Raw genomic sequence first — 54,299 nt, 5'->3', positions numbered from 1 at the left:
GTACTCATTGATCGCTGTCGGCAGACCTGCTCGGCGGCGCGCAGCAGCTGTGACCCGAGTCCCCGGCCTCGATGCGACGGCACCGTGAAGACCTTGGTGAGTTCGGCCACGCTGCCGAGGAAGCGAACGCCGGCGCAGCCAACGGGTCGCTCGCTTTCGACGGCGACCAGCAGCACGCCCGTGGCCCCCTGTAGATCGCCGTAGGGCTCATCTTGAAGCGCCTGACTCAGCTCGTCGTCTGTTACTGGCCGCTGGTACCACCGTCCCGCGACGTCGGCCATGTACTCCCGAACGATGTCAGCTGCCATCGCGGTGGTCGGAGCAACGGTCTCGATCGTGATCACGACATGACGCTATCCGCCCCGAACAGCAACCGGCGGCTGATTCGCTCCCAGGGCTGCCCGCAGGGAAGGGACTGCGACGATGGTCCGGTGACTGCAACTCTCGAACCCTCGCTCGTTCCCGAATTGCTCGTGGCCGACCTGGACCAGAGCATGGAGTTCTGGTGCAACTTGTGCCGCTTCGACGTCGCCTACTCGCGCGCTGAGGAACGCTTCGCGTACATCACTCTCGGTGCCGCACACCTGATGCTCGAACAAACAGGTGTGGGCCGCAACTGGATCACGGGGCCTCTTGAGCAGCCACTCGGTGAATTTCCAGATCACGGTGCCGGACTCTGAGTCGTTGGCGAAGGTCCTCGGTCAGGCTGGCGTTGAGCTCTTCATGCAACCCGAGACGAAGTGGTACGGCGTCGGCGAGGAAGAGGCCGGCGTGCATCAATTCCTCGTCCAGGACCCTGACGGGTACCTCGTACGGTTCCAGTCGTCACTGGGGCGACGACCGACCGCCCGGTAGACGATCGGCTAACGAGACGCTGCTGCGTCTGGTTCAGGACCTGAAGAAGGCGAGGAGCGCGGCGCTGATCTGCGCGGGTCCGCCACCGTTCCAGGGTCCGTCGTGGCCGAGGCCTTCGAACTCCACGTGTCGCGCGTCGGGGATGATCCGGGCGAGGCCACGGATCGCGGTGCGGAGGAACGCGGGGCTCGCGGTTCCGCTGAGCAGCAGCACCGGACGGTCGATGCTTGCGTAATCCCGGACGTGACCGTCACGTTCGGCGACGGCGCAGAAGTCGTAGCGCACGCCCGGGAGGAGGTCGCGGAGCGATGACGCCGGGCCCCGCTGCTGGGACTGAACCGCGAGGGCGACACGGCCCAGGGCTCGGGCGACGACCCGCGGAGCGCGCGCGATGAGCGCAGGTGCGGTCCCTGCAACGACGAGCGCGTCGATGAGTGCAGCCCCGGATTGTCCGCGCTCGATCTCCGCGTTGAGCCGACGGACCCCGTTTCGGTCGATGCCGTCTCGGTAGAACGGGGGTTCGTAGACCGCGAGCTGTTCCACGTTCGGCAAGGTGCGGGTGGCTTCCAGTGCGATGACGGCGCCGGAGCTGAGTCCGAACAGTTTCGTCGCGCCGGTCGCGGTCATCACCGCGTCGAGGTCCTCGACGTCGCGGGCGATGGTGTGGTCGGGGGTGTACGGGCGTGGGCTGATGCCACGGCCGCGTCGTTCGGCGGTGATGACCGTGAACGAGGAGGACAGGGCGAGCGCGAGTTCCCGGTATGCGTGGACGTCGGCCATTGCGCCCTGCACGAGGACGATGCCTGGTCCGGTGCCCTGGCGGAGGTAGCCGATCGAAGTGCCGTCCCGAGACTCGGCGTGCTCGGTGACGATGCTGTGATCCATGGCGTCAGCATGGCATCGAGCACGCGGCAGGCGGCCGCGCCAGTGATGCCCGCGCGTCCGCCTGCAGATCGACGAGTCAGACGAAGAGGTCACCTGGCACCTTCCTGTCTTGATGGGGGACCTCGAGCGCTCGTCTGTTCGTCAGGGGATCAGCACCGCGATCGACAGTCCTCGGATCTGTTCCGCCTGGGTGAGCGCTGCTGCCGGGTCGTCGATGCCGACGGTGGTCACCTGCAGGGCGCTGAGGTCGATGACGCCGGACTGGACCTGACGCCAGACGCGGAACGCGGTCTCCTCGGAGCACATCCACGAGCCGCGCAGGGTGATCCGGCGTCGCATGAGCTGGTCGTACGGGATCGGGAGGGACTGCCGGACGCCGCCGAGGAGGACCATCGTGCCGTCGGTCCGAACGCTGTCGAACCCGGCCATGGTGAGGTCCGGGGTCGGTGTCGGTCCGAGCGCGTCGATGACGACGTCGGCGTCGCCGCCGACCGCCACGGCGATCGCTGCCGCGTCGGCGTCGCGGGCGCCCACGGAGCGGACGGCCCGGACGCGTCCGTCGAGGGCCTGGAGGCGCTCGAGGCTCCCGGCGTCCCGTCCCACCGCGACGACCTGCGCTGCGCCCCGGGCGAGCGCCAGGAGGACCGCTGCTCCGCCCATCTGACCGCTGGCACCGAGGACGACGACACGGTCGCCGGCCGTCATCTCGCTGCGCTCGACGGCGCCGGCCGCGACGCTCAACCAGGGCAGGAACGTGAGCTTCGTCGGGTCGGCGTACGACTCGGCACCGGGGAGGGCGAGCACGGCCGATCCGGGCATCACGGTCCGCTCCGCGAACGTGCCGGTCCGCCAGACACGGCGCATCCGGTCCGTGGTCGCTGTCGTCGCCCCGCGGCCGCCGATCCCAGTCCACCCGAGGAGGACCTCCTCGGGCTCTGCGACCCGTCCGCTCCGCAGGAACCCGGTGCACAGCGCCGTCTCGCCGGGCCGGACGGTCGTGACGTCGTCCGCGACCTCCTCGACGATCCCGATGCCGCCGATGCCGAGCACGGTCGGGGTCGCGATACCGCCGCGGCCCCCCTCGACGAGCACCCGCGTGTAGGCGGGGACCTGCACCGCGAGCATCCGCAGCACCACGCCGCCGCTGCGGACGCGCGGGTCCGGCACCTCCTCGACGCTGAGTGGTGAGCCGATTCCGTCGAGTGTCCATGCCTTCATGACGCCAGTCTCAGTGGGCATCGGGGACGCATCCAGAGCCGCCGCATACTGGTACCCGGACCACCAGGGAGGGACGGCGTGAGCGATGTCACCGAGCAGCAGCGTCGGGAACTCGGCGCGTTCCTGCGGGCTCGACGGGAACGGGTGAGCCCGGTCGACGTCGGGCTGCCGGGATCGTCCCGCCGTCGCACCCCGGGCCTCCGCCGCGAGGAGCTCGCGATGCTCGCCGGGATCAGCGCCACCTGGTACACCTTCCTCGAGCAGGGCCGGGACGTCCGCCCCTCCCGTCAGGTCCTCGACGCGATCGCGCGCGCGCTCGGACTCGCCGGAGCGGAGCGGACACACCTCTTCGCCATTGCCGTCGACGAGCCCGCACCGACGAGCCCCGACCAGGTCCTCGACCCGGAGGTCGCCCGGGTCGTCGACCTCCTCGACCCCGCCCCGACCTACGTGACCGGGGCGACCTTCGACCTGCTGGCGTGGAACACGGCGGCGGCCGAGCTGTTCCGCGGCGCACTCGACCACGGCGAGCACCCCAACCTGGTCCGGTGGGTCTTCCTGGACCAGGACGCCCGGTACGTCCTGCCGGACTGGACCGACGTGGCCCAGGGGCTCCTCGCACGGCTCCGAGCCCGGGCCGGACGGCACCCGGGCGTCGCGGTCTACGCGGAACTCGAGGCCGACCTCCGCGGGGCCAGCCCGGAGGCCGACCGGTGGTGGCCACGGTACGACGTCGGCACGCCAGGGGCCGGCATCAAGCGCGTCAGGCAGGCCGACGGGCAGGTGCAACGCCTCGCCTACACCTCGTTCGACGTCGCTGACCGGCCGGACCAGACCATGACGACATACCGCCGCCAGAAATATGGTGAGATCGACCCATCGGGCGTCCGGTAGCCGACCGGCTACCGGACACTCCTAGGCTTGGGCCATGGGGATGAACAGGGATCAGCGGCTGGCAGTGATCGTCGGGAGCACGGTGGCGATCGTCATGGGCCTCGGGATCGCGATCTCAGGAGCACTCGGCCTGTTCGGTGCGTGATCGAACTACCTCGTGAAGCGATCCTCTACCGAGAACGGCCGAGCTCGCCGCTATCCGGGCCTACTTCTTGTCGTGCCGGTGCCAGTAGCGCGCGAGTGCATCGCGGCTCGGACGAGACGTGGAGAACGCAACGAGAGCCACTCCGCAAAAGAGAACGAGGACCGCCACCAGTCGGTCGAGCCTGCCGTCTGACGTCGCCATGAGCACGAACCCCGCAACGATCAGCGCGCCGCCCAGCGCAGCGAGAAGGACGCGTTGAGTGGTCACGTCGGCAAGCTACGCCGCGCGAACCGACCCGGACGTCGTCTGAATCGACGATCGGCTATCGGTACGGGCTGTTCGTAGTCTTGCTCGATGATCGCGCGACTTCTCGGCTCTTGTCGTGCTCTAGCTATCGCGTGACACCCCACCCTGTCCAAGAGGCGGCAGCCACGGTCGGAGTGGTGCGCTCAGGAGAGTGCACCAGAGATGCACCAGGAACGCTCCTCGAAAGAAGAAAACCCCCGCGTCAGCGGGGGTTTTCTGTGGCGGTACCGGTGGGATTTGAACCCACGGTGGAGTTGCCCCCACACATGTTTTCGAGACATGATCCTTCGGCCGCTCGGACACGGTACCGGGAGAGAGTTTACACCATCCGGGAGGCGCGTCGAACCGCTGCCGGTCGTCTCCCCTGCACAGGCGGTGCTGTCCACACTCCCCTCCCCCGTCCAGGCACAGCAGGGTCCGCGACGCGTGAGTCCGCGTACCGTCTTCGGCATGAAGAACCGCACCCTGGTCGCTCTGCTCACGTCCGTCATCGGTGGCCTGGCCGTCGTCGGGGGCGGGGCCTTCGGCGCACGGGCGGGCATCCGTGGCCAACGAGCGGCATCGCAGCGGGTGGTCGACATGCTCCCCGTGCACGCGGACTGGTGGCGCGAGCGGCTGCAGCACGAGGGCCAGCTGACCTACCTGGCGATCGGCGACTCCGCTGCGCAGGGCGTCGGCGCCACGGCACCGGGGCGCGGCTACGTCGGGCTGCTCGCTCGCCGGATCCGCCACCGCTCCCGGATGTCCGTGCGGGTCGTCAACCTCAGCGTCTCCGGCGCGACGACGTGGGGCGCGAAGAAGGACCAGCTGCCGAAGCTGCGGAACTACACGCCCGACGTCTGCACGGTGTCGATCGGCGCGAACGACATCGCCGACTTCCACCCGGACAAGTTCGAGCGGAACATCCGCGAGATCTACAGCGCGGTCCCATCGCACGCCATCGTGGCGGAGCTGCCGTGCATGTTCGTGCCCGACCGGGAGCGCAAGGTCGCGGTGGCGAACGAGATCGTGCACCGGGTGGCGGACGAACTCGGTCTGACGGTGGCACCACTGCACGTCATCACGAAGCGCGTCGGACTCCGCCGGACCTTCTTCAACAGCTACGGCGACCTTTTCCACCCGAACGACCGCGGGTACGAGATCTGGGCGAGCGCCTTCGAGCCGGCGGTCGACGCGCGCGTCGACACGGTGGCGGCGATCCGGCACTACCTGTCGGCTCGTGAGGCAGAGGACCTCGGGCGTGACGCCGGAGCCGTCGCGAGTGCCCGCGCGGAGCAGGACACGGAGCACGCGACGGAGCTCGACCACGGGGACCGCCCGGGACGGGTGGAGCGCCTCCGGCAGCGGATGACCGGCTCGATCCCGCTCCACGACACCGGCGACCACGCGGGGTCTGGTGGTCGAGGGCGGAGCGGTGATGTCGGCGGAGCGGCCTAGCCTCGAGCCATGGCGCGCACCCAGTCCCTCTACCGCTGCACGGAGTGCGGGTGGACCAGCATCAAGTGGGTCGGCCGCTGCGGCGAGTGCCAGGCGTGGGGCACCGTCGAGGACACGACTGCCACGGCCGCGAGCGCACGCGGGACCGCCGCGGTGTCGGTCGCGGGCGCTCGCGTGGCGCGGCCGATCACCGAGGCCCGGGGCACCGCGGTGCAGCGGTGGAACACCGGCATCGGTGAGTTCGACCGCGTGCTCGGCGGTGGCATCGTGCCCGGGGCCGCCGTGCTGCTCTCGGGTGAGCCCGGCGTGGGCAAGTCGACGCTGCTGCTCGAGGTCGCTTCGCGTGCGGCGGCAACCGGCAAGCGCGTCCTCTACGTCAGCGCGGAGGAGTCCGTCGACCAGGTGCGACTCCGCGCCGAACGCACGAACGCCATGCACGATGAGCTCTACCTGGCGAGCGAGGTCGACCTCGGGGTCATCCTCGGCCAGATCGACCAGGTGCAGCCCGACCTGGTGATCGCCGACTCCGTGCAGACCATCTCGTCGAGCACGGTCGACGGCATCGCCGGCGGCACCTCACAGGTGCGCGAGGTCGCGTCGACGCTCATCCGGGTGGCGAAGGAGCGGGGGCTCCCGGTCCTGATCGTCGGGCACGTCACGAAGGACGGCACCATTGCCGGCCCACGACTGCTCGAGCACCTGGTCGACGTCGTCTGCCACTTCGAGGGCGACCGCCAGACCGCGCTGCGCTTCGTGCGGGCGCTCAAGAACCGCTTCGGCCCGACGGACGAGGTCGGCTGCTTCGACATGGCCGGCGACGGCATCCACGAGGTTCCGGACCCGAGCGGCCTCTTCATGTCGCGCAACGGCACGCCCGTGTCCGGCACCTGCGTCACCGTCGCGCTCGAGGGTCGTCGCGCACTGCCGGTCGAGGTGCAGGCGCTCGTCGTGCCGAGCTCGGCCCCGCAGCCCCGCCGCGTGGTGAACGGGGTCGACTCCTCCCGCGTGGCGATGCTGCTCGCGGTGCTCGAACGACGGGCGGGTCTGAAGCTCTCCGACGCCGACGTCTACGTGTCGACCGTCGGCGGCATGAAGCTCACCGAACCGGGCGCCGACCTCGCGATCGCGCTGGCCCTGGCGAGCGCCGCACGCGACCGGCCGTACCCGCACACCCTCGCGGCCGTCGGTGAGATCAGCCTGGCGGGCGAGATCCGACCGGCGACCGGGGCGAAGCAGCGCGCGAGCGAGGCTGCACGTCTCGGCTTCACGACCGTCCTCGGCGCGGATGCCGAGCACCTGCGCGAGGCACTTCGCGTGGCGTTTTCGCTCACGCAGTCCGTCCGAGAGCGCGAGCTCGACCGCGCGTTCTGACGGGCGGCGGCCGTCGGGCCGAGGCGACCAGTGCAGCCAAGCCGGGGACCGGACCGGACCGAACCGGACCGGATCGATGGCGGCGACCAGCGCCTCCAGGCCGAGCAACGGCCAGCCGGACCCGAGCGGCGGCGGCGACCAGCGCCTCCAGGCAGAGCGGCCGAGCGGCCGAGCGACGAGCGACGAGCGCTGCCGAGCCGAGCGCCGAGCGATCGGCGGCCGTCAGCGGCAGCCGGCAGCCGGCAGCCGGCAGCAGCCGCCCTACGCCCGCAGCGCCGCCAGCAGGTCCGCCGGGGCGGCCTGCATCGTGTGCGGCCCGGCGATGTCGAAGAACACGCCCTCGAGCGAGTCCAGGTGCGCCGTCAGGAACTCCTCGAGCCGCGGCCCGTCGTAGACCATGACCTGCCGGATCTTCTCGTCCGGCACCATCGCGGTGTAGGCATCGGCGGACGAGAACAGCAGCAGGATGCGCTTGTCCGAGCCCTCACGACCGAACACCCGGACCTGCATGTCCTTCTTGCCCGTCACGAGCCGGGGGACGATCACGATGTCGTTGCGGAGCGCGAACGCCACCGCGGCCACGTCCTGCTTCGCGAGGGCCTCCTCGAGCTGCTCGCTCCGGAAGCGCTGTTCCTTGTCTGCCATCGCCCCTAGTCCACCAGATCTTCCTGCGCCGCACGACCAGGCACGACGGCGGTCGTGCGGTCGTCCTCGACGCCGAGCCCGGCGACCGCGTTCGCGAAGCCCCGGCGGTCGCGCGTCGCGACGAGTCCGACGAGCGCCGCGACGGCGAGGACGAACGCCACGAGCCCGGAGAACGGGAACGTGACCGCACTGGCGAAGGACCACCCGCCGGAGCCGAGCGCCCACCGGACGAGCCGTCGGCCGAACCCGGCGCGGGGCACGGGGCGGAGCCGCACGACGTGCTCGCCGAGCGTGCGGCCGGTGGCCACGACGATGACGAGCTGTCCCACGGGGGCGACGAGCGCGCAGACGGACAGCAGGACGACGGCGAGGCCGGAGCGTTCGTCGACCTCGAGCAGTGCGAGGGCGATCGCCGTGCCGGACGTCAGCAGACCGCCCGTGAACACGATGGCCAGCAGGTCGGCGAGCATGCCGAAGCCGCGGCGGAGGAGCGTGACCGGCCGGGGTGCGGACACGTCGCTGCGGCGGTCGGAGCCCGCCAGGAGTGCGATCAGCGGCGCGGCAAGGGTGCCCAGCAGCGCGCCGGTCGTGTTCGCCAGCAGGTCGTCGACGTCGAACAGCCGGTAGGCGCACGGGTACAGGAACCAGTCGCCGGTGAGCTGCGTGCACTCGATGAGCAGGGAGACGCCGAACCCGACCGCGGTGCCGAGGACCATTCCGGCGAACCACCGGTGCCGCAGGACCGCGTGGCGGACGAGGGCCCCGAGGGGCATGAACAGGATCACGTTGAACAGGACCTGCGCGGCAGCGGGGTTCGACAGCAGGGACCGGGGACCGGAGACACCGCCCTCCTTCGCGATGTCCTGCAGGAACGTGAACGGCACGAGCTGCGGGGACGGACCGGGGCAGAGGGCGGAGACGTCGTCGGGGAGCGGCAGCAGCGTGTAGGTGACGAGGGCGAGCGAGTAGACGAGCGTCGCGAACGCGAGCACGCTCCGCCGGAACCCGAGGCTGCCGTGCCGGCGGTACTGCAGGGCGGCCCAGGGGACGAGGGCTGCGACGGCGAGGGCCGTCCCGGCGACGAACGCGATCACTCCCGGCAGCACGGTCCCCATGGTGGGATGCTACGCAGTCGTTCCGCTGTGGGGGTGTTTTCCGGCTCGGCCTCTTCCATTGCGGCCGCAGCACGGTAGGTTGGTGTCAACCGCCTCGGCGGGAGTCCATCGTTCTTCCGGTGCTCTGCACCATCGAGCGCCATCGGTCACTGACCTTCCCAGGTCGCCTGGCCCCGAACCCGTCCCGCCGGCCCATGCCCGCGGAGCGCAACGATCCGACGACACTCGTCGGCGGATCGGCGGCAGCAAGTGCCGTCCCGCAAGACAGGCAGCGAACGTTCGCCTGGCAAGAAAGTTAAGGAAACGCCATCATGGCAACTGGCACCGTCAAGTGGTTCAACAACGAAAAGGGCTTCGGCTTCATCGCTCCGGACGACGGCAGCGCTGACGTCTTCGCGCACTTCTCCGCGATCGGTGGCAACGGCTACAAGTCGCTCGAGGAGAACCAGAAGGTGGAGTTCGACATCACCGAGGGCCGCAAGGGCCCGCAGGCCGAGAACATCACGGTCATCGGCTGACCTCAGCCTCACGGAACGGGCTCGTCGTCTTCGGACGGCGGGCCCGTTCTGCACGTCCGGCCGAGCGCTCAGCGAACCGCGGACTGGTCAGTCTCCGCACTTCGCTAGGCGCTCTAGCGATCTGCCGTACGGTAGTCGGATGACTTCTCCGCGACCAGGTCCGGACGGCGACGAGCACCCGTTCGACGTCGACACGTTCCTGAGCGACTTCCTGTCGGGCCTCGAGGCCGAGGATCCCACGGGCCCGGACCGCTAGGAGCGCCCGCCGGCGGCGCTACTGACCGCGGACCACGCAGTCCGCCCACACGGCGTTGTCCTCCTCGTCGAACAGACCACGCTTGGCGCGCTTGCGCAGCCCCCGCAGGGTGGTGATCTTCACCGGCTCGACGCCGGCCTCACGCTCGTACGACGACTCCTGAACGATCCCCTGGCCCGACACTCCTCCAGGATGGCGGAGAACCGGCGCGCGGTGTCACCCGGTGCGCGTGCCGGACGAGCGGGCGCCGATCGGCGTCAGTTCAGCACGAACTGCGCCGACTCCTTCGACTCCAGGTCCCCCACCGCCACCTGCAGGTGGTAGCTCGCCCCGCCACCGGTCACCGAGGGGCGTGACGAGTCGCACGTGGTCGTCGACGACCGCGTCCGGTCCCACTCGATCGCCGGCGTCGTGAGCTCCTGCCCCGCCTTGATCGTCACGTCCTGGTTCGTGCCGCCCGTCTGGCAGTCCTTCGAGGACCAGTACTGCTCCTGGCCGGAGCTGATCGTCAGGACCTGCTGCGCCGACCCGAGGTCCATGTGGCAGGCGTCGGACCCGGTGTTCGTGATCGACATCGCGATCTTCGGGTCCTCGGTCGGTCCGTAGGTGCGCTTGTCGAGCACCGGTGTGAGCTCGATCTGGTCCGCCGAGCACGCCGCGGCGTCACCGGGGGCGGCGGACGCGGACGGCGCAGCACCGGGCGAGGACGGCGCAGCGGACCCCGACGAGCCAGCAGACCCGGACGACGGAGACGTGGACCTCGGTGCGGCCGATTCCGTCGCACCCGGTGCGGACCCGTCCGGCCCGGACGCCGATGACGCCCCGCTCCCTCGCCCGACGACGATCAGCACGACCACCAGGACGACGAGCAGCAGCACGCCGACGACGAGCGCCCGACGGCGCCAGTAGACACGGGACGACTCGGGTCCGACGGGGTGACGGAACGACGACATGGGCACAGGGTAGGGCGAACCCGCCGACCGGCCGTGGCGCGACGCCGAGCCGTCCCGGAAAGCGTCAGAGGATCTTCAGCATGCGGGTGTTGCCGAGCGTGTTCGGCTTCACCCGGGCGAGGTCGAGGAACTCCGCGACCCCCTCGTCCGACGACCGCACGAGTTCGGCGTAGACGTCGGGCGAGACGACCTGCTCACCGATCTCCAGGTACCCGTGCTTGGCGAAGAACTCGACCTCGAAGGTCAGGCAGAAGATGCGGGCGACGCCGAGCTCGCGGGCGTCGTGCTCGAGCGCCTCGAGCATGCGGTGACCGACCCGCTTGTGGATCCACTCGCCGTCGAGGGCGAGCGTGCGGACCTCGGCGATGTCGTCCCAGAACACGGCGAGGGCACCGCACCCGATCGGGACGCCGTCCGGGCCCTCGGCGATCCGGAACTGCTGGATCGAGCCGTAGAGCGCGACGTTCTCCTTGCCGAGCAGGATGCGCCGGTCGACGTACGGCGCGATGAGCCGCTGGATGTGCGGGACGTCCGAGGCCAGTGCCGGTCGCACGCGGATCCCGTGCTCGTCCCGCTCGTCGAACGCGGCTGCTGCGTGACCACTCATCCTGTCGAGCATAGAGCGCGGCAGGGGGACACGGTCCTGGAGCCCGCCCAGGCACACCGGCCTACCGTTCACGTCGAAACCGAGAGCACGACGAAACGAAGGAGCGACCATGCCCCAGATCATCGAGACCGTCGACGTCAACGTCCCCGTCCGCCAGGCCTACGACCAGTGGACCCGGTTCGAGGAGTTCCCCCACTTCCTCGACGAGGTCGAGAAGATCGTCCAGGTCGACGACAAGACCACCGACTGGACCGTGAAGGTCGCCGGTCAGGAGCGCGAGTTCCGCGCCGTCATCACCGAGCAGCACCCGGACGAGCGCGTCGCGTGGACCGTCAAGGACGGTGAGGTCGAGCACGCCGGCGTCGTCACCTTCCACAAGCTGTCCGACAACGAGACCCGCGTCACCGCGCAGATCGACTGGGAGCCGACCGGCCTCCTCGAGAAGCTCGGCTCCGCCGTCGGTGTCGGCGGTCACGCCGTCAAGAAGGACCTGCAGAACTACAAGGAGCGCGTGGAGAACGCGCCGACCGAGCCGGGCTGGCGCGGCGACGTGCAGGCCTGAGACTCAGGTCTCTCCGGACGGGAGGCGCGGTGCCAGCTGGCACCGCGCCTCCCGTCTTGCTGTGCAGCGGTGATCACTCTCCGGTCGCGCTGGCAGAGTGGGCAGCATGCAGCTCTTCCGCACCGCCGTGACCGGGACCGCGATCGCCACCGCCGGGAGCGTGGCACTCGGCGCCGCTGCCGCCCGCCGCCTCCTCCGTCCCGCGTCGTTCGTGCCGCCGGAGTCCGAGCTGGTCTACGCCAGCCAGCAGAGCGTCCCCGGCACCGAACCGAACGGCATCGCGCGGACGCACGTCGTCCACGTGCACGGCCAGTCGATCGGCCCGCAGCAGGTCCTGCGCGGCCTGCGGGTGTGGCGCTCCCTCGGCGCCTCGAACCAGGTCGTCGACACGACCGACCTGCCGCTGCGCTCCCTCGACCCGGCCGCCGTCGACCGTGTCGCCGCGGCCGTCCACGCAGCCCGAGCGCGCGGAGCCGAGCGCGTCGTCCTGCAGGGCTGGTCGGCTGGTGCCCTCGCCGCTTCGACAGCGGCGGCCCGGACACCCGTCGACGGCATCGTCGGCGTCGCCCCGCTCCTCGACGTCCGCTCCGCCCTCCGCGGAGCCGTCACCTCGGCGCGCTTCCCGGCCGCGGTCGGCGTCGTCGCCGGACGCATCGCGACGACACCCGGGTTGAGCCGCCTCGCCGGTGTCCCGTACCCGCTCACGGTCACCCGCTGGCAGGACGAGGGCACGCCCACCCTGCTCCTGCACTCTGCGGCGGACCCGCTCGTCGCCACGGCCGACCTCGACGTGCAGCGGGACCGTGGCGTGCGGGTCGTGACCTTCGAGCGGGCACGGCACACGCTCGAGTGGAACGAGGACCCGGAGCGGTGGGAGGGCGCCGTGCGGGACTTCGCCGAGTCGCTCGGCTGACGCACGGCACCGAACCGGATTCCGGCCGGACACAGAAGTGGCCCCGGTCGGGGGGAGACCGGGGCCACTGACGTCCGACCCGTTGGGGGGAACCAGCCGGACATCAGGTGCGAGGCGTTGGGGGGAACCCCTCGCAAGGAGAACGCTACCCCCACCCGGGGGCCACGTCCGCCATCGGCGCGAAGGTGCGTCCTGTGGATCACGCGCCCGGACGACGGACGGGAGGCGCGGTGCCAGCCGGCACCGCGCCTCCCGTCTACTGGGAACCGGTCCTAGGACTCGATCTCGCCCTGCGGGGTCTCAGCGGACTCGACCGCGGCCGCTCCGGCGAGGACCTCCTCGCGACCCGGCTGACGCCCGGTCTCGAAGTCGAACTTGCCGTCCACGAAGTCGACCTTCACGTGGTCGCCCGCGTTGAGCTCACCCTGCAGGATGTGCTCGGACAGCTGGTCCTCGACCTCGTGCTGCATCGCGCGACGCAGCGGGCGGGCACCGAGTGCCGGGTCGAAGCCGACCTTGATGAGCTGCTCCTTGGCGGCGAGCGTGAGCTCCACCGTCATGTCGCGGTCCAGCAGGCGGTCCGACAGGCGCTTCACGAACAGGTCCACGATCTGCAGCAGCTCGGACTGCGAGAGCTGCGGGAACACGATCGTGTCGTCCACGCGGTTGAGGAACTCGGGCTTGAAGTGCTTCTTGAGCTCCTCGTTCACCTTCGAGCGCATGCGGTCGTAGCCGACGGCCGAGTCACCCTCGACCTGGAAGCCCACCGGGCCACCAGCGATGCCCTGCGAACCGAGGTTCGTGGTCATGATGATGACGGTGTTCTTGAAGTCGACCACGCGGCCCTGACCGTCGGTCAGGCGACCCTCTTCGAGGACCTGCAGCAGCGAGTTGAAGATGTCCGGGTGGGCCTTCTCGATCTCGTCGAACAGGACCACGGAGAACGGCTTGCGGCGCACCTTCTCGGTGAGCTGGCCGCCCTCCTCGAACCCGACGAACCCGGGAGGGGCACCGAAGAGTCGCGAGACGGTGTGCTTCTCGCCGAACTCCGACATGTCGAGGGAGATCAGCGCGCCCTCGTCGTCGAACAGGAACTCGGCGAGCGCCTTGGCGAGCTCGGTCTTCCCGACGCCCGTGGGGCCGGCGAAGATGAACGAGCCCGAGGGGCGGTTCGGGTCCTTGAGGCCGGCGCGGGTGCGGCGGATGGTCTTCGAGAGGGCCGAGATCGCCTCTTCCTGTCCGATGACGCGCTCGTGCAGGGCCTTCTCCATGAAGACGAGACGCGAGGTCTCCTCTTCCGTGAGCTTGAACACCGGGATGCCCGTGGCCTGCGCCAGGACCTCGGCGATGATGCCCTCGTCGACGGTGCCGGACGCGGCGACGTCACCCGCACGCCACTGCTTCTCGAGGCGGAGACGCTCGCCGAGGAGCTTCTTCTCCTCGTCGCGCAGGCTCGCAGCCTTCTCGAAGTCCTGCTCCTCGATCGCGGCTTCCTTCTGCCCGCGGACCGTCGAGATCTTCTCGTCGAACTCGCGGAGCTCCGGCGGCGCCGACAGGATCGACAGACGCAGGCGGGCGCCGGCCTCGTCGATCAGGTCGATGGCCTTGTCCGGCAGGAAGCGGTCCTGCACGTAGCGGTCCGCCAGGTTCGCCGCGGCGACGATCGCGCCGTCGGTGATGGACACCTTGTGGAACGCCTCGTACTTGTCGCGGAGGCCCTTGAGGATGTTGATCGCGTGGGGCAGCGACGGCTCGTTGACCTGCACCGGCTGGAAGCGACGCTCGAGTGCGGCGTCCTTCTCGAAGTGCTTGCGGTACTCGTCGAGCGTGGTGGCGCCGACCGTCTGCAGCTCACCGCGGGCCAGGAGCGGCTTGAGGATCGACGCGGCGTCGATCGCGCCCTCGGCGGCACCCGCACCCACGAGGGTGTGGATCTCGTCGATGAAGACGATGATGTCGCCGCGGGTGCGGATCTCCTTCGTGACCTTCTTGAGGCGCTCCTCGAAGTCACCGCGGTAGCGGGACCCGGCGATGAGCGACCCGAGGTCGAGCGAGTAGAGCTGCTTGTCCTTCAGCGTCTCCGGGACGTCGCCCTTGACGATCGCCTGGGCGAGGCCCTCGACGACCGCGGTCTTGCCGACGCCCGGCTCACCGATCAGGACGGGGTTGTTCTTGGAGCGGCGGGAGAGGATCTGCATGACCCGCTCCATCTCCTTCTCGCGACCGATGACCGGGTCGAGCTTGCCGTCGCGCGCAGCCTGGGTGAGGTTCCGACCGAACTGGTCGAGGACCTGCGAACCCTGCTGGGCGTTCTGCTGCTGCTCGCCGCCGACGGCGACCGCTTCCTTGCCCTGGTAGCCGGACAGGAGCTGGATGACCTGCTGACGGACGCGGTTCAGGTCCGCGCCGAGCTTGACGAGGACCTGGGCGGCGACGCCCTCGCCCTCGCGGATGAGGCCGAGCAGGATGTGCTCGGTCCCGATGTAGTTGTGGCCGAGCTGCAGCGCCTCGCGCAGGGACAGCTCGAGCACCTTCTTGGCGCGCGGCGTGAACGGGATGTGCCCGGTCGGCTGCTGCTGGCCCTGCCCGATGATGTCCTGGACCTGCTCGCGGACGGCATCGAGCGAGATGCCGAGCGACTCCAGCGCCTTGGCGGCGACGCCCTCGCCCTCGTGGATGAGGCCGAGGAGGATGTGCTCGGTGCCGATGTAGTTGTGGTTGAGCATCTTCGCTTCTTCTTGAGCGAGGACGACAACACGACGGGCTCGGTCGGTGAATCTCTCGAACATGTGCTCTCCCTTGCCGGGCTCGTGGGAGCTCGGTGACGTACATCGAGACTAACCAGCGGACCCCCGCAGGGCTGCCCCTGTTCGCCGTGGGCGTGACCTCTCTTCGCCCCGTGGCCCGTGACCTCCGCACCTGCCGTCGACCAGGCCCGGGCGGCTACGATCTGGGCATGGAGCAGCCCGTCGTCGGCCTCGTCGTCCACCCCACCAAGAACGTGCGGGAGTCGATCACGACCCTGCAGCGGTGGAACGCGTCGGGCGCCGGGCGGCTCGTGGCCCGACGGGCGGACGCCCAGCGCATCGGCGGCGACGTCGAGGTGATCGGCGACGACGACTTCACCGACCAGGTCGACCTCGTCGTCGCGCTCGGCGGGGACGGCACCATGCTCGGCGCCATGCGGCTCGTGGCGAAGCGCCCCGTGCCCGTGCTCGGCGTCAACTACGGCAACGTCGGGTTCCTCGTCGAGATCGAGCCGCCCGAGCTCGAGGCCGCGCTCGACCGCCTGTCCGCCGGCGACTACCAGCTCGAACCGCACCACGCGCTCGAGGCCCGACTGTCCTGGGGCGGTGCGCGCACGGACTACCTGGCGTTCAACGACCTGACCATCGTGCGGCGGCCGGGGGCCGGGCAGGTGTCCGCCGACCTCAGCGTGAACGGCCTCGGCTACGGCTACTACCGCGCGGACGCCATCGTCGCCGCGACGCCTGCGGGCTCCACCGCGTACAACTACGCGGCCGGCGGGCCGGTGCTCTCCCCCGCCCTGTCCGGCTCGGTCGTGACCCCGGTCGCGCCGATGGCGGGGATCGACCGCGCCGTGGTCCTGGCCGCGCGGGAGCGCTACCGGTTCGACATCGCCGAGGGCACCCGGAGCGCAGCGCTCGAGGTGGACGGACTGGTCGTGGGCGAGGTCGCGACGGGCGCCCAGATCGACATCCGCCTGCGGAAGGACGCCGGCAGCGTGGTCCGGCTCGACGCGGAGCGCCACGGGCGGACCGGCCGGGTGAAGCTCAGCCTGCTCGACCTGCCCGTCCGTCCGGACCAGCTCATCGAGCTCATCCCGCAGGACCTGCGCCAGAAGCTCGGCCGCGAGCTCGAGGACTAGCGGGCGCGGACCGTCTTCGGACAGAGCCTCCGCGCGTGGACAGGCCCCGGAGCCTCCGCGCGGCCCGACCCCGGAGCCTCCCGCGGCCCGACCCCGGACAGACGAGTGGCCCGCCCAGGCAGTGCCTGGACGGGCCGTCCCATCACCCCACCGGGAAGCCTTCCCACAGGACGACCCGGTTCCCCGAGCCGGCGCTCACGCACCGGCCGAAGCCTGCTGACCTCAGTCGGTCAGGTACAGCTGCATGTCCTGGCTCACGGCCTTGGCGAACAGACGCAGCTTGGCACGCGACTCGACACGGCTGACCGCCTGACGCGTGGTGTGGACGATCTTCGAGATCTCGTCGAGGGTCATCGGCTTGTCGTCGTCCAGGCCGTAGCGCATGCGGATGACGTTCGCCTCGTCGCTCGGCAGCTCGGCGACGATGGAGCGGATGTCGCGGTGCAGCAGCGTCGTCTCGGTGAGCTCGTTCGGGCTGGCGGCGTCCTCGTCCTCGATGAAGTCACCGAGCTCGCTGTCGTCGGAGTCGCCGACCACGGTGTGGATCGACACCGGCTCGTGCGAGCGTCCCTTGAGGTCGAGGAGTTCCTCGGTGCTCATGCTGAGCTCGGCGGCGACCTCGTCGGGCATCGGCGCGCGGCCGAGGTCGACGGTCAGGTCACGCTCGGTGCGCGAGATCTTGTTGATCAGCTCCACGGTGTGGACCGGGATGCGGATGGTGCGCGCCTTGTCGGCGAGACCCCGCGAGATCGCCTGGCGGATCCACCAGGTCGCGTAGGTCGAGAACTTGTAGCCCTGCGTGAAGTCGAACTTCTCGACGGCACGGACCAGGCCGAGGTTGCCCTCCTGGATGACGTCCATGAACGGCAGGCCGCGCTGCGAGTAGCGCTTCGCGATGCTGACGACCAGGCGGAGGTTCGAGGTGATCATGCGCTCCTTGGCACGCTCACCGTCGCGGACGAGCCAGCGCAGCTCGCGCTGCAGGGTCTTGTCGATGCCGGCCTCGGTGTTCAGCTTCTCCTCGGCGAAGAGCCCGACCTCGATGCGGCGGGCGATGTCCGCCTCTTCCTCGGCGGTCAGGAGCGAGAGCCGGCCGATGTGGCGCAGGTAGTCGCCGACCTGGTCGACCGAGGCGCCGCGGACGCCCGCGAGCTGCTCGTCGGCCTCGACCTCGACGGCGTCGAGCGTGGTGGTCTCCACCGCGGCGTCCGCGGTCTTCGCGGCTGCTGCCTTCTTGCTGCGGCGCGCGGTCGTGCCAGTGGTCGTCGTCTTCGGTGCTGCTGTCGCGATCGTCATGGTGACTCTCCCTGCGGTTCGACGGTGATGGCCTCGTTGGGGGTGGTCATGAGTAAAGCGGTCGCAAGGTGTACCCCACAAACCGATCGGATCGATTCCCAGGGAACGCCGTGGTTCACCCTCCGAACTGTCCCCCGCGGGGTACAGGCCCGACGACAGCATGGCCCCGCTCATGCCCCGCGGGCAAGGGGATGTCGCCGTGTTTCCGGTGTTGCACGGGTGTTTCGTCGACGTTGCCGAGCCTGTACCCCGGGGTGCTGCGTCGAGCGGACACGGAAAAGGGGTACGGCGTTCCGGATCGTCGCGATCCGGACTCCGTACCCCGAAGAGCGGTGGCCGAGGGGCCTCACCAGGACGGCTCGAGCCACCCGTCCCGTCGCTTGGAGGTCTCGTGGTCGGCGTCACGGTCGAACTCGTCGTACTCGCTCTCGATGTCGCCGACGAGGCTGCGGCCGGTGAAGGCATGGGTGCTGGACATGCGGACGATGCTCACGCGGTCGGGCGACGGTGGGGTGAACGCCCGGTGACGGCTCGCGGACGCTCAGACGTCGATGTCGTCGTCGTCATCGTCCTGCCAGACGGCATCGCGTGCCGCGTCGGGCAGGACGGAGTGCCCGAAGGCGTCCTCGGGGTCGAGGTCCGCCGGGTCCGACGGCAGGAAGGGACGTGCGCTCACCACGTCACTGCACCACCCGACGGTGAACGGGCGGTGACGGACTGCTCGGGCGGGCTACTCCGCCGAGGTCGGTGCGGGCGCCGGGCGGCCGTGCTCACGCTCGAAGCGGGCACGCTCCTCGGCCTCGACCTTCGCGTACGCCGAGCGCTCGGTCCGGTCGGCGCGCATGATCGCGCGCATCACGAACCAGAAGATCAGGCCGACGACGACGGTGGGCGTCACGGCGAAGACGATCCCGGTCACGACTCCATCTGGCACCGGAGCATCGTACCTCGCCCCGGTGAGCGCAACGTGCCCGTGACCGTGCCCGGACGGACGGGAGGCGCGGTGCCAGCCGGCACCGCGCCTCCCGTCCGTCGTGTGGTCGGGGCCCTACTTGACCAGCGGGAACAGGATCGTCTCGCGGATCCCGAGACCGGTGATCGCCATGAGCAGGCGGTCCACGCCCATGCCCATGCCGCCCGAGGGCGGCATCGCGTGCTCGAGCGCGCGCAGGAACTCCTCGTCGACGCGCATCGCCTCGGGGTCACCGCCCGCCGCGAGCTTCGCCTGCTCGACGAAGCGCTCGCGCTGCACGACGGGGTCGACGAGCTCGGAGTACGCCGTCGCGAGCTCGAAGCCGCGGACGTACAGGTCCCACTTCTCCACGACGCCCGGTCGGGTGCGGTGCTCACGCGTCAGGGGCGAGGTGTCGACCGGGAAGTTCATCACGAACGTCGGAGCGTGCAGCTTGTCGGAGTTGAAGTGCTCCCAGAGCTCCTCGACGTACTTGCCGTGCGTGGCGTGCGCGACCTCGACACCTTCGGCCGCGGCGAGCGCCCGCAGCTCGGAGAGGGGCGTCTCGGGGGTGATCTCGTGGCCGGACGCCTCCGACAGGGACCCGTACATGTCCATGCGCGCCCAGTCGCCACCGAGGTCGTACTCGGTGCCGTCCGCCAGCGTGACGACGAGCGATCCCCCGGTGACGGCCTTCGCGGCGTTCTGCACGAGCTCCTGCGTCAGGTCCGCCATCTGCTCGTAGTTGCCGTACGCCTGGTACGCCTCGACCATCGCGAACTCGGGCGAGTGCGACGAGTCCGCGCCCTCGTTCCGGAAGTTGCGGTTGATCTCGAACACCCGGTCGATGCCGCCGACGACCGCGCGCTTCAGGAACAGCTCCGGCGCGATGCGCAGGTAGAGCTCGGTGTCGAAGGCGTTCGAGTGCGTGACGAAGGGCCGGGCCGAGGCGCCGCCGTGCTGGGTCTGCAGCATCGGGGTCTCGACCTCGAGGTAGTCGTGGCCCGTGAACGTCTGCCGGAGCGACGCCATGACGGCCGCACGGGCGCGGACCGTCTCCCGCGCCTGGTCGCGGACGATCAGGTCGAGGTACCGCTGGCGGACGCGGGTCTCCTCGCCGAGCTCGTTGTGCAGGTTCGGCAGCGGCAGGATCGCCTTCGCCGCGATCGCCCACTCGTCGACCATGATGCTCAGCTCGCCACGACGCGAGGAGATCACCCGACCGTGCACGAACACGTGGTCACCGAGGTCGACGAACTCCTTCCAGCGCGCGAGGGACTCGTCGCCCACCTCGGCCAGGGAGACCATCGCCTGGATGCGGGCGCCGTCACCGGACTGCAGCGTGGCGAAGCAGAGCTTGCCGGTGTTGCGCGAGAACACGATGCGGCCGGCGAGCCCGACGACGTCCTGCGTCTCCTCACCGGTCTCGAGGTGCGCGTACTGCTCGCGGACCGCCGGGATCGTCGTGGTGATCGGCAGCTCCGCCGGGTACGCCTCGATGCCCGCGTCGAGCAGCTTCGCCCGCTTGTCGAGCCGCACCTGTCGCTGTTCGCTGGTCTCCGCGGCGGCGAGCTCCGCGGCGGAGGGGCCGTCGCCCGAGGGCTCGGTGGCGGGTGCGGTCTCGTCGGTCATGCTGGTGCGGCTCCGATGGGGTCGTGGGGGATGCACCGATGGTACCGGCCGCACCGCACCGCCCGCCCCCGCTCGACCCGGTCGGCACGGTGGGTCGGGCCGGTGCCCCTCGCCGGGCGAGGGGCTACAGGGTCGCCTGGCCGTCGGCGGCGGCGAGGGCGTTCTCGACCGCGGAGCGCACGAGTGCTCCGAGGACGCGGCCCGGGTGCTCCACGCCGATGCCGGACAGCGTGCCCGCCGACTGGTCCACGATCGCGGTCGAGAACGACACCGCGGCACGTACCGCGTCGGCGTACGCCGGGCGGTCCTGCTCGGTGACGACGAAGGGCTCGGCACCCATCTCGACGACGAGTGCCTGGGCGATCGGGAGGACCGGCGCGGGTGCGGTCACGGCGCAGTACGCGTCGCGGAGCCGGACGAGGTCGACGCTCGTCCCGGTGAAGGCCATCGCCGGGTGGATCGCGAGCGGGATCGCGCCGGCGGACGTCGCCGGGCGCAGGACCTCGACGCCGTGGTCGGGGCTGGTGTGCACGACGAGCTGTCCGGGCTGCCAGATGCCGGCGTCCGCCAGGCCCTGGACGAGCGACGCGAGCTGGTCGTCCGGCACCGCGAGCAGGACGAGCTCGCTGCGCTCGACCAGGTCCGGCGTCGCGAGCACCGGGGCGCCGGGCAGCATGGCCTCGGCTCGGTCCCGCCCCGCGTCGGAGACGGCGGTCACCCCGACGACGGCGTGCTCTGCGTTCGCGAGCGCCGCTCCGAGGACCGGCCCGACGCGCCCTGCGCCGACGATGCCGACGCCGAGTCGTCCCGCCCTCACCGTGCGGCTCCGGGTGGCGGTACGTCGGTCCACCGGGCGGGAGGCGCGGGGCGCGTCCCCCCGTCGGCCTGCGACGTGCCCGTGGGTGCGTGCAGAGCCGTGGGCGCCTGCGGGGCGGTGGTCGCCGCCCACTGCGGGTGCGGAGCGGACGTGGCGGGGGTGGGGCGGGCCTCCCGTTCGCGCCAGCGGTGCGTGGTGTCGACCGCGGCGGCCTCGACGGCCCGGTGGGCGGTCTGCGACCAGAGCTGCTGCGCGTCGTGCGCGTCCAGCGCGCCGATGCGGGGGGACACCGGCCCGGCCACCGTGTGCACGTGCACCGAGGCGAGCCGGAGCACCCGCTCGAGCGGACCCTGTTCGACCTTCACGCTCTGCACCCGCGGCAGCGGCACGATCACGAGCGACCGCCACACGGCGCCGAGCCGCAGGAGCACCGCGCCGGGCACGAAGCGGTACCCGTTGCGACGGAACGCGAACGGGCGGAGCCAGGCGCCGCGGCCGGGCGAGTGCACGAAGCCGCCGCGGTCGCCGGTCGTGGTGAGGCTGTCGTCGACCACGTTCACGGCCTCGGAGGAGCCCTCGCGGAGTTCCTCGCGCGAGGCCGACGGACCGACGACCGCGGTGCCGACGAGTCCGGGCAGGATGATGTCGAGCACCTGGCGGACGTCCTCGGCACGGCCGACGGGCAGCACGATCGAGGACACCTGCTGGTTGTTCGACGCCCCGTTGCCGGCGTTCGTCGCACGGTTGATCCGGACGTCCCACCAGCCGAACGGACGCCAGAGCAGCGGCTGCGCGACGCTCACGGCGTGGATGCGTCCGGGCGGGAGCGTCTCGTTCGACGTGGACACCAGGCCGAAGCCGATCCGGATGCCGTCGCGGGTCTCGGCGATCGTGTACTGCAGCGACCGCGAGAACTTCCGTACGTAGTACCCGCCGGCGCCGATGACCACCGGGAACAGGCCGAACACCAGGCCGTACTCGCCGGTGAGTGCGATGCTGACGACCATCGCGGCGACGGCCAGCAGGATGACGACCGTGGTGCCGGAGAGCAGCATCGACGCGATGAGTCGACCGGGGTGCACCTTCACGATCCGGGTGGCGTGCACGGCTGCGGGGTCCAGCTCGGGCGAGAAGAGCTCGTCGACGCGGTCCTGCAGGACGCCGTTCGACGCACGTCCCGCTGCCTGCTCGTCGTCCTGCGCGCCCGACGCCAGCACGAGGATGCGCTGCCGCAGGTCGTCCGCCGCCCGCGCGCCGAGGTAGGCGAGCTGGACGTTCGCGTCGTTGCCCGCCTGCGCGATCTCGAGCTTCGCGGTGCCGACGATCCGCGGGATCACCGGGCGCGAGATGTTGATGCCCTGGATCCGGTCGAGCCGGGCCTTCCGGTGGCTGCGGAACAGCACGCCGGACCGGACCTCGACGACGTCGCCGGTGACGCGGAACTCGTGCATGCGCCAGGAGACGGTGAACAGCCCCAGGAGCACCAGCAGGAACACGACCACACCGAGCAGCACCCAGCCGACGGCACCGTGTTCCCACACGTAGCGGACGGGGTCGCCCTCGTCCTGCGGTCCGCCGCCCGGGATGAAGACCTCGAGCAGCTGGTCGCGCAGGTTGCTGAGTACGTACCCGAGCACGACGATGAGGAAGATGCCGCCCTTGAGCAGCGGTGTCAGCGGGTGCAGGCGGTGCCACTCGCCGTCCGTCAGCGGTGCCGCGGCGGCAGCGTCGCCCTGCCGCGGTGGCGCCGGGGGTGGGGGTCCGGGTCGGAACGTCATCGGAGCCCTCAGAGCCCGGCTCGGCGGGACTCGGCGAGCTCGACGAGCCGGTCACGGAGCTCGTCGGCGTCGGCGGCGGGGATGCCCGGGATGCGGACGTTCGTCGAGGCCGCCGCGGTCACGAACTTCAGCTCGCTCAGCCCGAGCACGCGGTCGAGCGGCCCGCGGTTCACGTCGACGAGCTGCATGCGGCCGTACGGCACGGCGGTGAAGCGCTGCCACATGAGCCCGCGGCGCAGCACGAGGTCGTCCTCGCGCAGGGCGTACCCGATCGCGCGGACCCGGCGGGGCGTCAGGACGGCGGTGACCAGCGCGATCAGGGCGACCGCGATCGCGACCAGGGTCCAGACCGTGCCGGCCGGGGCCCCGAAGCCGTCGAAGAGCACCGCGAAGAGCACGCAGCCCGCGGTGACGACGACGCCGACCACGACGGTGCTGACGAGCTCCGTCCACACGAGCTTCGGCGACACCCGCGTCCACGTGGTCCCGGTCAGGCCGAGCCCCGGCTCGTCGAGTCGTTCGAGCGGCATCACGGCCTCCTGCGGTCGTCGGTCAGTTCGCCGCCGTCCCGCCCCTCGGCAGGTCGTCATCGTCGTCGCCCGGCGGCGGCGCCATGCACATGCGCTCGGCGACGAGCGCGCACACCACGAGCACGAGACCGCCCCCGACCGCCACGGCGTTCGGCAGGACCGAGCCTAGCGGCGGCAGGGCCGACCTGGTCAGGAGGTAGACGAGCAGCCCGGCGGCGAAGGCACCGAACAGCGCCCCCGCGATGCTCGACGCCTTCGCGAGCACCACGACGCGGGTCGCGTACAGCGGGTCGACCGCGTGCTGGCGGCTGGCACCGTCACGGGCGTGCCGGCGGACCGGCCGGGCCATCGCGACGACCGCGACCCCGATCAGTGCGAGCGTGACGCCGAGGGGGGTCGAGAGCAGCAGCGTGGGCTCCTGGCGCGAGGCGAGCACCGCGTCGAGGGCGAACCCGGCGACCGCGGCGACGACCGCGACGCTGAGCAGGGTGGAGGCACGGGTGGGCTTCACGCGGCGGACCCCCGCTCGTGCTGCTCGAACAGCCGCGGCTCGTCGACGCGCTCGGTGTCGTCGCCGATCGCCTCGAGCAGGTCCGCCACGCGTCCGACACCGGGGAGCACGGCCTCCGGGTCGGCATCGACCCACGGCGCGAGCACGAACGCCCGCTCCCCCGCGCGCGGGTGCGGCACCGTGAGGGTCGCCGTGTCGAGCCGGAGGTCGTCGATCGCCACGACGTCGAGGTCGAGGGTGCGGTCACCCCACCGGACCTCGCGCGTCCGACCGTGCTCGTCCTCGATGCGGTGCAGGGCGTCGAGCAGCGCCTGGGGAGCCAGGTCGGTGTCGACCACGACGACGGCGTTCCGGTAGCGGGGCTTCGACGGGTCGAGCCCCTCGACCGTCAGGGCGACCGACTCGACCTCGCGGCTCGAGGCCACGGGCCGGACGCCCGGCACGGCCGCGATCGCCCGGGCCGCGGCGCGGAGCGTGCTGCCGCGGTCGCCGAGGTTCGCGCCGAGGGCGATGACCGCCCGGCTCACTCTTCTTCCTCGTACGGCAGCGCGCCACCGCGGGTGCGACGGATCGTGATCGAGACGTCGGTGAAGGGCACCGTGATCGGCGCCTGGGGCTTGTGCACGGTCACCTCGGTCGCCAGGGCCGCTCGGTGCGTCAGGACCGCGGCGGCGATGCGCTCGGCGACCGTCTCGATCAGGTCGACCGGGTCACGTTCGATCTCGGCCACGACCTGCTCGGCGAGCACGCCGTAGTGCACCGTGTCGGCGAGGTCGTCGCTGCCGGATGCCGTGCTCGCGTCGACCTCGACCGCGACGTCCACGACGAAGTCCTGGCCGTCCTGGCGCTCGTGGTCGAAGACGCCGTGGTGCCCTCGGGCACGGACCCCGGTCAGTCGGATGGTGTCCCTCATGTTCGCGCTGCCCTCCAGGCATCCCAGACGTCGAGCACGGCACGGGTCGGTGCCGGGTCGTGCACGCGGACGCCCCACGCACCGCGCTCGGCGGCGAGCAGGCTGATCGCCGCGGTGGCGAGGTCGCGGTCCCGCGGCGGGGCACCGGCGGCGCTGCCGACCCCGTCCAGGAAGCGCTTGCGCGAGGCGGCGACGAGCACCGGCAGGCCGATCGAGGCGAACCGCTCGTAGCCGGCCAGGATCTCCCAGTTCTGGGCACCCTGCTTCGCGAAGCCGAGGCCCGGGTCGATGACGACCTGCTCCTGGCGGACCCCGAGCACGATGAGCTCGGCGACGCGGAGCTCGACCTCGCGCCGTACTTCCTCGACGGCGTGCGTGTACTCGGCGTTCCGGTACATGCGGTCGCTGTGCCCGCGCCAGTGCATCACCACGAAGCCGGCGCCGGTGTCCCGCACGACCCGGACCATGTCGGGGTCGGCCAGACCGCCGGACACGTCGTTGACGATGACCGCGCCGGACTCCACCGCGCGCTCGGCGGTCTCGGCGTTCATCGTGTCGACGCTGACGGCGATGCCCTCGGACACGAGCTGGCGGACGACGGGCAGCACGCGCTCCTGCTCGACCGCCACGGGGACGCGCTCGGCACCAGGGCGGGTGGACTCGCCGCCGACGTCGACCAGGTCGGCGCCGTTCGCCACGAGCTCCCTGGCATGCGCGACCGCGGCGTCCACCGCGAGGTGCAGGCCGCCGTCGCTGAAGGAGTCCGGCGTGACGTTGAGGATCCCCATCACCCGCGTGCCCGGCGTCCGCTCGTCACGCTCCCGCCGACGGCCGGTCACGATCTCCGGCACCGGGGCGGGTGCGCGGAGGTCGATCGCGACCGTCGGGGGCGCGGCGGCGGCTGCGCGGGCCCGGCTCACCTCGGCGAGCCGGCGTGCTCGTCTCGTCGGCAGGTCGGTCATGCCGGACTAGGCGGGGGCGATACCCGGGTTGCCGAACGGACGCCGACGGGGCTTCGACGACTCGGTGTCGCCCTGCTCCGCAGCCGTGGACGCGGCACGGCCCGGGTACGAGATCGCCGGCAGGGTCGAGACCGGGCGGCTGTCGCTGGACAGCCACTGCGGGCGCTCCGGGAGCTTCCGGACGTCCTTGAAGATCTCGACGAGCTCCGGCGCGTCCAGCGTCTCCTTCTCGAGGAGCTCGCCGGCCAGGCGGTCGAGGATGTCGCGGTTGTCGTTGAGCACCTGGTACGCCTCGTCGTGCGCGGACTCGAGCAGGGCGCGGGTCTCGGCGTCGACGGTCTCGGCGATGTTCTCCGAGTAGTCGCGTCCGCTGCCGCCGCCCATCTCGCGGCCGACGAACGGCTCGCTCGACCCGGACCCGAGCTTGACGGAACCGACGGCACGGCTCATGCCGTACTCGGTGACCATCTTGCGCGCGGTCGAGGTGGCCTTCTCGATGTCGTTCGACGCACCCGTGGTCGGGTCGTGGAACACGATCTCCTCGGCGACACGACCACCCATGGCGTAGGTGAGCTGGTCGAGCAGCTCGTTGCGCGTCACGGAGTACTTGTCCTCGAGCGGGAGCACCATCGTGTAGCCGAGGGCGCGTCCGCGCGGCAGGATCGTGATCTTCGTGACCGGGTCGGTGTGGCGCATCGCGGCGGCCGCCAGGGCGTGTCCGCCCTCGTGGTACGCCGTGATGAGCCGCTCCTGGTCGGACATGATGCGCGTGCGGCGCTGCGGGCCGGCCATGACGCGGTCGACGGCCTCGTCCAGGGCCCGGTTGTCGATGAGCTGCGCGTTCGAGCGGGCCGTCAGCAGCGCGGCCTCGTTGAGCACGTTCGCCAGGTCGGCACCGGTGAACCCGGGCGTCTTGCGGGCGAGCAGTTCGAGGTCGACGCTCGCGGCGAGCGGCTTGCCCTTCGCGTGCACCTCGAGGATCTGCTTGCGGCCCTGCAGGCTCGGGGCGTCGACGCCGATCTGGCGGTCGAAGCGGCCCGGACGCAGCAGGGCGGGGTCGAGCACGTCGGGACGGTTCGTCGCGGCGATGAGGATGACGTTCGTCTTGCCGTCGAAGCCGTCCATCTCGACCAGGAGCTGGTTCAGCGTCTGCTCGCGCTCGTCGTTACCGCCGCCGATGCCGGCACCACGGTGGCGGCCGACGGCGTCGATCTCGTCGATGAAGACGATCGCGGGGGCGTTCTGCTTGGCCTGGTCGAACAGGTCACGGACACGGCTCGCACCGACACCGACGAACATCTCGACGAAGTCCGAACCGGAGATCGAGTAGAAGGGCACGCCGGCCTCACCCGCGACGGCGCGGGCGAGCAGGGTCTTGCCGGTACCGGGAGGGCCGTACAGCAGCACGCCCTTCGGGATCTTCGCGCCGACGGCCTGGAACTTCGCGGGCTCCTGCAGGAACTCCTTGATCTCGTGGAGCTCCTCGATCGCCTCGTCCGAACCGGCGACGTCGGCGAAGGTGACCTGCGGGTTCTCCTTGTTGTTCATCTTCGCGCGCGACTTGCCGAACTGCATCACCTTGGAGCCGCCGCCCTGGGCGCTCGACAGGAGGAACCAGAACAGGGCACCGATGATCAGGAACGGCAGGATGATGCCGAGCAGCGACAGGAACCAGTTGCCCTGCTGCACGGTGTCGTTGTACCCGTCGGGCAGGTTCGCGTCGTTGACGGCCTGGATGACCTCTTCACCGCGCGGCGTGGAGTAGTAGAACTGCTCCTTGGCGTTGCCGTCCTTGAGCGTCAGGTCGACGCGCTGCTCGGTCGAGTTGACGACCACGGACGAGACCTTGCCGTCGGCGAGCTGCTCGAGACCCTTCTGGGTGTCGATCTGCTGCGTGCCGGACTGCGCGATGACGCTCCAGCCGATGAAGATGCCGACCAGCGCGATGAGCACGTAGAGGTACGGGCCGCGGAAGATGCGCTTGAAGTTCATGTGATCCGGGCGCGAGGGCCCGACACCTTTCTCTGCCGGAGTTGCGTGGAGGTCAGCATACGGCGGCGACTCTGTGGCGAGAATGGGTGTCCTCTGCGGGCGAACTCCACCCGTGCCCGGAGCCGGCCGAGCGCGACCGGTGCGTCAGCGCGGCTCGCGGTCAGGAGTAGACGTGCGGGGCGAGCACGCCGATGCCGCGCAGGTTGCGGTAGCGCTCGTCGAAGTCGAGGCCGTAGCCGACCACGAACGCGTCCGGGATCTCGAAGCCCGCGTACTTGACGTCGACCTCGACCTTGGCGGCCTCGGGCTTGCGCAGGAGCGCCACGATCTCGACGCTCGCGGCACCGCGGGACTCGAGGTTCTGCTTGAGCCAGGACAGGGTCAGACCGGAGTCGATGATGTCCTCGACGATGATGACGTCGCGGCCGTGCAGGTCGGTGTCGAGGTCCTTGAGGATCCGGACCACGCCGGACGACTTCGTGCCGGAGCCGTACGACGACACCGCCATCCAGTCCATCCGCGCCTGCATCTTGAGGTGCCGCGAGAAGTCCGCCATGACCATGACGGCGCCCTTCAGCACGCCGACGAGCAGCGGGTCCTTGCCCGCGTAGTCGCGGTCGACCACCGCGGCGAGCTCGGCGAGCTTCTCGTCGATCTGCTCGGGGGTGAAGAGCACTTCGGACAGGTCTGCCTGGACGTCGGAGAGTTCCACCAGAGCACTCTAACGGGCCGAGAACGCGATGCGCTCGCCCTCCCGCGCGGCCCGGACGCCGGGCAGGTCGATCGGTCCCTGGCCGTGCCAGTCGGTCACGAGTCGGCAGACCTCGAGCGTCTGCGAGCGGGAGAGCGTCACGCCGAACTCGCCCTCGACGGCCAGCCGGACGAGCCGCTGCCGGAGTGCGGGCGGGTTCGCCTGCAGCCCCGCCACCGACAGGGAGATCCCGGCCTCGGCGTGCTCGGCGAGGTCCTCGGCCATCTCCTCGGCGAAGTGGTCCAGGGCCGCCGAGTCCTCGCGGAGCTGCTCCGCCGTGCGGGCGAGCGCCTCGGGAACCCCGGCGCCGAGCTCACGCTCGAGGGTCGGCACGACCGTGTTCCGTACACGCACGCGCGCGTACGCGGGGTCGTCGTTCTGCGGGTCGTCCCACGGCACGAGCCCCGCGGCCGTGCACGCCTGGCGCGTGGTGTGCCGACGGAGGCCGAGCAGGGGCCGACCGTAGGCCGGTCCGGTCGTCCGCCGCGCGAGCGGCGGCATGCCGGACAGGGCGTCCGGCCCGCTGCCGCGCAGCAGGCCCAGCAGCACCGTCTCGGCCTGGTCGTCCAGGGTGTGCCCGAACAGCACCAGAGGTGACCCCGTCGCGGCGGCGACCTCCGCGATCGAGGTGTGCCGTGCCTCCCGTGCGGCGCCCTCCGGGCCACCGTCGGAGCCGACGGCGACCCGGCGGACCGTCACCGGGTCGAGACCCAGCGACGCGGCCTGCCGGGAGGCACGGGTCGCCACCGCCTCACTGCCCGCCTGGAGCGCGTGGTCGACGACCACCGCACCGGCCCGCAGGTCCTGCTTCGGCGCCTCGAACGCGGTGGCCGCGGCGAGCGCGAGCGAGTCCGCGCCGCCGCTCAGGGCGACCGTGACCAGGTCGCCGGGGCGCACCAGGGCGTCGGTGAGCGCCTGCGCGAGCAGCGTCCGCACCGCGAGGCGGGTCGCTGCGACGGCGGGGTCCAACCGGGGACGCGGAGAGTTCACCCGGTAACGTTAGCCGCGCTTTCTTCCCGCACATGAGACCAGGAGCGCACCATGACCGCGTACGACGTCGTCGTCGAGATCCCCAAGGGCAGCCGCAACAAGTACGAGGTCGACCACGAGACCGGTCGCGTGTACCTCGACCGCGTCCTGTTCACCTCGTTCGTGTACCCGACCGACTACGGCTTCTTCGAGAAGACCCTGGCCGACGACGGCGACCCCGTGGACGCGCTGCTGCTCCTCGAGTTCCCGACGTTCCCGGGCGTCGGCGTGAAGGTCCGTCCGGTCGGCGTCTTCAAGATGAGCGACGAGGCCGGCAACGACGAGAAGGTCCTCGTCGTCCCCGCCAAGGACCCGCGCTGGGCGCACATCCAGGACATCTCGGACGTGCCGGAGCAGACCAAGGCCGAGATCGCGCACTTCTTCGAGCGCTACAAGGACCTCGAGCCGAACAAGTGGGTCAAGGCCGAGGGCTGGGGCGACGCCGCCGAGGCCGAGCGGATCGTGCAGGCGGGCCAGGCCGCGTACGTGCCGTCCGGTCACTGACGGTCGGGTCGATCCCTCGGAACCAGGTTCCGGACACAGCACCGCGCTTCTTCGTGGTGCGGTGTCCGGAACCTGGTTCTTCTTTCGCGGTGTGCGCGCTCGGCCGGGGCGGGGTGCCTCGGCGGAGCGCTACATCGAGCCGCTCGGACGCGCGACGTACGGCAGGAGCTGGCTCGGCGTCCAGATCGCCCGCTCGAGCACGCCGCGCTGCGGGTTGGCGGCCTCGACCATCATGCCGCCGCCGGTGTAGATCGAGTCGTGGTACGCCCCGCTGACCGAGCCGTTCGACGAGTAGAAGAGGATGTCGCCGGCCTGACGCTGGGAGAGCGGGACGAGGCGGCCGATCGACGCGAAGTGGTTGTACTGCCAGACGACGTTGTGACCGCCGGTGGTGATGCCCTGCGAGTTGTAGGCCATCATCACGAGTCCCGAGCAGTCCCACTGGTTCGGGCCGGCACCCCCGAAGACGTACGCGTCGCCGATCTGGGCACGGGCGTACGCGATGGCGCCGGCGGCCTTCGAGGGGCTCGGGGCCGGGGCAGGGGCGGGTGCCGGCGCGGGGGCCGGTGCCGGGTTCGAGGGGGTGCTCGGCCGGGACGGCGTGCTGGGGCGCGAGGGCGTGCTCGTGCTGGGGCGGGACGGGGTCGACGGGGTGCTCGTGCTCGGGCGGCTCGGGCTGGTCGTGCTCGGGCTGCCGGTGCTCGCGCCGGGGCTCGTCGTGCTCGGGGTCGTCGTGCTCGGGCTCGTCGTGCTCGGTCGTGACGGGACGCTGGGCGACGACGGGTCCGTGCTGGAGCCCGTGCCACCGCTCGGCTGGGTGGTCGTGCTGCCACCGTCACTGCTGCCACCGTTGCTCGCGCCACCGGTCGCCCCGCCGTCGCTGCCGCCGGCTCGTGCGGCCAGCTGCTGCTCGGCGCGGGCTGCCTGCTGCGCGTCCCAGTAGGCCGTCTCGGTCGCGACGCTCGTGCCCTTGAGGAACGCGAGCTGCTCGAGGACCTCGGACTGCTTCGTCTGCTGCTGCTGCACGCGCGTCCGGGCCGAGGCAGCGAGCGTGTTCGCCTGGTCGAGGGCGTGCTCGGAGGCCTTCGTCGCCTTCGCCAGGGCCGTGGTCGCCGCGGCCTGCTGCGCGGCGATCGACTCCACCGTGTTCTGGTCGGTCTGCGCCTGGGCGAGGACCCGAGCCGACCGCTCGGACAGGTGCGAGACGGTGCCGACGCGGTAGAGCAGGTCCTTCGCGTCCGAGGCGTCGACGAGCATCGAGGTCGACAGGTCCCCGCCGCCGGTGCGCGACAGCTCGACGACGAGCCCGGCGACCTGCGCGGCCGAGTCCTTCGCCCGACGCTCGGCGCGCTCCGCCTGCGCCGTGAGGTCGTCGAGGGTGTCCTTCGCGTCCTGCTGCCGGGACGCCGCCATCGCGTAGTCCTGGCCCGCCTGCAACTCCGCCACCTGCGCCGAGTCCGCGGCGTCCTGCAGGGTCTGCAGTCGATCGCTCAGCTCGTCGACCGTCTGCTGCGCCCGGGCGGTGTCCGCCTTCGCCTCGCGCACGTCGTCCCAGCTCGGGGCCGACGGTGCGGCCTGGGCGGGTCCGGCGATCACGACCGACAGACCGATGCCGAGGACGGCGACGACCGCGGTGCAGCCGGACAGGGTGCGGGGGGAGGGCTTCATGTCGTGCTCAGGGCCTCTCGACGGCGCTGTTGCTCATACCGAGATCCCCCGCGCTGCCATGAAGGGGACCGGGTCGACGGCGGAACCGCCCACCCGGGTCTCGAAGTGGAGGTGGCATCCGGTCGACCACCCGGTGGAGCCGATCTTCGCGATCTGCTGCCCGGCCTCGACGTGCTGCCCGACGGAGACGAGGATGCCCCCGTCGACGATGTGTCCGTACGCGGTGGAGATCCCACCGCCGTTGTCGAGCACGACCTCGTTGCCGTACCCGCCGCCGTTGGCCGCGAAGGTCACCGTGCCGGAGTGCGCGGCGTAGATCGGGGCGTAGCAGGCGGGGGCCAGGTCGACCCCGGCGTGCAGCGCGCGGTAGTGCGTGTACGGGTCGACGCGGTAGCCGTAGGGGCTCGTCTGGTACCCACCCGAGGGGCGGACCCAGCCGGAGGAGTTCGGCGTCCCGCCCCCGGTGCCGCCCTGGCTGGTGGCCGCGGCCTTCGCGGCGGCACGGGCTGCTGCGGCTGCGGCTGCGGCTTGCCGTGCCTTCTCGGCCGCGACGCCCTTGTCGTAGGCCGCCTCGACGTTCTTCGCGTTCGTGGTGAGCAGGGTGAGCTGGGCCTCGAGCCGGGCCTTGTTGTCCGCCTGGGCGTCCACCGCGGTCTGCGCGCGGTCTGCGGCGTCCTGCGCGGCCTGCATCTTCGCCTGCGCCGCGTCGGCCAGGTCGCCGAGGGCTTCCTTCGCCTGCTCGGCACGGTCGGCGAGGCCCTGCGCGACGCCGCGGTCCTGCGAGGCCTGGGAGTAGATGCCGTCCGCCTGCTCCGACAGCTTGGACATCGCACCGAGCTCGTAGAGCAGGTCGCCGGAGTCCGAGGGGTGCGTGAGGATGTCGGTCGTCACGTCGTTCGCGCTCGCCCGGCCGAGCTGCGCGGCGAGCTGCCCTGCCTGCGCCTCGGAGCGCTTCGCGGTGCGCTCGGCGTCGTCTGCCTGGCCCTGCAGGGTCTGCTCTTCGAGCGTCGCGGCGTCGTACTCGGTCTGCGCGTCCTGGTACGCCTTGCCCGCGGCCTCGGACGCCGCCTGCGCGGCGGAGGCCTTCGACGTCAGGTCCGCCAGGAGCGCCTTGATCTCGGTGACCTTGGCCTGCTGGGCGTCCTTCGACGCCTTCGCCTGCTCGACGTCGGACCAGCTCGGGTAGCTCGCGGCGGTCGCGGCCGAGACCGGTCCGACCGCGGCCAGGGCCCCTGCGGTGAGCACGACGGCGACCGCGGCGGCGAGGACGCGGCGGCGGGGGCGGGGGAAGAGGTGAGGGGCAGTCGACATGGTCTCGATCTCGTAACAGCGCGGCGGGGCTCACGCACGTGACGCTGTCAACAGGGGCAACAGTAACAACAGGCGTCACACGACGGACACCCCCGAGCGAGGGTGCTGGGACGCCCACGATGGTCGCACCAGGGGCACGTGCGAGCCGCATCGGGGCCGCGCGACACGCCGGGGATGCACGATCGGGGGCGCTCGATTTGTGCATCACGCAGAGCGTCCGTATGCTTGACTCCCGGTAGCGCACGGCGCAGCTTGCGGCCCTATCGTTTAGTGGCCTAGGACACCGCCCTTTCACGGCGGCAGCACGGGTTCGAATCCCGTTGGGGTCACTCCACGTGAGTGAGCAAGCAGCTGAGCACCACCACACAACACAACACATGGCCCTGTAGCGCAGTTGGTTAGCGTGCCGCCCTGTCACGGCGGAGGTCGCGGGTTCAAGTCCCGTCAGGGTCGCCACGGCTGGATAGCTCAGTTGGTAGAGCGTTCGACTGAAAATCGAAAGGTCCACGGATCGATGCCGTGTCCAGCCACGGTGAAGAGCCCCTCACGAGAGTGAGGGGCTCTTTTGCGTTCCCGGAGTCTGCTCGGCCCCGTCTCGGTCCCGTGGGTGGAACCACGTTCCCGACGTCGAACCAGGGCGTGCGGCTGGTTCGACGTCGGGTTCGTGGTTCGACACCACTGCGGGGTGCCGTCAGGCTCAGACCTCGCGGGTCTTCGGCGAGCTCTCGTTCGTCTTCGCCGGGTCGCGCTCCACGACCGAGCCGAGCGCGTCGTCGATGCGGGACATGAGCTCCGCGGGGATCCGCACCCCGGCAGCACCGGCGTTGTCGTGCACCTGCTCCGGGCGCGACGCACCGATGATCGCCGACGCCACGTTCTCGTTCTGCAGCACCCACGCGACCGCGAGCTGCGCCATCGACAGGTCCAGCTCGTCGGCGACGGGCTTGAGCTCCTGCACGGCGGTGAGCACCTCGTCGTTCATGAAGCGCTCGATCATCTTCGCGCCACCCTTGTCGTCCGTGGCACGCGAACCCTCGGGCAGCGGCTGACCGGGCTGGTACTTGCCCGTCAGGACACCCTGGGCGATCGGGGACCAGACGATCTGCGAGATGCCGAGCTCCTTCGAGGCCGGGACGACCTCGCCCTCGATGACGCGCCAGAGGGCCGAGTACTGCGGCTGGTTCGAGATGAGCTGGAAGCCGAGGTCCTTCGCGAGTGCGGCGCCGGCGCGGAGCTGGTCGGCGGTCCACTCGGAGACGCCGACGTACAGGACCTTGCCCTGGCGCACGACGTCCGCGAACGCCTGCATCGTCTCCTCGAGCGGCGTCTCGTGGTCGAAGCGGTGCGCCTGGTACAGGTCCACGTAGTCGGTCTGCAGGCGCTCGAGCGACCCGTCGATCGACTCGAGGATGTGCTTCCGCGAGAGTCCGGTGTCGTTGTGCCCCTTCGGGCCGGTCGGACCGAAGACCTTCGTCGCGATCTCGAGCGACTGGCGCCGCTCCCCCTTGAGCGCCTCGCCGAGGACGGTCTCGGCACCGGTGTTCGCGTAGACGTCTGCGGTGTCGAACGTCGAGATGCCGACGTCGAGGGCGGCGCGGACGCAGGCGATCGCCGCGTCGTTCTCGACCTGGGAGGCGTGGGTGAGCCAGTTGCCGTAGGTGATCTCGGACACCTTGAGGCCCGAGTTGCCGAGGTATCGGTACTCCATGTGCGTTCACTCCTGTCGTGGAGCGCGTCGGTGCGCCCCGCCCGTGACGGTAGTCCGCGGCAGCCGTGCCGCTTCCACCGTTCGCGGTGCGACGGGTACGGTGAAGTATCAGTTGTTCGGGGCAAGACGAAACCCCGGCGATGTGGCCGAGGCCAGTGATCGTTCCGGGGTCTTCGGGAGCGATGCTACACGAAGGGGGATCGTCGGTGGAAGGACGGCTCGTGACACGCGACGACACGCTCGTCGAGGTTCTCACCAGGGATCGGCTGGCGTCCTACGAGCGATCTGCGGGGCGGCTTGCGGGAGCGCTCCGGCTCTACGAGTGGAACATGCGGGCCGCTGCAGCCGTGACGGAGTTGACCGGTGTCGTCGAGGTCGTGGCGAGGAACGTCATGGACGCCGAGTTACGGTCATGGGCAGCATCTCGACGTCAGCGGGCGACGTGGTTCGACGTCGCACCGTTGGACCGACCAGGCCGCCGCGACCTCGCGAAGGCCCGGGACAGAGCGACGCGCGGGGGAAGGCGCCCGGAAGTGCACGGTCGTGTGCTGGCGGAACTCTCGTTCGGCTTCTGGCGGTACCTGGTCGAGTCCCGCTACCTCACGTCGCTCTGGACGCCGGCTCTGCACCGCGCATTCCCCTGTGGTCCGCCCGACGTCCTGACACGGCAGCGTCAGGTCCGGGCTCGCATGCAACAGTTGCACTTCGTTCGGAACCGCGCCGCCCACCACGAACCCGTCCACCAGCGCGACCTCCACCGCGACCTCGACGACGCGCTCGAACTGCTCGGCTGGATCCACCCGGCCGCCGCCGAGTGGGCAGCGGACGTGACGTCGCTCCGCGCCGTCCTCGACGCCCGACCCAGCGGCTGAGGGGCAGGATCGCAGGGGCGCGGTGCACAGCGGCACCGCCGGGAGCGAAGGAGCATCCATGTCGGGACCGAGCGTGCTGTTCATCGGCGGCAGCGGCATCATCAGCGCCGCGTGCGTCCGCGAAGCCGTCGAGCAGGGGTTCGACGTCACCGTGCTCAACCGGGGTGAGACCGACAAGCGGCCGATCCCGGAGAGCGTGACGCGCCTCCAGGCCGACGTGTCGGACCGCACCGCGCTGGAAGCCGCGATCGGCGACCAGCGGTGGGACGTCGTCATCGACTTCGTGGCCTTCACGCCGGACCAGGTGCAGCGGGACATCGAGGTGTTCACCGGGCGGACGCGGCAGTACGTGTTCATCTCGTCGGCCTCGGCGTACCAGACGCCCGCGACGCACCTGCCGATCACCGAGTCGACGCCGCTGAAGAACCCGTTCTGGCAGTACTCCCGGGACAAGATCGCGTGCGAGGACCTGCTCACGAAGGCGTACCGCGAGGACGACTTCCCGATGACGATCATCCGTCCGTCGCACACCTACGACGAGACGCTCGTGCCGTTCTCCGGCGGGTGGACCGTGCTCGGGCGGATGCGTGCGGGGAAGCCGATCGTGGTGACCGGCGACGGCAGCTCGCTGTGGACGATCACGCACGCGCGTGACTTCGCCGTCGGCTTCGTCGGGCTGCTCGACCGGGCCGAGGCGATCGGCGAGGCGTTCCACATCACGGGCGACGAGGCGCCGACGTGGAACCAGATCGCGCACGAGCTGGCGGCCGCGGCCGGCGTCGAGGACCTGCAGCTCGTGCACGTGCCGGCGGACGCGATCAACGCGGTCGACGCCGACTGGGGCGCGAGCCTGCTCGGCGACAAGGCGAACACGTCGGTGTTCGACAACACGAAGGTGCAGACGCTCGTGCCGGAGTTCGCGCAGACGACCTCGATCCGGCAGGGCGCGCGGGAGATCGTCGCGTGGTTCGACGCCGACCCGTCGCGCCAGGTCACGGACGAGCGGCTCGACGGGCTGATGGACGAGCTCGTGGAGCGTTGGCAGGTGCGCTGACCCGCAGCGGGACGGACGGGAGGCGCGGTGCCAGCTGGCACCGCGCCTCCCGTCCGTCGTGGGGTCGCGGCTAGCGCGCGGCCAGCACCTCGCCGAGGGTCCCGATCGCCAGGCGCACCTCGTCGTCGGTGACGACGAGCGGCGGCGCGAAACGGATCGTCGACCCGTGCGTGTCCTTCACGAGCACGCCGCGGTCGGCCAGGTCGTGGGCGATCTCCTTGCCGGTGCCGAGCGCGGGGTCGATGTCGATCCCCGCCCAGAGCCCGGCCACGCGGTGCGCGACGACCCCGCGACCGACGAGCTCGTCGAGCAGCCCGCGGAGCAGCGGTTCCCCGTCGAGCGCCCGCTGCTGGAAGGTGCCCTCGCCGAGCATCGCGACGACCTCGGACCCGACGGCGGCCGCGAGCGGGTTGCCCCCGAACGTCGAGCCGTGCTCGCCCGGACGCAGGACACCGAGCACCTCGCGGGAGCCGACGACCGCGGACACCGGGACGATGCCACCGCCGAGCGCCTTGCCGAGCGTGATGAGGTCCGGCCGGACGCCGACACGCTCCACCGCGAGGGTGTGCCCGGTGCGTCCGAGCCCGGACTGGATCTCGTCGGCGACGAACAGTGCGCCGAACTCGTCGCAGACCGCGCGCACGGCCGGCAGGTAGTCGGAGGGCGGGATGACGACCCCACCCTCGCCCTGGATCGGCTCGAGCAGCACGGCGACGACGGTCTCGTCCATCGCCTCGCGCAGGGCCGCTGCGTCGCCGTAGGGCACGGTGCGGAAGCCGGGCGTGTACGGCCCGAAGTCCTCGCGCGCCGAGGGGTCGTCCGAGAACGACACGATCGTCGTGGTGCGGCCGTGGAAGTTCCCGGACGCGACGACGATCGTGGCCTGCCCGGCCGGGACGCCCTTGACGCGGTACCCCCAGGCACGGGACACCTTGATCGCGGACTCGACCGCCTCGGCTCCGGTGTTCATCGGGAGGACGAGGTCGGTGCCGGTCAGCGCGGCGAGCGCCGACGCGAACGGGCCGAGCCGGTCGTTGACGAACGCGCGGCTCGTCAGCGTGACCTTGTCGAGCTGGGTCCGTGCGGCGTCGAGCAGGCGGGGGTTGCCGTGGCCGAAGTTCACCGCGGAGTACGCGGCGAGTCCGTCCAGGTAGCGCTTGCCGTCGACGTCCGTCACCCAGGCGCCCTGGCCGGACGCGATGACGACCGGCAGCGGGCTGTAGTTGTGGGCGAGGGAGCGGTCCTCGACGGCGAGCGCAGCGGCGGTGGCGCCACCGAGCGCAGCAGCGGCGCCGGACGTGGCGGCGTCGCCGGACGTGCCGACACCCTGGTGGGCGCCGGCTCCGGTCGCGGTGCTCACGGCTACCGCGCGACCGAGGTGCCGGTGCCGACGGGGTGCAGGTCGAGCGTGCAGCACTTCACGCCGCCGCCGCCGAGCAGGAGCTCGGACAGGTCGACACCGATCGGGTTGTAGCCCTTCTCGCGCAGCTGCTCGGCGAACCGCACGGCCCGCGAAGCGATCACGACGTTGTACCCGTCGGAGTACGAGTTGAGGCCGAGGATCGCGGCGTCCTCCTCGGTCGCGATGATCGCGTCCGGGAAGCGCTCGCGCAGGATCGCCAGCGAGGGCTCGTCGAAGGCGCTCTCGAGGTAGGCGATGTTCGATCGGCCGGAAGCGTCGGGCTCCGGGTCGAGCACGGCGATGGCGGTGTCGAGGTGGTAGAAGCTCGGGTTGATCAGCTTGAGCGTGACGACCTCGCGGCCGTAGATCTCGGCGAGCTCCTCGTGCGAGGTGCTGTCGGAGCGGAAGCCGGTACCGGCGAAGATCGTGTCGCCGATGAGCAGGAAGTCGCCCTCGCCCTCGTTGGTCTCGCGCGGCTCGGCCACGGTCAGGCCGGCGCTGCGGAACCAGTCCATGTACGCGGGGCCCTCGGGCTGGCGCTCGGGGTACTGGAACTTGGCGCCGTACGCGACACCGTCGAGCACGAACCCGCCGTTGGCCGCGTAGACCATGTCGGGCAGGCCCTCGATCGGCTCGATGTACGAGATGTCGAAGCCGAGCTGCTCGTAGACGTCGACGAGGGACTGCCACTGCTCGACGGCCTTCGACGTGTCGGTCGGCTCCTCCGGGTGCATCCACGGGTTGATCCGGTAGCTGACCGTGTAGTGCGTCGGCTTGCACATCAGGATCGTGCGCTTCGTGGCGACACGGGCCGGTGCTGCCTGCGGTTCGGTTGCGGTGTTCGACATCAGTCCTCCTGGGACCGGGGCCCGAGCCTGCCAGGAACCACCACGGGAGAGCTCCGACGAGATGCAGGCTCACTCGCCGGAGGCGGACCAGGTCGACGCCTGCGGAGAGTCTTGCACGAACGGTCCGGTCGGTGCAGTACCGGCTCCGCGAGCGCATGGCACCCGTTCGGGTGACGCACGATTCCTGCGTCGAGCGCACCTGGCTCGCAAGAAGCCCGCGTACGATTGACGAACATGGACACGCTCGACCACCGCATCCTGGACCAGCTCCGGGAGAACGCCCGAGCTGGCTACGGCGACATCGGGTCGGTGGTCGGACTCTCGGCCTCTGCGGTGAAGCGTCGCGTCGACCGGCTGGTCGCCGACGGGGTCATCCAGGGCTTCACGATCAAGGTCGACCCCGCTGTCGAGGACCGCGGGACCGAGGCCTGGGTCGAGCTCTACTGCCGCGGCACCGTCTCCCCCGACGAGCTCCGGACGCTGCTCGACACCGTGCCCGAGGTGGTCGACGCCGGCACCGTCACCGGCAGCGCCGACGCCGTGGTGCACATGCGCTCGCGCGACCTGCCCGCGCTCGAACTGGCGCTCGACCGGGTGCGCCTGGCCCCGCAGGTCGACCACACCCGCAGCGCGATCGTCCTGTCGAAGCTCGTCTCCCGCGAGTCCGCCTAGCCCCTCCCGCAAGACGCAACCCCGCCGACAGTGCGCAGCGGTACGGCGCTGCGAGGAACCGCCGACGTTGCGTTTCGCGAGGCAGCCAGGAACGACCGGCGTAGGGTCGCGGTCGTGGGACACGGGAGGACGGCCGGGAGGCACGGCTCGGCTCCCGCACGTCCGCCGGCGGCCCGCCGCCTGGTCACCGCCGCATCCGCCGCCTACGTCGCGAACTGCCTGTGGGGCACCGCCGTCGCGGTCCGCGTGATCCGGACCAAGAAGCTCCGCGTCGTGCACCACGGACTGTTCGTGGTCACCGCCACCCTCACCGGGGTCGCCGCGACCACCCCGGTGTGGACCCGGGACCGCTCCGCGCTGTTCCTGCTGCCCGCGCTGGTGCCGCTCGCGCTCGCTCCACGGACGAACCCCCGCACCGGAGCACACTGGAAGACCGCGGTCGCCGCGGCACCGTCCTACCTGGGGGCGCTGCTCGCACGCGGGCGACCAGGAGGGTGATCCGTGGAGCTGTTCGAGGCGATCCGACGTCGGCGCACGACCAACGGGGCGTTCCTGCCCGACCCGGTGTCCGAGGAGCACCAGCGGCTCCTCGTGGAGCTCGCCGGGCGCGCGCCGTCGCAGCTCAACAGCCAGCCCTGGCGGTTCGTGATCGTCGAGGAGCGCGACACCATCGACCGGATCGCCGACATCAGCGGCAGGTCGATGACCCGGACCATGGCCGAGGGCTCGTTCTTCGAGCGGTACCGTCCGTACTTCCGGTTCTCGCAGGCCGAGATGGACGAGCGCCGCGACGGCATGCTGTTCGACAAGCTGCCGGGCCCGCTCAAGCCGTTCACGAAGCAGGTGTTCACGAAGCGCGGGCAGCTGATGATGAACGCGCTCCGGGTGCCGCAGACCCTCGGCGAGGAGAACCGGAAGCTCGTCGCCGGGTCGCCGATGCTGCTCGGCGTGATGCTCGACCGTGACGAGTACCGGAAGGAGGCGCGCAACGCCTTCTACTCCGTGTTCAGCATGGGCGCGGCGATGGAGAACGTCTGGCTGGCGACGACCGAGCTCGGCCTCGGCATCCAGTTCGTGTCCTTCCCGATGGAGATCGAGGAGGCGTGGGCCGAGGTCGAGCAACTGCTCGCGGTCCCGCCGGAGCTCGAGCTGATGGCCGTGTACCGCATCGGGTACCTGCCGCCGGAACGTCGGCGCCCCGCGATCGACTGGGTGTCGAACGAGCGGAAGCGCCCGTCGCAGTACGTGTTCCGAGGGACCTGTGCGACGCCGCAGACCGGGTGGGACGATCTGGGGGTGACGACCCCCGCAGACGACGCGAGCACCTCGTGACCGCCGGCCGGACCGGCGGGGCCGAGCCGGGCCTCCCGGCCGTCTCCCCGGAGGCACCGCCGCTGCGTGGACGACCGTGGATCTCGCAGGACTGGCTCGACGTGGTGTTCGTGCACTGGCGTGTCGACGTGTCAGCGGTGGCACCGCTGCTGCCGGCCGGCGCACGACCGGACACGATGGCAGCCGACGGGACCGACGACGGTGCGACCACCTGGGTCGGGCTGATCGGCTTCCGCTTCACCGACACCCGGTTCCCGCCGCTCGGACCGCTCGGTCGCGCCGGTCGCGTCGGCGACTTCGTCGAGGTGAACGTCCGCGTCTACACGCGCGACGACCAGGGCCGGCGGGGTGTCGCGTTCCTGTCGCTCGACGCGGGCAAGCTCCTGCCGACCGTCGGCGCACGGGTCGCGACCGGCCTGCCGTACTGGTGGGCACATGCCGAGGTCCGCTCGGGCGACGGCCGCGTCGGCTACGCGATGCGCAGGCACGGGACGCACCTGCGGTCGCGGTTCGACGTGCGGGTCGGCGACGCGGTGACGGAGCCGACGCCCCTGGAGACGTTCCTCACCGCACGATGGGGCATGCACGTGCGCCGCGTGGGAGCCACCCGGTACTGGCCGAACGAGCACGAGTCGTGGCCGCTGCACCGGGCGTCGCTCGTGACCCTGCGGGACGACCTGGTCGCGGCGGCGGGGTTGCCAGCCGGGCTCTCGGGACTCGAGCCGGACTCGGTGCTGTACTCGCCGGGGGTGACCACGCGCTTCGGCGTCGGGTCCTGACAGCGCTCGCGAGCACCGCGAACCATCACGCTCGGGATGCATTTAGCATACGGTATCCCAGGCGTGTCATCCTTCCGAGACGATCGTCTCCTCGGAAGGAACAGCATGAAGCTCCACCCCGTCGCCGTCGGAACCGCCGTCGTCCTCGCCAGTTGCCTCACGACCGGCGCTGCCACCACGAGCGCCTTTGCCGCGGACGCACCTCCTGCGGCGTCCGCTTCAACGGAACGCAGCACGCCGGTCATCACGGACGTCACACAGACCCCCCGCTCGGACAGCGGCGCGCAGTACGTCATCGTGAAGGCCTTCGTGAGCGCCTCGGCCGACGTCCGACTCCTCGACGACGCCGGCGAGGTCCTCGACGTCGAGTCCGCGACGGCCGCGAAGCCCGCCTGGTTCTGGATCAAGCCCACGGGGGAGGACACGGCGCACTTCACCCTCGACGTCGCCGGCCAGGGCAACCGCGCGGTCGACATCGACTTCAGCGCGATGCCGCTGTCGGCTCCGGCGGACCGGACGACCGACCGGGAGGCCGAGCAGCGCGAACGCCAGATCCGGCACGGCGTCCTGGACCACGACGTCCGCTACGAGGCGCTGCCGGGTGCGACCGTGACCGTGGAGGCGAACGGGCAGACGCACGACGCGGTCGCCGACCAGAACGGCATCGCCACCGTCCGCGTCCACTTCGTCCAGGGCCGCAACGAGGTGTCCGCCCGACAGCAGCTCGGTGCGAAGCGGTCCGAGCCCGCTGTCGACGTCTGGGACCACGGCGAGCCCGGAGCCGGTGGCGGTGGCGGTGGCGAGCAGGGTGGCGGCGAGCAGGTCGACCCGGCCTCGTTCGCGGTCGACGTCGCGAACGGTGCGACCCTGCCCGACGAGAACGGCATCGTGACCCTCAGCGGCAAGGCTTCCGCGGGTTTCGTCACCGTCGACGGCAGCGCCGGCCGCCTCGGCACCGCCGAGGTCCACGACGGCCGCTGGACCCTCGACGCCCGCATCCCCGACGGCGACCACACCCTCGTCTTCGAGCTCGCCGAACAGCCCGGCGGACGAGCCGTCGCCCACGAGGTCCGCTCCGTCACCGTCGGGGACGTCGTCGACCCGGGCACGCCGGACGTCCCGCTCGCGATCGACCAGTCGGGCACCGTGCAGCTCGACGCCGACGGGTTCGCCACCTTCACCGGGACCGCGCCCGGCCGGAGCGTCCTCGTCCTGGTGAACGGCAAGCGCGCGGGCGAGTTCGCCGTGTCCGACGGCCACTTCACCGCGGAGCTCTACCAGCGGCCGGGCACGTACAAGGTCACGTTCCTCGCGAAGTCGAAGTCGACCGGCAGCGCGTGGGACGTCGTGCAGGCCGTGGACGTCACCCTCGTCCGCTGACGGCACGCCCACACACCGCGGGCCCCTCCGGTCGTGGATCGGTGGGGCCCGCGGTGTGTGGGCTCGGGACGGTACCGGGCGACCGTGGGTACGGTTCGAGTGGTGACCGGTGGAACGCAGCAGCAGGACGTCCGACGCCGAGCGGGCTGGCTCCCGCAGGACCAGAGCGGGCTCGAGGCCTGGCTCCGTGGCCGCCGCGAACGGCACCAGGAGCGGGATCCCGACCGAGCGCTGCACCCGGCGGTGTCCGCGTTCCGCGACCTCGTCGAGGGTGATCCGGTGCTGCGCATGCACGCGCACCAGATGATCGAGCAGGTCCCCGCTGGTCGCGAGTACCAGGACCGGCACCTCGACTCGTTCGGGGAGCTGCTCGAGCTCGTCGACGAGGTGATCACGACCGCGCCCGAGTACAGCGACGAGCAGATGGTGATGACCCCGCTCGACGGGGTGCTCGACTGGACGAAGGCCACGCCCGCCGGCTTCGCGTTCTACCGCGACCCGCGGGTCAACGACGCCCTCCGCTCGATCCTGCAGGGGTGGTGCGACTTCCTGTCGAGCGACAAGTCGCTCGAGGTGCTCGTCGACTCGCCCTCCGGCTGGTGCAGCGACGCCGCTCGTCGGGCGGTCGGCATGGACCAGTTCGAGCACGACCCCGACGCCGAGCACTGGGGCTTCGGGTCGTGGAACGACTTCTTCACGCGGCGCTTCCGCGACGGCGAACGGCCCGTCGCCGCGCCGGACGACGACGCGGTGGTGGTGAGCCCGTGCGAGGCGACCCCCTACCGCATCGCCAGCGGTGTCCACCGGCTCGACGAGTTCTGGGCGAAGGCGGAGCCCTACTCGGTCGAGGAGCTCCTGGCCGGCGACGAGACCGCGGACCTGTTCGTCGACGGGACGGTGTGGCAGGCCTTCCTGAGCGCCCTCGAGTACCACCGGTGGCACAGCCCGGTGAGCGGGACCGTGCTCCGCGCGTGGGTCGAGCCGGGCACGTACTACTCCGAGGCGTCGTCGCAGGGGAACGAGGCCGCGGAACCGCAGCTGTCGCAGGGGTACCTGGCGCACGTCGCGACCCGGGCGATCGTGCTCATCGACGCGGACGACCCCACCATCGGCACGATCGCCGTCGTGTTCATCGGGATGTCGGACGTGTCCTCGTGCGTGATCGGCGACGGGGTCGAGGCGGGCGCCCGGATCGGCAAGGGCGACGAGCTCGGGTACTTCCGGTTCGGCGGGTCCTCGGTGTGCGTGCTGTTCGGTCCGGACGTCGTCGAGTCGTTCTCCCTGCGGGCGATCCCGCAGGCACCGGACGAGGAACCCGAGCTGCTGCGGGTCCGGGCGCACCTGGCGACGGCTCGTCGGGCAGTGGAGGGCTGACGGGCGGTCGGGGTCGGTCGGCCACCACCGAGCCTGCTCACTCCAGCGGTGCCCGGGCAGCCCGACTGACGTGCACGAAGGCGAGCACGGCGGCCAACAGCGCGAAGGCGGACCCTCCCCCGACCCAGACGGCACCCCGCCACCGGGGCAGCACGGGCTGTTCGGGCGTCACCAGTCCCAGCACGACGAGCACGACGCACGACACGGTGACGACGAGGAATGCCGAGGCGACCGCCGACAGGTCGTAGCGCGGGACGGAACGGGTGAAGCGCCCGATCTGTGAGAACCCGGCGATGATCCCGATCGAGGTCGCGAACGGCAGACCGACGACCAGGCTCGCGACCATCACGACGGCTCCGGTCGTCACACCCACGACGACCATCGTGCGGTGGAGGTCCCACGACGCGCCCCACGTCTGCTGCGCGTACGCGTGCCGACCGGAGACGAACATCGCGACCGCCCCCGCGACTGCGACCACCGCTGTGATCACGCCGGTGCCCCTCGCGAGCAGGTCGCCGAACGAGTCCCCGACCAGGACCGCCACCCCGGCGAGCACGAGCAGCAGGGCGGGCAGGGCCCACACCTCCCGACGCCGGGTCGGCGTGCGCAGCACCCAGCCGGGAGGCGCGTCCTGCGTCGGGTCGTCGTCCTGCGTGGTCACGGCGCCATCATGCCCCCGGGTCCGGTCCCCCGGACGGCACACGGGGTACGGCGGCTGGACGCGCCCTCGCCGCGTGATGCGTACAAGGGGAGCATGACGCGAGTGGCAGTGGTGACCGGTGGTTCGGCTGGACTGGGGCGGGCGACCGTCCGCGAACTCGCCTCGCGCGGGTGGGACGTCGCCGTCCTCGCCCGCGGGCGCGACGGGGTCGAGGCCGCCGTCGGCGAGGTCGAGGCGACCGGCCGCCGCGGGCTCGCACTGATCGCCGACGTGGCCGACCGGGACGCCGTCGAGGCTGCCGCGGACCGGGCGGAGCAGGAGCTCGGACCGATCGACCTCTGGGTGAACTGCGTGATGGTCGGGGTCTTCGGCCGGTTCATGGACACCGAGCCCGAGGACTTCGAGCGCGGTCTCGACGTCAACTTCCTCGGCTTCGTGCACGGCACCCGGGCGGCGCTCTCGCGCATGGTCCCCCGCGATCGTGGCCACGTCATCCAGGTCGGGTCGGCCCTCGGCTTCCGCGGCATCCCCCTGCAGTCGGCGTACTGCAGCTCCAAGCACGCCATCGTCGGCTTCACCGAGTCGGTCGTCTCCGAGCTCACGGCACAGGGCAGCAAGGTGGCCGTCAGCCGCGTCGACATGCCGGCGCTCAACACGATCCAGTTCAACTGGGTGAAGTCGCTGCTGCCGCACCACCCCCAGCCGGTGGCACCGATCTACCAGCCGGAGGTCGGTGCCCGGGCCATCGCGGCGACCGCCGAACGGCCCCGCCGCCGGACCTGGGTCGGCGAGTCCACGGTCTACACGATCCTGGGCAACCGGATCAGCGGGCGGTTCGCCGACTGGTACGCGGCGAAGACCCTGGTGAGCGGGCAGCAGGCCGAGCAGAAGGACGGCGAGTCCCTGCCGACCAACCTGTACGACCCGGTACCGGGCGACCACGGCGCGCACGGTGTCTTCGACGACGCTGCGCACGCCTGGTCCCCGCAGACCTGGTGGGTGGAACACCGCCGGCTCGGCAACGGCATCATCGGCGCAGCCCTCGGGGCCGCCGGAGCGCTCGCCATCGCCGCGGGGAAGCGCCGATGAGCCGCCGCAGCCGTCGGACTCGCGTCGACCGGGCGCGTTGGGTCGAGGGGCTCCGCGCGGGCATCAGCCTCGCGCACCTCGTCGCCTCCGGTCGGTCCTCGGGCCGGGTCGCCGTGTTCGCCCGGGTCCTCGGCGTCCGGCAGCTCGCGCAGGCGGCACTGCTGGTGCGGGCGCAGACGCCCGAGGCGCACGTGCTCGGTGCCGCGGTCGACGCAACGCACGGCATCACGATGGTGCCGCTCATCGCACTCGACCGGCAGACCCGGGGCTTCGCCACCAGGCAGCTCGTCGTCGCCGTGCTCCTGACGGCGCTCGAGGTCGGCCTCGTCGGCACTTGGAGGGGCCGCTCGGGCCGCCGCTGACCGCAGCAGTCCGAGCGGAGCAGCGTGGTCCGCTCGGACTACTCGACCTCGTCGATCGGCTGCTCCTCCTCGACCCCGGTCTCGTCCATGCGGTCGCGCAGGTGGTCGGCCATCACGCCGGCACCCTCGTCGCCGTGGTCGTGCTCGACCTGTTCGACCAGGCCGGACAGCTTCTCCTCGTTGGTCGCCTCGGTGGCACCGTCCATCACCGGGGCGGTCTGGACCTCGTCGTCGTTCGCTCGTGCGTTCATGTCCCGGACGCTACGCCGCCGACCACGTGCCCTCCTCAGAGCGGAGCGCGCCCTGCCGCCCGGCAACCCGGGACGGTCAGAGCCGCAGACGGCTGAACGCCGTCGACACGTCGCCGTGCCGGTGTGCGGTGACGGACACCGTCTGCTCGCGGAGGAAGTGCAGCATCTCCACCAGGCCCGACTCGACCACCGGGTCGTCGTGGATGGTCGTCTCGGTGCCGGCACCCAGTGCGGCCTCGAGGGCACGCGGGTCGCCCCCGAGCAACCGGACACGTGACCCCGGTCCGCCGAACGCCGTGTGCCTGCGGGGCTCCGCACCCTGCGCGAGCACGAGGTCGAGCGGGTCGAGCTCCTGCTCGGTGGCGTCCGACCACCCGTCCTGCAGCAGCGCGCCCGAGGCCGCCCGGGCCAGGAACGCGGCATCGTCCTCGACCACGTGGTCGACCACGTCGAGCGGTGAACGGGCGACGGAGAACAGCGGCAACAGCTCGGCGGGCAGCGGGCGTGCCGTGCTCAGGAGCACGTGCGCACGAGCGGCGGTCGCCGCTGCGAGCACCCGGACCAGGTCCCCGGCACCGACCCCCGTCGACTGACGCACGACGACGGACTGCGGGCGGAACCGGATGACGTTGCGCTCGACGCCGAGGTCCGCGGTGTCCCGCGAGCGTCCGTAGAGCGAGGCGCGCGCGGCGGCGTCGCTCTCGGCCCCGGCCCGGACGCGGTCGAACTCCTCGAAGGACAGTCCGGCGCGGGCGGCCTCGATGACCGCGGTGACGCGGTTGCCGAGGCCCTGCAGCTGGATGCTCCGGTGCGCACGGCGTTCGGTGGGCTGCCAACGATCCGCACCGACGACGGACAGCGGTCCACCGCGGTGCACGGTCGGCCCCACGGCGGTGCCGCGCCAGCCGCCGACGGGCTGGCGTCCGGGTCGCGCGCCGGTCGTCGGGCGGTCGACCACGAGCACGCCGGCGCGGGTGCGGTCGGACCAGGTCGCGACCTCGTCCGGATCGAGCGTGTGCAGCGCCGCGATGGAGCCGCCGTCCACCGAGTGCTGCAGGGCGATCGCGTCGTCGAGTGTCTCCACGCGGACGACGTCGAGCACGGGAGCCGGCACGGCCGAACGGGAGAGGTCGGCGGTGGGTCGGACCCCCTCGCGGATGCCCGGCGACCAGAGCCGTCCGGTGTCGTCGAGCTGCACGGGTTCGACGAGCCAGGACTCCCCCGGCCGCAGCTCGGTCAGTGCCGTCCGGACCGCACCGGTCGGTTCTGCGACGAGCGGCCCGACCTGTGCGGACGGGTCCGTCGGCCAGGCCGTGCGCAGCCCGCGGACCGCGTCGGCGAGCTGCTCGCGGAAGCGCCTGCTGTCGCCGACCGAGCCGACGAGCACGAGCGACGACACCGACGCCGCGGACTGCCCGGCACGCACGAACGCCGAGGCGACGACGTCCTGCACGGCGCGGTCGAGGTCGGCAGAGGGGGTCACGACCGCGGTGACGACTCCGGTGAGCTCGGCGACGAGGGGCAGGTCGGCACGCCACCAGCGGTAGGACCGGGCGGTCTCGGGCGTCCCCGTGAGGACGACCCGGTCGACGGCGGGGTGCGCGACGAGGTCACGGGCGAGGTCGCTGCCGTCGAGGTCGACGAGTTGCAGCAGGGAGTGCGGGACCCCGGCGTCCCAGAGCACGTCGGCGAACACCGCCCCGGTGCGGCGGGCAGCGGTCGCCGGTCGGAGCACGACCCCGCTGCCCGCGGCGAGCGCCGTGAGCACCCCGTCGGCGGCGTCGACGAGCGGCGCGCTCCACGAGGGGACGACCACCGTGAGGCGCGGCGGCGCGGGGACCGCCCCGGTGACGTCGCCCAGGTGCCGAGCGCGGTCGGCGGCGTGGGCCGCGGTGTCGACGGCCCGGCTGACCTCGCCGTCCGCCTCGGTGAGGGTGAGTCCGACCTCGGCGATCATCGTCTCGACGAGGGCGCCGCGGTGGGCCTCGAGCGCGTGCCCGATCAGGTCGAAGAGCTCGGCCCGGTCGTCCGGGTCCTGGCGCCCCCAGTTCGCCCCGGCCTGTGCGGTGCGCGAGACCAGGCGTTCGAGCCGACCGCGGTCGGTGATCCGGGCGCTCCGGATCGTCGCCGCGCCGCGTTGGGAGCCGGGCACGCGTCCGAGGACCTCGGCCGCCCAGGCGCGGTTGCCGGGCGTCGAGGGGTCGGTGTCCCGCGTGTTCTCGGACCGGTCGAGCCGGACCGGCTCCGCCGGCGGCTGCCGACGGTCCTGGGTCCGTCGCGTCGGAGGTGCCGGCCGGACGAGGGCGGCGACGGCGTCGACGTGCGCGGCGACCGCTCGGTCCACGCCGGCCTGGTCGGTGGCGGCGAGGTCGGTGGTGACCGGATCGGCGACCTCGCGCAGGCGCCGTGCGAGGAACGGCACGGCGGCGTCGAACGTGTCCGGACGCACGAGCGGCACCCCGACGACGACCCGTCCGAAGGCGCCGCGCAGGACGTCGGCGGGCCGGGTGCTGCCGAGGAGCAGCTCGGGCTCGACCGCGTCCGTCACCCCGCGACGGTCGGCGAGCACGTGCGCGGTCGCCAGCGCGAAGAGGTCGTGCGTGGCGACCCCGACGTGCACGGCACCGGTCCGGTCGGGGTCGATCGCCGTGTCGAGGAGCCGCAGGTACGCGGTGTCGGTCGTCCGCCGGTCGGCGGTGACGGCGAGGGGGCGGCTGCGCAGGACGGCGTCGACCCGCTCGGCGGCCAGGAGCGTGCCCTTGGTGATGCGGACGCGCACGGGTGCGCCACCGTCGGCCCGCCGTCGACGTGCCCAGGCGGTGAGTTCCTGCAGGGCGTCGAACGACTCGGGGAGCTCTGCGGGCAGTGCCACGCCCGCGGTCAGCCCCGCGGTGCCGTCCTGGTCGAGCAGGGCACGCAGGACGGCGACCGTCCGGTCGAGGTCGCGCGCGTCGCCGGGCTGCAGCGTGACGACCGGCGGTACCGGGCGGTCGGCGGCCGTGCGGAAGAGCGGGGTGAGGTGCTCGACGGCGTCGGCGACGGCCGTGTCGAGGTCCCACGGCGACCACGGCGGCAGCACCGTGCCGAGGTCGACGGTCAACGCCGGGACGTCCTGACGCACGAGCTCGTCGAGGGCCGCGAGCCGCCGGTCGCGACCGACCGGACCGAGGACGGCGGGACCGAGCAGGTCGACGTCGACCCGGGTCCCCGGGCCGCCGATCCTCGCGAGCGCGGCGGGGGTCCTGGCGGGGGTCGCGTCGACGACGAGGTGGCCCGCGAGGCGCCGGAGCACCTTGCGCGCGGACGGCACGACCGCCCACGGGGCCATGGTCGCGAACCCGCCGCCGACCGTGACGGCACCGCGGAGCCACCACGCGAGGTCCTCGGGCACCGTCCGGCTCGCCCGTTCGAGGTTCCGTGCGACGACCCGGGGGTCCTCCGGCCGGACGACGACGTCGACGAACCCCCGCGCGAAGTCGAGACCGCGCTCGTCGGCGACGAGTTCGGCCAGGCGTGCCGCGGCGGGTTCGGGCTTCACGTCGCGCGTCTGCTCGATCCACCCCTGCGCCAGTGCGACCACGTCGTCGGTGCAGTCTCGGAGGTGCGGGGTCGGCATGGACCGATCGTATGCCGGGCCCCCGACGTGACCTCTGAGCGCGCCGAACGTCGGCGTGGAGTCAGCCGAACGGATGATCCTCGTGCTCCGGACGGGTCCTGCTGGCTACGCTGACGGTCATGGCGGAGCAGGGCGGCGAGGGGCACGACTGGGCGACCTGGGATGCCTTCCACGACGTCTGGCGGCGACTCGACCGCGCGCTCGACCACGCCGTGCAGGAGGGCGCCGGCATCTCGATCCCGGAGTTCGAGATCCTGATCGGTCTGCACCGCGATCCCGACCACCGACTGCGCGTCCGCGACGTCGCCGCCGGCATCGGTTGGGAGAAGTCGCGCGTGAGCCACCAGGTCACCCGGATGGTCGGCCGCGGGCTCGTCGCGCGGGCGGACTGCCCGACGGACGGCCGGGGCAGTTGGGTCACCATGACCACGGAGGGCCGGCGGGCGGTGCTCGCCGGGATCCGCGCGCACACGGCGGCACTCGAGCAGCTGTTCTGGAGGCCCGTGGGGACCGATGCGGGCACCCTGCGGTCCGTCTCGCAGCGCGTCCTCGACGCGCTCGGCCCGGTGGACCCGGAGGACTGACCCCACCGGACGGCGGGCCCGTCGCACCGGCTCAGCGGCCCGCGCTGCCGCTCGGTACGACGTCGGCGAGCAGCGTGGCGATCGTGGCCGCGGTCGCGTCCGCCCGTTCGTGGTCGTCGGCGGTGACCGTCACCACGGCGTCGGCGTGCGGGTCCAGGAGCACGAGCTGTCCGTGTGCGCCGTGCAGTCGCCACAGCCGACCCGGACCACCCCAGCCGGCCAGCGCGTAGCGGTCGTAGGCGGGGCCCGTGCCCGCCCGCACCCAGTCGCCGTGCATCGCGTCGACGATCGGCGCGGGGACGAGCTGCCGACCGTCGGCCGTCCCACGGTCACGGAGCAGGCGACCGATCCGGGCGACCTCGGCGGTGCGCAACCACAGCCCGCCGCCGGCGACGACGTACCCGAGGGGGCAGCGGTCCCAGACCACGTCGGTGATGCCGAGCGGGGTGAACAGCCGGTCCTGCACGAACGCGCCGACGTCGCCGACCCGCGCGGCGAGGACCCGCATCGCGGTGTAGGTGCTCGCGTTCGCGTACTGGAAGTGCCGGCCGGCGGTCGGTCGGGCGAGGAACTCCCGCGCCAGGTCCGGCCAGTCGGTCGTCTCGGTCGGCGACCACGGCATGTCGACGCCGCTGGTCATCGTGAGGAGGTGCCGGAGCGTCACCCGGTCGACCCCGGCGCCGAGCTCGACGTCCGGCAGCACTGCGGCGACCGGCTCGTCGAGCGCGAGCGCACCGTCCGCCACGGCGATGCCCGCGGCGAGGACCGCGACCCCCTTGGCGACGGAGTGCACGTCGCGGCGGACGTCGGGCGACCAGTGGTGCTCGGCGGCGTCGTCGCCGACCAGGACGTGCAGACCGTGCGCCCGGAAGCCGGAGCGTCCGACCGCGTCGACGACGGCGTCGAGCACGGTCCGGGCGCGGGTCACCCCACCATCATCCCGCGACCCTCGACCTCGTGCGGATCAGAGGTCGGTGCTGACGAGGGAGCCGCGTTCCCCGCGCAGCCGGACCTGCACCTCGGCGATGTCGTCCCGGGGGATGTCGGTCGACGCCGAGAGACCACGGGCCTCGGCACCGGCGGCCGACCAGGACGCCACGGTCTGCACCGAGCCGTCGGTCCGCACGACCACGAGGTCGTACATCACCGAACCGTCCGCCGACCACTCCTTGCCGCCGTACGAGCAGCCCCAGTCGAACCGGGTGCCCCACTGCTCGCCGCTGACCGCCAGGTCGACGTCGAGGCCCTGCGCGCCGGTCATCGTGTAGCGGTCACCGCTGCCCGGGACCGTCGGCGACGAGGACCGCACCGGAGCGCCCGCCTGCACCGCCCCGCCGCGGTCGGCGGCGGTGCCGACGGCGAGGCCGCCGAGCACGGCGGCGACGACCGCCAGCCCCGCGGTCGCCGCGACCCAGACCCGACGACGTCTCCGCCGGTGGCGGACGCGGTGTGCGACGGAGGCGAGCGTGCTCTCGGGACGGGTGTCGTGCCTCCCGTCCGGTTCCGCGATCTCGACCGCCTGGTCGGCCGGCAGCTTCGCGAGCAGGCCGGGCAGGCCGACCAGTTCGGCGACCGCGGCCGTGCAGCGGGCGCAGGTCTCGAGGTGCCGCTCGTACTCGAGCCGCTCGTCCGGCGGCAGCGAGCCGAGGACGTACGCGGCGTCCCACTCCACGTAGCGGTCGTGCGCAGTCGGGTCCACGCTCATCGGGTCACTCCTCGTTCCTGCAGCGCGAGCCGGAGGGCTCGCAACCCGTAGTGCAGCCGCGACTTCGCGGTGCCCTCGGGGATGTCGTGTCGTCGTGCGATCTCCGGCACGGTGTGGCCCAGCCAGTAGGCGTCGACCACCACGCGCCGGTGCTCCGGGCTGAGCGACGCGAGCGCGTCCGCGACCACGATGCGGTCGAGCACGGCGTCGGTGCGGTCGGCCTCCGCGCGGTCCACGGGGTGCTCGGAACCGTGCTCGCGGCGGTTCCGAGCGGACCGGGCATCGTCGACGACCAGGTTCCGTGCGACCGTGAAGAGCCAGGCGCGTGCACTGTCGGGTGCCCGTTCGAGCACGGCCGGTCGCTGCCAGGCCCGGACCATCGTCTCCTGCACGACGTCCTCGACGGTCGAACCGTCCCGCGTCAGGTGCCGGACGTACCGGGTGAGCGCGTCGCCGTGCTCGCGGTACAGCGTCGCCAGCAGCTCGTCGGCGGAACGGCTCGTCACGGTCACTTCGCCAGGTCGAGGGAGAACTCGACGGAGCCCTTCCCGTCCACGGTGACGAAGCCGAGTGACGGGGCCTGCACGCCGAAGTCGGCGAACGTGATCGGGACCGAGCCGACGACCTGGACGGACCCGGTCTTCGTCACGGCGACCTGCGCGTCGGCGGTGACGGGCTCCTCGACGCCGTGCAGGTCCATCGTGCCGGTGAGCGTGACGTCCTGCGTGCTGCCGTCGAGCGCCTTCGAGACGTCGACCGGCTCCGTCAGCTCGAACGTCGCCGTCGGGTAGCGGTCGGTCTGCAGGGCGGTGCTCCGGAAGTACTCGTCGCGGGCCGACTCGGGCGTGGTGATCTTCGCGACCTGCACGGTGACGGTCGCCTTCGTGAGCGAGCCGCCGTCGACCGTGGCGGTGCCCTGCACGTCCTTCGTCCGTCCGACCACCTCCACATCATTCCCCTGCAGGACCTCGTGCACGCGGTACCCGGCGTAGGAGGTGCCGGTGCTCTTCCACGTGCCGTCGGCCTGCTGCTGGTCGAGCGCACCGCCGGAACCCGAGGGCGCGGCGCTGAGCGAGGGGGCGGCGGCGGCCTGGCCGTTGACGGTGTTCGCGTAGATGACCGGGCCGGCGATGACGGCGGCGGCGCCGATGACGACGACACCGGTGGCGATGCCGATGATGACCTTCGTGCGTGTGCGGAGTCCCATGCCCGGACGACGAGACAGCGCGGCGGATCGTTCACCGGGGTCGCTGCCGGCGTGTCACGGCCGGCAGACCGATGCACCGCGGCTGGTGCGCTGCGGCCGGTGCACGTCGTTGGTGCACGTGCGGAAGGCGCCGCGTCCCGGGGTCGGGGTGCGGCGCCTTCGCGTCGTGGTGCGGTGGTGTCCCGCGG

Annotated in this window: 58 protein-coding genes and 4 tRNA genes (1 of these 62 running past the window's edge); 24 read left to right on the top strand and 38 right to left on the bottom strand. The window is 71.7% G+C overall.

Annotated elements, in window-relative coordinates:
• On the bottom strand, window positions 1-344 hold the 5' portion of the coding sequence (locus tag QUG93_RS15260; RefSeq protein WP_289475348.1) for a GNAT family N-acetyltransferase. 142 nt of this gene lie to the left of the window's left edge; the window shows 344 of its 486 coding nt (coding positions 1-344); it begins with the start codon at window positions 342-344; its stop codon lies beyond the left edge, outside the window.
• 87 nt (window positions 345-431) lie between these two features.
• On the opposite strand from QUG93_RS15260, the gene QUG93_RS15255 reads away from it, so the two are divergent.
• Window positions 432-680: a VOC family protein gene (locus tag QUG93_RS15255; RefSeq protein ID WP_289475347.1), complete on the top strand. Its 249-nt coding sequence runs from the start codon at window positions 432-434 to the stop codon at window positions 678-680.
• A gap of 4 nt (window positions 681-684) precedes the next feature.
• Window positions 685-855 (top strand): VOC family protein, encoded by a 171-nt coding sequence (locus QUG93_RS15250; protein ID WP_289475345.1) that lies wholly within the window; start codon window positions 685-687, stop codon window positions 853-855.
• Between the two features lie 33 nt (window positions 856-888).
• Here QUG93_RS15250 and QUG93_RS15245 read toward each other — a convergent pair whose 3' ends face one another.
• Both QUG93_RS15245 and QUG93_RS15240 read right to left on the bottom strand, forming a co-directional pair.
• A complete protein-coding gene (locus QUG93_RS15245) occupies window positions 889-1,740 on the bottom strand; it encodes an alpha/beta fold hydrolase (RefSeq protein WP_289475343.1) in 852 nt (283 codons plus the stop codon).
• A gap of 141 nt (window positions 1,741-1,881) precedes the next feature.
• Window positions 1,882-2,958 carry a zinc-binding dehydrogenase gene (locus QUG93_RS15240; protein WP_289475341.1) on the bottom strand — a complete coding sequence of 359 codons (1,077 nt, stop codon included), beginning with the start codon at window positions 2,956-2,958 and terminating at the stop codon, window positions 1,882-1,884.
• Between the two features lie 78 nt (window positions 2,959-3,036).
• Between QUG93_RS15240 and QUG93_RS15235 the strand changes: the two genes are divergently transcribed.
• Window positions 3,037-3,852: a helix-turn-helix transcriptional regulator gene (locus QUG93_RS15235; RefSeq protein WP_289475340.1), complete on the top strand. Its 816-nt coding sequence runs from the start codon at window positions 3,037-3,039 to the stop codon at window positions 3,850-3,852.
• A 205-nt stretch (window positions 3,853-4,057) separates the two neighbouring features.
• Here QUG93_RS15235 and QUG93_RS15230 read toward each other — a convergent pair whose 3' ends face one another.
• Entirely contained in the window at window positions 4,058-4,264 is a 207-nt protein-coding gene (locus tag QUG93_RS15230) for a hypothetical protein (RefSeq protein WP_289475338.1), read from the bottom strand.
• Window positions 4,265-4,522: 258 nt separating this feature from the next.
• Window positions 4,523-4,612, bottom strand: a tRNA-Ser gene (locus QUG93_RS15225).
• 141 nt (window positions 4,613-4,753) lie between these two features.
• On the opposite strand from QUG93_RS15225, the gene QUG93_RS15220 reads away from it, so the two are divergent.
• Together QUG93_RS15220 and radA are read left to right on the top strand one after the other, a co-directional pair.
• Window positions 4,754-5,740, top strand: a complete 987-nt coding sequence (locus QUG93_RS15220; RefSeq protein ID WP_289475336.1) for an SGNH/GDSL hydrolase family protein — start codon at window positions 4,754-4,756, stop codon at window positions 5,738-5,740.
• Between the two features lie 9 nt (window positions 5,741-5,749).
• Entirely contained in the window at window positions 5,750-7,111 is a 1,362-nt protein-coding gene (radA, locus tag QUG93_RS15215) for a DNA repair protein RadA (protein ID WP_289475333.1), read from the top strand.
• 261 nt (window positions 7,112-7,372) lie between these two features.
• On the opposite strand, the gene QUG93_RS15210 is transcribed toward radA, so the two are convergent.
• Window positions 7,373-7,756, bottom strand: a complete 384-nt coding sequence (locus tag QUG93_RS15210; protein WP_289475331.1) for an SseB family protein — start codon at window positions 7,754-7,756, stop codon at window positions 7,373-7,375.
• A gap of 5 nt (window positions 7,757-7,761) precedes the next feature.
• Window positions 7,762-8,871: a VanZ family protein gene (locus QUG93_RS15205; RefSeq protein ID WP_289475329.1), complete on the bottom strand. Its 1,110-nt coding sequence runs from the start codon at window positions 8,869-8,871 to the stop codon at window positions 7,762-7,764.
• 311 nt (window positions 8,872-9,182) lie between these two features.
• On the opposite strand from QUG93_RS15205, the gene cspE reads away from it, so the two are divergent.
• On the top strand, window positions 9,183-9,389 hold the full coding sequence (gene cspE / locus QUG93_RS15200; protein ID WP_289475328.1) for a transcription antiterminator/RNA stability regulator CspE: 207 nt from the start codon (window positions 9,183-9,185) through the stop codon (window positions 9,387-9,389).
• A 274-nt stretch (window positions 9,390-9,663) separates the two neighbouring features.
• On the opposite strand, the gene QUG93_RS15195 is transcribed toward cspE, so the two are convergent.
• The 3 genes from QUG93_RS15195 to QUG93_RS15185 form a co-directional block, all read right to left on the bottom strand.
• A complete protein-coding gene (locus QUG93_RS15195; RefSeq protein WP_289475326.1) occupies window positions 9,664-9,828 on the bottom strand; it encodes a hypothetical protein in 165 nt (54 codons plus the stop codon).
• 74 nt (window positions 9,829-9,902) lie between these two features.
• Window positions 9,903-10,598, bottom strand: coding sequence for a hypothetical protein (locus QUG93_RS15190; RefSeq protein WP_289475324.1), 696 nt, complete (start codon window positions 10,596-10,598; stop codon window positions 9,903-9,905).
• A gap of 64 nt (window positions 10,599-10,662) precedes the next feature.
• Window positions 10,663-11,205, bottom strand: coding sequence for an amino-acid N-acetyltransferase (locus QUG93_RS15185; RefSeq protein ID WP_289475323.1), 543 nt, complete (start codon window positions 11,203-11,205; stop codon window positions 10,663-10,665).
• 109 nt (window positions 11,206-11,314) lie between these two features.
• On the opposite strand from QUG93_RS15185, the gene QUG93_RS15180 reads away from it, so the two are divergent.
• Together QUG93_RS15180 and QUG93_RS15175 are read left to right on the top strand one after the other, a co-directional pair.
• Window positions 11,315-11,767, top strand: coding sequence for an SRPBCC family protein (locus QUG93_RS15180; protein WP_289475321.1), 453 nt, complete (start codon window positions 11,315-11,317; stop codon window positions 11,765-11,767).
• A gap of 106 nt (window positions 11,768-11,873) precedes the next feature.
• The gene (locus QUG93_RS15175) at window positions 11,874-12,680 is read left to right on the top strand and encodes a hypothetical protein (protein WP_289475319.1); all 807 of its coding nucleotides are present in this window, start codon (window positions 11,874-11,876) and stop codon (window positions 12,678-12,680) included.
• 272 nt (window positions 12,681-12,952) lie between these two features.
• On the opposite strand, the gene QUG93_RS15170 is transcribed toward QUG93_RS15175, so the two are convergent.
• Window positions 12,953-15,469: an ATP-dependent Clp protease ATP-binding subunit gene (locus QUG93_RS15170; RefSeq protein WP_111227950.1), complete on the bottom strand. Its 2,517-nt coding sequence runs from the start codon at window positions 15,467-15,469 to the stop codon at window positions 12,953-12,955.
• 167 nt (window positions 15,470-15,636) lie between these two features.
• Between QUG93_RS15170 and QUG93_RS15165 the strand changes: the two genes are divergently transcribed.
• Window positions 15,637-16,569 carry an NAD(+)/NADH kinase gene (locus QUG93_RS15165; protein ID WP_289475316.1) on the top strand — a complete coding sequence of 311 codons (933 nt, stop codon included), beginning with the start codon at window positions 15,637-15,639 and terminating at the stop codon, window positions 16,567-16,569.
• 222 nt (window positions 16,570-16,791) lie between these two features.
• On the opposite strand, the gene QUG93_RS15160 is transcribed toward QUG93_RS15165, so the two are convergent.
• From QUG93_RS15160 to tilS, 15 genes are all read right to left on the bottom strand, one after another.
• Window positions 16,792-17,865: a sigma-70 family RNA polymerase sigma factor gene (locus tag QUG93_RS15160; RefSeq protein ID WP_289475314.1), complete on the bottom strand. Its 1,074-nt coding sequence runs from the start codon at window positions 17,863-17,865 to the stop codon at window positions 16,792-16,794.
• 346 nt (window positions 17,866-18,211) lie between these two features.
• Entirely contained in the window at window positions 18,212-18,343 is a 132-nt protein-coding gene (locus QUG93_RS15155) for a hypothetical protein (RefSeq protein ID WP_289475312.1), read from the bottom strand.
• A gap of 63 nt (window positions 18,344-18,406) precedes the next feature.
• Window positions 18,407-18,541 carry a hypothetical protein gene (locus QUG93_RS15150; RefSeq protein ID WP_289475311.1) on the bottom strand — a complete coding sequence of 45 codons (135 nt, stop codon included), beginning with the start codon at window positions 18,539-18,541 and terminating at the stop codon, window positions 18,407-18,409.
• A 54-nt stretch (window positions 18,542-18,595) separates the two neighbouring features.
• Window positions 18,596-18,799 carry a hypothetical protein gene (locus tag QUG93_RS15145; RefSeq protein ID WP_065961734.1) on the bottom strand — a complete coding sequence of 68 codons (204 nt, stop codon included), beginning with the start codon at window positions 18,797-18,799 and terminating at the stop codon, window positions 18,596-18,598.
• A gap of 114 nt (window positions 18,800-18,913) precedes the next feature.
• Complete coding sequence (gene lysS / locus QUG93_RS15140) at window positions 18,914-20,449, bottom strand: lysine--tRNA ligase (RefSeq protein WP_289475301.1); 1,536 nt, start codon at window positions 20,447-20,449, stop codon at window positions 18,914-18,916.
• Between the two features lie 124 nt (window positions 20,450-20,573).
• Window positions 20,574-21,266, bottom strand: coding sequence for a Rossmann-like and DUF2520 domain-containing protein (locus QUG93_RS15135; protein WP_289475300.1), 693 nt, complete (start codon window positions 21,264-21,266; stop codon window positions 20,574-20,576).
• Window positions 21,263-23,044 (bottom strand): PH domain-containing protein, encoded by a 1,782-nt coding sequence (locus tag QUG93_RS15130; protein ID WP_289475299.1) that lies wholly within the window; start codon window positions 23,042-23,044, stop codon window positions 21,263-21,265. The genes QUG93_RS15135 and QUG93_RS15130 overlap by 4 nt, the downstream gene beginning before the upstream one ends.
• 8 nt (window positions 23,045-23,052) lie before the next feature.
• Window positions 23,053-23,574 carry a PH domain-containing protein gene (locus tag QUG93_RS15125; RefSeq protein ID WP_289475298.1) on the bottom strand — a complete coding sequence of 174 codons (522 nt, stop codon included), beginning with the start codon at window positions 23,572-23,574 and terminating at the stop codon, window positions 23,053-23,055.
• A 22-nt stretch (window positions 23,575-23,596) separates the two neighbouring features.
• The gene (locus QUG93_RS15120; protein ID WP_289475295.1) at window positions 23,597-24,085 is read right to left on the bottom strand and encodes a DUF3180 domain-containing protein; all 489 of its coding nucleotides are present in this window, start codon (window positions 24,083-24,085) and stop codon (window positions 23,597-23,599) included.
• Entirely contained in the window at window positions 24,082-24,612 is a 531-nt protein-coding gene (folK, locus tag QUG93_RS15115; protein WP_289475293.1) for a 2-amino-4-hydroxy-6-hydroxymethyldihydropteridine diphosphokinase, read from the bottom strand. Before folK ends, QUG93_RS15120 begins: the two co-directional genes overlap by 4 nt.
• The gene (gene folB, locus QUG93_RS15110; protein WP_289475289.1) at window positions 24,609-24,998 is read right to left on the bottom strand and encodes a dihydroneopterin aldolase; all 390 of its coding nucleotides are present in this window, start codon (window positions 24,996-24,998) and stop codon (window positions 24,609-24,611) included. Before folB ends, folK begins: the two co-directional genes overlap by 4 nt.
• Window positions 24,995-25,960, bottom strand: a complete 966-nt coding sequence (gene folP, locus QUG93_RS15105) for a dihydropteroate synthase (RefSeq protein ID WP_289475286.1) — start codon at window positions 25,958-25,960, stop codon at window positions 24,995-24,997. The genes folB and folP overlap by 4 nt, the downstream gene beginning before the upstream one ends.
• A 6-nt stretch (window positions 25,961-25,966) precedes the next feature.
• Window positions 25,967-27,952 (bottom strand): ATP-dependent zinc metalloprotease FtsH, encoded by a 1,986-nt coding sequence (ftsH, locus tag QUG93_RS15100; RefSeq protein WP_289475283.1) that lies wholly within the window; start codon window positions 27,950-27,952, stop codon window positions 25,967-25,969.
• 160 nt (window positions 27,953-28,112) lie between these two features.
• Entirely contained in the window at window positions 28,113-28,664 is a 552-nt protein-coding gene (hpt, locus tag QUG93_RS15095) for a hypoxanthine phosphoribosyltransferase (RefSeq protein ID WP_031272831.1), read from the bottom strand.
• 9 nt (window positions 28,665-28,673) lie between these two features.
• On the bottom strand, window positions 28,674-29,693 hold the full coding sequence (gene tilS, locus QUG93_RS15090) for a tRNA lysidine(34) synthetase TilS (protein ID WP_289475280.1): 1,020 nt from the start codon (window positions 29,691-29,693) through the stop codon (window positions 28,674-28,676).
• A 51-nt stretch (window positions 29,694-29,744) separates the two neighbouring features.
• On the opposite strand from tilS, the gene QUG93_RS15085 reads away from it, so the two are divergent.
• Window positions 29,745-30,236, top strand: a complete 492-nt coding sequence (locus QUG93_RS15085) for an inorganic diphosphatase (protein WP_289475278.1) — start codon at window positions 29,745-29,747, stop codon at window positions 30,234-30,236.
• Between the two features lie 129 nt (window positions 30,237-30,365).
• On the opposite strand, the gene QUG93_RS15080 is transcribed toward QUG93_RS15085, so the two are convergent.
• The gene (locus QUG93_RS15080; RefSeq protein ID WP_289475275.1) at window positions 30,366-31,904 is read right to left on the bottom strand and encodes a C40 family peptidase; all 1,539 of its coding nucleotides are present in this window, start codon (window positions 31,902-31,904) and stop codon (window positions 30,366-30,368) included.
• Window positions 31,905-31,937: 33 nt separating this feature from the next.
• Window positions 31,938-33,215 (bottom strand): M23 family metallopeptidase, encoded by a 1,278-nt coding sequence (locus QUG93_RS15075; protein ID WP_289475272.1) that lies wholly within the window; start codon window positions 33,213-33,215, stop codon window positions 31,938-31,940.
• A gap of 256 nt (window positions 33,216-33,471) precedes the next feature.
• Here QUG93_RS15075 and QUG93_RS15070 point away from each other — a divergent pair.
• The 3 genes from QUG93_RS15070 (at window position 33,472) to QUG93_RS15060 (ending at window position 33,745) form a co-directional block, all read left to right on the top strand.
• Window positions 33,472-33,544: transfer RNA gene (locus QUG93_RS15070), tRNA-Glu, on the top strand.
• Between the two features lie 50 nt (window positions 33,545-33,594).
• Window positions 33,595-33,671 (top strand) — tRNA-Asp (locus QUG93_RS15065).
• Between the two features lies 1 nt (window position 33,672).
• Window positions 33,673-33,745 (top strand) — tRNA-Phe (locus QUG93_RS15060).
• Window positions 33,746-33,912: 167 nt separating this feature from the next.
• Here the strand turns inward: QUG93_RS15060 and QUG93_RS15055 are convergent.
• Window positions 33,913-34,923, bottom strand: a complete 1,011-nt coding sequence (locus QUG93_RS15055) for an aldo/keto reductase family protein (RefSeq protein ID WP_289475269.1) — start codon at window positions 34,921-34,923, stop codon at window positions 33,913-33,915.
• Window positions 34,924-35,078: 155 nt separating this feature from the next.
• On the opposite strand from QUG93_RS15055, the gene QUG93_RS15050 reads away from it, so the two are divergent.
• Complete coding sequence (locus QUG93_RS15050; RefSeq protein ID WP_289475266.1) at window positions 35,079-35,795, top strand: hypothetical protein; 717 nt, start codon at window positions 35,079-35,081, stop codon at window positions 35,793-35,795.
• A gap of 58 nt (window positions 35,796-35,853) precedes the next feature.
• On the top strand, window positions 35,854-36,849 hold the full coding sequence (locus QUG93_RS15045) for an SDR family oxidoreductase (RefSeq protein ID WP_289475262.1): 996 nt from the start codon (window positions 35,854-35,856) through the stop codon (window positions 36,847-36,849).
• 70 nt (window positions 36,850-36,919) lie between these two features.
• On the opposite strand, the gene rocD is transcribed toward QUG93_RS15045, so the two are convergent.
• Both rocD and ddaH read right to left on the bottom strand, forming a co-directional pair.
• Window positions 36,920-38,209, bottom strand: a complete 1,290-nt coding sequence (rocD, locus tag QUG93_RS15040) for an ornithine--oxo-acid transaminase (RefSeq protein ID WP_289475260.1) — start codon at window positions 38,207-38,209, stop codon at window positions 36,920-36,922.
• 2 nt (window positions 38,210-38,211) lie between these two features.
• Window positions 38,212-39,099: a dimethylargininase gene (ddaH, locus tag QUG93_RS15035; RefSeq protein WP_289475258.1), complete on the bottom strand. Its 888-nt coding sequence runs from the start codon at window positions 39,097-39,099 to the stop codon at window positions 38,212-38,214.
• A gap of 234 nt (window positions 39,100-39,333) precedes the next feature.
• On the opposite strand from ddaH, the gene QUG93_RS15030 reads away from it, so the two are divergent.
• From QUG93_RS15030 to QUG93_RS15005, 6 genes are all read left to right on the top strand, one after another.
• Window positions 39,334-39,771: an Lrp/AsnC family transcriptional regulator gene (locus tag QUG93_RS15030; RefSeq protein WP_058729711.1), complete on the top strand. Its 438-nt coding sequence runs from the start codon at window positions 39,334-39,336 to the stop codon at window positions 39,769-39,771.
• Window positions 39,772-39,885: 114 nt separating this feature from the next.
• The gene (locus QUG93_RS15025) at window positions 39,886-40,269 is read left to right on the top strand and encodes a hypothetical protein (RefSeq protein WP_289475255.1); all 384 of its coding nucleotides are present in this window, start codon (window positions 39,886-39,888) and stop codon (window positions 40,267-40,269) included.
• 3 nt (window positions 40,270-40,272) lie between these two features.
• On the top strand, window positions 40,273-41,103 hold the full coding sequence (locus QUG93_RS15020) for a nitroreductase family protein (RefSeq protein WP_289475252.1): 831 nt from the start codon (window positions 40,273-40,275) through the stop codon (window positions 41,101-41,103).
• Window positions 41,100-41,882 carry a YqjF family protein gene (locus tag QUG93_RS15015; protein ID WP_289475249.1) on the top strand — a complete coding sequence of 261 codons (783 nt, stop codon included), beginning with the start codon at window positions 41,100-41,102 and terminating at the stop codon, window positions 41,880-41,882. Before QUG93_RS15020 ends, QUG93_RS15015 begins: the two co-directional genes overlap by 4 nt.
• A gap of 105 nt (window positions 41,883-41,987) precedes the next feature.
• Window positions 41,988-43,262, top strand: coding sequence for a hypothetical protein (locus tag QUG93_RS15010; RefSeq protein WP_289475248.1), 1,275 nt, complete (start codon window positions 41,988-41,990; stop codon window positions 43,260-43,262).
• Window positions 43,263-43,364: 102 nt separating this feature from the next.
• Window positions 43,365-44,636, top strand: a complete 1,272-nt coding sequence (locus tag QUG93_RS15005) for a phosphatidylserine decarboxylase family protein (protein WP_289475245.1) — start codon at window positions 43,365-43,367, stop codon at window positions 44,634-44,636.
• A 37-nt stretch (window positions 44,637-44,673) separates the two neighbouring features.
• Here QUG93_RS15005 and QUG93_RS15000 read toward each other — a convergent pair whose 3' ends face one another.
• Window positions 44,674-45,297 carry a hypothetical protein gene (locus QUG93_RS15000; RefSeq protein ID WP_289475243.1) on the bottom strand — a complete coding sequence of 208 codons (624 nt, stop codon included), beginning with the start codon at window positions 45,295-45,297 and terminating at the stop codon, window positions 44,674-44,676.
• A gap of 93 nt (window positions 45,298-45,390) precedes the next feature.
• On the opposite strand from QUG93_RS15000, the gene QUG93_RS14995 reads away from it, so the two are divergent.
• Window positions 45,391-46,386 (top strand): SDR family oxidoreductase, encoded by a 996-nt coding sequence (locus QUG93_RS14995; protein ID WP_289475240.1) that lies wholly within the window; start codon window positions 45,391-45,393, stop codon window positions 46,384-46,386.
• Window positions 46,383-46,748 (top strand): hypothetical protein, encoded by a 366-nt coding sequence (locus tag QUG93_RS14990; RefSeq protein ID WP_289475239.1) that lies wholly within the window; start codon window positions 46,383-46,385, stop codon window positions 46,746-46,748. The genes QUG93_RS14995 and QUG93_RS14990 overlap by 4 nt, the downstream gene beginning before the upstream one ends.
• 38 nt (window positions 46,749-46,786) lie before the next feature.
• Here the strand turns inward: QUG93_RS14990 and QUG93_RS14985 are convergent, their stop codons facing one another.
• A complete protein-coding gene (locus tag QUG93_RS14985) occupies window positions 46,787-46,999 on the bottom strand; it encodes a hypothetical protein (protein WP_289475237.1) in 213 nt (70 codons plus the stop codon).
• A gap of 76 nt (window positions 47,000-47,075) precedes the next feature.
• Window positions 47,076-50,615 (bottom strand): proline dehydrogenase family protein, encoded by a 3,540-nt coding sequence (locus tag QUG93_RS14980; RefSeq protein ID WP_289475234.1) that lies wholly within the window; start codon window positions 50,613-50,615, stop codon window positions 47,076-47,078.
• A 119-nt stretch (window positions 50,616-50,734) separates the two neighbouring features.
• Between QUG93_RS14980 and QUG93_RS14975 the strand changes: the two genes are divergently transcribed.
• Window positions 50,735-51,199, top strand: coding sequence for a MarR family winged helix-turn-helix transcriptional regulator (locus tag QUG93_RS14975; protein ID WP_289475232.1), 465 nt, complete (start codon window positions 50,735-50,737; stop codon window positions 51,197-51,199).
• A 31-nt stretch (window positions 51,200-51,230) separates the two neighbouring features.
• Here the strand turns inward: QUG93_RS14975 and QUG93_RS14970 are convergent, their stop codons facing one another.
• From QUG93_RS14970 to QUG93_RS14955, 4 genes are read right to left on the bottom strand one after another with little or no spacing between them, the layout of a single operon-like run.
• Window positions 51,231-52,127 carry a serine hydrolase domain-containing protein gene (locus tag QUG93_RS14970; protein ID WP_289475230.1) on the bottom strand — a complete coding sequence of 299 codons (897 nt, stop codon included), beginning with the start codon at window positions 52,125-52,127 and terminating at the stop codon, window positions 51,231-51,233.
• Window positions 52,128-52,163: 36 nt separating this feature from the next.
• Window positions 52,164-52,904 (bottom strand): anti-sigma factor family protein, encoded by a 741-nt coding sequence (locus QUG93_RS14965; RefSeq protein ID WP_289475227.1) that lies wholly within the window; start codon window positions 52,902-52,904, stop codon window positions 52,164-52,166.
• On the bottom strand, window positions 52,901-53,416 hold the full coding sequence (locus tag QUG93_RS14960; RefSeq protein WP_111227920.1) for a sigma-70 family RNA polymerase sigma factor: 516 nt from the start codon (window positions 53,414-53,416) through the stop codon (window positions 52,901-52,903). Before QUG93_RS14960 ends, QUG93_RS14965 begins: the two co-directional genes overlap by 4 nt.
• Complete coding sequence (locus QUG93_RS14955; protein ID WP_289475225.1) at window positions 53,413-54,111, bottom strand: YceI family protein; 699 nt, start codon at window positions 54,109-54,111, stop codon at window positions 53,413-53,415. Before QUG93_RS14955 ends, QUG93_RS14960 begins: the two co-directional genes overlap by 4 nt.
• Between the last annotated feature and the right edge of the window lie 188 nt (window positions 54,112-54,299).

Source organism: Curtobacterium caseinilyticum (genome assembly GCF_030363035.1).
In the GTDB taxonomy this organism is placed as follows: domain Bacteria; phylum Actinomycetota; class Actinomycetes; order Actinomycetales; family Microbacteriaceae; genus Curtobacterium; species Curtobacterium caseinilyticum.
Note: the sequence above shows the minus strand (reverse complement) of the source record. Positions and strands in the feature narration are given on the sequence as shown.

Excerpts from the sequence above, each read along its gene's own strand:
- QUG93_RS15245 (WP_289475343.1), bottom strand. The coding sequence starts at position 1,740 with ATGGATCACAGCATCGTCACCGAGCACGCCGAGTCTCGGGACGGCACT.
- QUG93_RS15240 (WP_289475341.1), bottom strand. The coding sequence starts at position 2,958 with ATGAAGGCATGGACACTCGACGGAATCGGCTCACCACTCAGCGTCGAG.
- QUG93_RS15220 (WP_289475336.1), top strand. The coding sequence starts at position 4,754 with ATGAAGAACCGCACCCTGGTCGCTCTGCTCACGTCCGTCATCGGTGGC.
- radA (WP_289475333.1), top strand. The coding sequence starts at position 5,750 with ATGGCGCGCACCCAGTCCCTCTACCGCTGCACGGAGTGCGGGTGGACC.
- QUG93_RS15210 (WP_289475331.1), bottom strand. The coding sequence starts at position 7,756 with ATGGCAGACAAGGAACAGCGCTTCCGGAGCGAGCAGCTCGAGGAGGCC.
- QUG93_RS15205 (WP_289475329.1), bottom strand. The coding sequence starts at position 8,871 with ATGGGGACCGTGCTGCCGGGAGTGATCGCGTTCGTCGCCGGGACGGCC.
- cspE (WP_289475328.1), top strand. The coding sequence starts at position 9,183 with ATGGCAACTGGCACCGTCAAGTGGTTCAACAACGAAAAGGGCTTCGGC.
- QUG93_RS15190 (WP_289475324.1), bottom strand. The coding sequence starts at position 10,598 with ATGTCGTCGTTCCGTCACCCCGTCGGACCCGAGTCGTCCCGTGTCTAC.
- QUG93_RS15185 (WP_289475323.1), bottom strand. The coding sequence starts at position 11,205 with ATGAGTGGTCACGCAGCAGCCGCGTTCGACGAGCGGGACGAGCACGGG.
- QUG93_RS15180 (WP_289475321.1), top strand. The coding sequence starts at position 11,315 with ATGCCCCAGATCATCGAGACCGTCGACGTCAACGTCCCCGTCCGCCAG.
- QUG93_RS15175 (WP_289475319.1), top strand. The coding sequence starts at position 11,874 with ATGCAGCTCTTCCGCACCGCCGTGACCGGGACCGCGATCGCCACCGCC.
- QUG93_RS15170 (WP_111227950.1), bottom strand. The coding sequence starts at position 15,469 with ATGTTCGAGAGATTCACCGACCGAGCCCGTCGTGTTGTCGTCCTCGCT.
- QUG93_RS15165 (WP_289475316.1), top strand. The coding sequence starts at position 15,637 with ATGGAGCAGCCCGTCGTCGGCCTCGTCGTCCACCCCACCAAGAACGTG.
- QUG93_RS15160 (WP_289475314.1), bottom strand. The coding sequence starts at position 17,865 with ATGACGATCGCGACAGCAGCACCGAAGACGACGACCACTGGCACGACC.
- QUG93_RS15155 (WP_289475312.1), bottom strand. The coding sequence starts at position 18,343 with ATGTCCAGCACCCATGCCTTCACCGGCCGCAGCCTCGTCGGCGACATC.
- lysS (WP_289475301.1), bottom strand. The coding sequence starts at position 20,449 with ATGACCGACGAGACCGCACCCGCCACCGAGCCCTCGGGCGACGGCCCC.
- QUG93_RS15130 (WP_289475299.1), bottom strand. The coding sequence starts at position 23,044 with ATGACGTTCCGACCCGGACCCCCACCCCCGGCGCCACCGCGGCAGGGC.
- QUG93_RS15125 (WP_289475298.1), bottom strand. The coding sequence starts at position 23,574 with ATGCCGCTCGAACGACTCGACGAGCCGGGGCTCGGCCTGACCGGGACC.
- folB (WP_289475289.1), bottom strand. The coding sequence starts at position 24,998 with ATGAGGGACACCATCCGACTGACCGGGGTCCGTGCCCGAGGGCACCAC.
- folP (WP_289475286.1), bottom strand. The coding sequence starts at position 25,960 with ATGACCGACCTGCCGACGAGACGAGCACGCCGGCTCGCCGAGGTGAGC.
- ftsH (WP_289475283.1), bottom strand. The coding sequence starts at position 27,952 with ATGAACTTCAAGCGCATCTTCCGCGGCCCGTACCTCTACGTGCTCATC.
- QUG93_RS15085 (WP_289475278.1), top strand. The coding sequence starts at position 29,745 with ATGACCGCGTACGACGTCGTCGTCGAGATCCCCAAGGGCAGCCGCAAC.
- QUG93_RS15080 (WP_289475275.1), bottom strand. The coding sequence starts at position 31,904 with ATGAAGCCCTCCCCCCGCACCCTGTCCGGCTGCACCGCGGTCGTCGCC.
- QUG93_RS15075 (WP_289475272.1), bottom strand. The coding sequence starts at position 33,215 with ATGTCGACTGCCCCTCACCTCTTCCCCCGCCCCCGCCGCCGCGTCCTC.
- QUG93_RS15055 (WP_289475269.1), bottom strand. The coding sequence starts at position 34,923 with ATGGAGTACCGATACCTCGGCAACTCGGGCCTCAAGGTGTCCGAGATC.
- QUG93_RS15045 (WP_289475262.1), top strand. The coding sequence starts at position 35,854 with ATGTCGGGACCGAGCGTGCTGTTCATCGGCGGCAGCGGCATCATCAGC.
- ddaH (WP_289475258.1), bottom strand. The coding sequence starts at position 39,099 with ATGTCGAACACCGCAACCGAACCGCAGGCAGCACCGGCCCGTGTCGCC.
- QUG93_RS15030 (WP_058729711.1), top strand. The coding sequence starts at position 39,334 with ATGGACACGCTCGACCACCGCATCCTGGACCAGCTCCGGGAGAACGCC.
- QUG93_RS15010 (WP_289475248.1), top strand. The coding sequence starts at position 41,988 with ATGAAGCTCCACCCCGTCGCCGTCGGAACCGCCGTCGTCCTCGCCAGT.
- QUG93_RS14995 (WP_289475240.1), top strand. The coding sequence starts at position 45,391 with ATGACGCGAGTGGCAGTGGTGACCGGTGGTTCGGCTGGACTGGGGCGG.
- QUG93_RS14990 (WP_289475239.1), top strand. The coding sequence starts at position 46,383 with ATGAGCCGCCGCAGCCGTCGGACTCGCGTCGACCGGGCGCGTTGGGTC.
- QUG93_RS14985 (WP_289475237.1), bottom strand. The coding sequence starts at position 46,999 with ATGAACGCACGAGCGAACGACGACGAGGTCCAGACCGCCCCGGTGATG.
- QUG93_RS14980 (WP_289475234.1), bottom strand. The coding sequence starts at position 50,615 with ATGCCGACCCCGCACCTCCGAGACTGCACCGACGACGTGGTCGCACTG.
- QUG93_RS14975 (WP_289475232.1), top strand. The coding sequence starts at position 50,735 with ATGGCGGAGCAGGGCGGCGAGGGGCACGACTGGGCGACCTGGGATGCC.
- QUG93_RS14965 (WP_289475227.1), bottom strand. The coding sequence starts at position 52,904 with ATGAGCGTGGACCCGACTGCGCACGACCGCTACGTGGAGTGGGACGCC.
- QUG93_RS14955 (WP_289475225.1), bottom strand. The coding sequence starts at position 54,111 with ATGGGACTCCGCACACGCACGAAGGTCATCATCGGCATCGCCACCGGT.